Source organism: Murinocardiopsis flavida (assembly GCF_003014485.1).
In the GTDB taxonomy this organism is placed as follows: domain Bacteria; phylum Actinomycetota; class Actinomycetes; order Streptosporangiales; family Streptosporangiaceae; genus Murinocardiopsis; species Murinocardiopsis flavida.
In genome coordinates, this window is record NZ_PYGA01000009.1 from 57,672 (window position 1) to 115,342 (window position 57,671).

Sequence of the window (57,671 nt, forward strand, 5' to 3'; positions counted from 1 at the left end):
GAGCCCTGGCTCGTAGAACGGCACCCGGCCGGCGGAAAGGGCGTCGATCTTGGCTTGGTCGACGTCGATCCCGAGCACGTCGAAGCCGAGTTCGGCCATGCAGGCGGCGTGCGTGGCGCCCAGGTATCCGGTACCGATCACCGAGATCCTGAGACGCTGTTGTGCGACCAATGGTTCGTCCTTCCTTAAACCGGCCCCGGAATGCTACCGGCCGGTCGGCACCGGTCCGGATGGGGTGCCGGTCGCGGGCGCTGCCTGATCGTCGCCGCCGCCCGGTCGGGGACCGGGCGGCGGTCGCGTATCCGTTCCGTCGGCGGCAACGGCCTTGGTGCGCCGGGACGGGTCGGAGTGCTGCGGGCAGGTCCGGGCCGACGCCGATGTCGGCCCCCTGGGGTGCTCCTCGGCCCGGCCGCGTGCGCCGCCCTGGCGGGTGTCCGAGCACCACTCCCTGGTTAACACATTGCCGATTCGGGGCCCAACGCAACCTCGAATCGGCCCAAAAGAACGGATTGCCCGCCGGGCCGGCCGGTGCGTGACCGGTGCCGTTGTGCGCCAGCAGTGTGGCACCCCGCTGTCGCGCCGTCGACCTGCGGTGGGCCGGTGCGGCGGCGCGCGGGGTCAGCCCTTCGGCTGGTAGCCCCCTGCGCGCCGCTCGAACGGCGTGGTGGTACCGGCGGCGCGCGCCTCGTCGTCGGGGACGGTGTCGTGGCCCGCGGGTTCGCCCGGGTCGGGGTTCCAGCCGCGCGCCGGGGTGACGGAGCGGGGCTCCTCGTAGGCCGGCTCGTAGGGCGCGGGGACGTACGGGGACGCCAGCACACCGTTGTCGACGGCGGGCCGCCGCCACCGCGACGGCGGGAACCCCGCGAACAGCAGCAGCGTGCCCAGCGCCAGTGTGAGCGGCAGCCCCGGCCCGAGCACGCCGAACACGGCGCCCGGCCGGAGGAGGGCCGGCAGCAGCGGTTCGAGGGACGCGAGGTGGGCCAGCGGCCACACGCAGCAGGTCAGCAGCGCCGTCCCGCTGATGAACGACGCCAGCGGCGAGATGCGGGTGGCGGCGAGGGCGCCGCCGAGCAGCCCGGCGCCGACCACCGCGGCCCCCGCGGTGAGGAGCGCCCCGTTGCCGAGGTCGGGGGACTCCAGCAGCGGTCGGAGCCGCTCCACGGGCCAGGTGGTGCCCGCCCAGAGCAGCGGGGCGGCGAGCAGGCCGACCAGCAGCCCGATCAAGTGGCGGAACACGGCTGCCTCCAGAACATCGGCATACGCGTGTACCTACCGCGTTACCCGGGTTTTTAACGTTTCGCAGGTCAGCATCCCACGTGTGGACCCCTGGTGGCCGTTAGCGAAGAGCGTCGGCTGCCGTCGCGGGCCCCCGCTGCGCGATACTCCGCGAAGCGGGCGCAGTAGGGGAGTGCGGTTCACGCAACCTGGGGAGAAGGGGGTGGGCTGCCGTCGCTGCTGCGAAGCACCCGGCGGTGCGAAGCACCACGCTGGAGTTTTCCCGCAAGTCCTGCTCTACCGCGGGCGGCGGGTCTGTGCCCGGGTCTGGCGATCGAGGCGGGCCGTGGTCATTCGTGGTCTTCCGGAGGAACCCCCGGTGAGCTGGGGTTTTGCTCCGAATCCGGCCCGGTGCCGTCGGTTTGGCCCGTGAGTGGCCCGCGTTCGGCGAGGAACGCGCCGAGGAGCTTGTTCGACTCGTCTTCCATGCTGCGGAACCAGTGCGCATAGGTCGTCATCAGGACTTCCACAGTGTGGCCCAGGCGCCGGGCGACCTCAGTGGGTGCGATGCCCAGTCCCAGCAGCAGCGAGGCGTTACCGTGGCGCAGATCGTAGACCCGGCGCGCCAGCCCGTGTCCCAGCTCTGCCGGGGTCAGCACCGCCCGGCGCGCCCGCTGCCACACGGACCGGTAGATCCACCCCGACACCGGTTCCCGGTCCGCCCCGGTCCAGAACAGGCGCCCGTCCGCCCCGCACCCGTGCACCGACAGGTGGCGCCGCAGCGCGGCCACCGCATCCGGGGGGATGGGCACCATCCGGATGTCGCCCACCGCGCGGGACTTCAGTTCGCGGTCTTCATAGCGCTGCCCGTCATCGGTCCAGCAGCGGCCCGCTTCCGGGGACGAGCCCGCGAGGACCAGCATGCCCCAGCCGGGGGTGACGTCGGTGAGGTCGTCCGGCCACAGGACGTCATCGGGGCGCAGGGCGCGGAGTTCGCCCATGCGCGCCCCGGAGAGGTAGGCCAGGGCGAAGAACGCTTCGAGTTCGCCCCGGACGCGTGCCACGGCGCCGAGCAGGCGCCGCACCTGCTCATAGTCCGGCACGGTGCGCGGAGCGACGGCATCGGAGGACCGGCGGCGTTTGAGCCGCACCCCGGCAAGCGCGTTGACCGTGAAGAACTTCAGAGTCACCGCGTGGTCCAGCATGCCTTGCAGAGCGCAGCGCCGCAGCCGCCGAGTCGCCTTGCTGCCCGCCTTGCCGTCGCGCAGCCGCACCGTGGAGCGGTCCAGCAGCGCGGTCAGCGTCGCCAGTTCGGCCAGGTCCGCCGCCGGGCGTGAGACCCGTTCCACCCAGTCCAGTAGCGCCCGATCGGCCTCAGGGGCCGGGCGTGCCCGCACCGCGTGCCCCCCGCTGGCCGAGGCGTCGGCCACCACGTCGAAGGTGAAGGCGTGACGGATGAGTGCCGAGCGCACCCGTGCCAGCGGCGCCGGAGCCCGGTCCCGCCGGATCTTGGCGTCATCGAGGAATTCGGTCACGAGCCGGGCCAACTGGCCCGCGTTGCGCTTGCGGCTCAGCCCGGAATCGGTGGCGCGCCACTCCTTGGCCGCCCAGGACAGCGCCAGGGCGTAGGTGGTGTCGGTGCGGCGCTGCCAGCACAGCGGTTCACCCGAGACGGGAGAGAACCGCTCTCCCTCCTTGGCGGCGTCGCGCAGCGCGTTGAAGTGCTCGCGCGCGAGTTCCTTCGTAAGGAACGATTTCGACTTCTCCGCCTTCTCGATGATCCACCGCACTTCGTAGGGCTTTCTCCGCCCCTTGCGCTTACGGATCTCCCAGAATTGGATATCCTGTCCGCGTTCCGCCATCAGTTGCGCCTTTCTTGGTGTCCGTCGGTACTCGCCCATTCTATGAAATCGGACCGGTAGACACGAATGCGCCCACCCGGGGAGAGAAACGTTCTCGGACCATTGCCCAGCCGCACCCACCGATACACCGTGGTCCGGTCGAAGCGCAGTTCTCGCGCCATCTCAGCTACCGTCATGACCTGGTTCTGCACCACTGCCGCACCTGTTTCCACGGGCCGCCCACGGGCCGCCGCGATCAGTACCGAAACCGTGACCACGTCCGGCCGCCCCAACCGAACGCGTGTTCTCCGCATAACCTTGACTTCCGGCGCTAAGCGCGGCCATCCCTGCCCCCGACCGCCGCCCCTGTCACCGCTGCCGCGTGTTCTATTCGACGCGCTACGCGCGCAGTATTCCTGTTCCATTCCGGCCGTCGGGCGGTAATGGGAAACGCGTGCAGGGGGATATTGGTTGGTCGCGCTTCGCGCGCTTTTTTCTTGGTGCTGCCGCGCTAGGGTCCGGTGACATCGCACCATTCGGCTAATTCGGCTTCTCGCCGCATGAGGTCGCGGTACTCCTCAAGGGCGGTTTGGTGGTCGCGCGCCATATTCTCGGCGAGCTGGGCGTCCGTGGGGTGGGTGTAGCCCCGCCCCGCATAGGACCAGTCGCCGACCACGTCGGCGCCCGAGGCCCGCGCGAGAGCCCACACGTCCGCCTCACCGGAGGCCGCGCGTTCATCGGCCCGCCAGGTGCGGCGCGCGGCCCGCAGCGCCCCCATGGTGACGCTGTAGCGCCGGGATTTCGTGGCGAAGTGGCCCCGGAAGCCCAGCGTGTGCGCCCAGGACCGCAGTTTCAGGTGCGCGAGATCCGGGCGTCGGCCGAGGTCCCACGCGGTTTCGACCATCCGCGCCAAGTGGCGGCCGATCTTGCGCCGCAACCAGGCCCGATGCAGACGGCGCAAGCGCGAACCCAGCGCCCCCGAGTCGCTTACCGAGGAACTTGCGGTCTTGGTGGCGTACTTCGCGATGTAGGCCGCGACCCGGCGCGTGTCACCCGCCGGACCGCCCGCGCTCACGTCGGCAACGTCGAGTTGCGCCCCCCACTGGGCGACACGGAGCCTGCCGTCCGGCGAAGGCAGCGGCACCGCCGCCCCGTTCACCGCGCGACGCACCGCCCGATCCAGCAGACCGGCCGTGGCCCACGACGGCGGAGCAACGATCCCGCCGTCCGGGTCCGCGCCTTCCGGGTCGACGCCGTCGAGGCGCACCACGAGGTGAAGGTGGACCACACCGCGCTTCTGGAACTCGGCGACCTTGACGTAACTCACGCGCAGAAGGTCCCGCACCCCGGTCCCGGTGACACGCTCCCCGGTCGCAGCCGAGGCCAGCGGAGCCAACGCCCGATCGATCCCGATCCGCGTGCGCCGCCACAGCTCACCGCACGCGTTGTTCCACAACACGGTCCCGGCGTAGTCGTAGCACTCCTCGCACAGCGGAGTGCCGATGACCTGGTCACCCGCCTCATGGACCATCCCGCAGCCCGCCGGCCGCCCATGGGCACAGGCCCGCGTGTTCCCGGAGCGCGAACGGCAGGCCGCTCCGCCCCGCGCCGAATGCACCGCACCGAACGACGGCCCCGTCAGCGTCACGAACAACCTGGGGTGCGACTCGACCGAGGACGGCACCACCGCTTCCACGGTCGCACCCCGCACCCCCGCACGGGTGCCCGAGGAAGTCGCCGACGTCTTCCCTTGGAGACCGGAGACGACCACGTGCCACATGTCCCGGCGGTAGGTCTCCGCACACGACGCACAGACGGAGGAACGACGGTCCCCGCACGCGATCAGCAGCGTCCCGTCCGGCTGAGACGACGAGGAGAACGACGCCGCAACCTCCCCCGTTGCCGTGTCCACCGCCGAGGCGCGACCTGCGATCCGCACCGGACGCGAGCAGTACCGCACCCGCTCGACTTGGCGCCGCCACGCCGGGTAATCGGCCCCCGCAAGACGCGCATGGATCAGGTCCTCGCCGCTCTTCCGGCCCGCTCCCGCCACCAGCCCCGACCGGTCACCGACCACGCCCGCACCTCCCGCACCGTCGAAAACGTGTACGTAACCATGGTGCGCAACACGGGCAGTCCCGCGCGGTCAATCTGCGACCGGATTTCCCGCCGTCCAACGCTCCCTTCGCGGGCGACCGCTGGACACAGCGCCGCAACGCGGTTTCGGCCATGCCTCCCCGCAGGTTCCGGGCAGAGCGTCCGGTGAGGACGGGCAACGACGAAACCCCCGGAACACGGGCGTTCCAGGGGCCGTCAGACCCGAAGGTCAGCTCCTCGGGTCGGTGACGCGCCCACGCACGGTCGCCCACCCGGTCCCTTAGGTGCGGGCGTTGAGGATGCGGGTGCGCACAGCGGTCGCACCGATGGGCAGGGTCGCGGCGATCTCGCGGTAGCTCTCCCCGCTGTCGTAGCGGGCGACGAGCTCGGTGTCGGTGGTGCCGATGTCGCGGCGGTTGCGGGGCGCCCGTCCCGGACTCGGGGTGCCGGGCGTCCCGCTGCCGGAACCCTGGGTGCGGTGGGTGCGTTTGCGGGTGCGTTGGCGAGCGGTGGTGGTGACGTACTTGGGCCGGTCGCGCCCGGTGCGCACATCGTTGCCCCACGCCCTCGTGGGGGTCTCCCCCTCCAGCCACAGCGCGGTGAACGCCCGGCGTGCCCGCGAGATCAGCGAATAGAAGCTGGACACCGGCAGGCCCAGGGATTCGGCCGCCGCAGCGTAGTCCCCGTGGTCATACAGGGCGCGGATGAGGTCCTGGTTGCGGGGCGACAGCGCGGCCCAGATCTGGTCCAGGGCCAGGCGTTCCACCACGCGTTCTTCGGGACTTCCGGCGGGGGCGGCGGCGAGCATCCAGTACCGGTGGAACTGCGGCGCCGACCCGTGCTGGGTCTGGCCGTGGGTGGAACGGTGCTTGCGGGTGTGGACGGCGATGGCGTTCCACCCGGCCCGGATCAAATCCCAATACGCCGGGGGTTCCGTCGCGGTGTAGAGGTGCTCGGCAATCGCCGACCAGGCGGCGTCGCGGCGCTCCTCCCAGGGGAGGGGGGTGGGGTAGCGGTACTGGGTGGCGGCGTAGTTGGCCAGGCGGGCGAGGGCGCGGGCGGTATAGCCGTGCCGCAGCGGCGCATCCTCAAGACTGGTGGGCGCATCGGACACGCTGTACTCACTGTTCATGGAGATCACGGACCAAAGGGCGGGGTGAAGTGCAGCAGCCGCCCCGGCGGTGGAGTTCACGCACCAGGGCTGCGGCCTGTGTGTTCAGGTCGGCATCGGTGCGGGCGGTGTCTCCCGCCCCGGCGCCGCGGGAGGGCGCGGGCAGCCAAGGGGGCGGGAGACGGACAAGGGCCGACCACGGTCAGCAGCGGTCACCGATGCAAAGAGGGCCGGGGCGCCCGGATCAGGTCGTGCGGCCCCCGCAAGCGCACGGACACCACGCGGGGCTACCCCAGGGAGGCCAGCGCCCGGCGGATCGCACCGCCGCGCACATCCGCGCACACCCCGCACGCCGTGGTGTGGCTCTCCAGCGCCGAGGCGTGCTTGCGCATCAGGTCCCCGAACGCTTCCGGCTTGGTGCGCACGTGCACGATGAGCCCGCGCCCCTCCGGGCACAGCATCGGCAGGGACGCGCAGTACACCCCGTGCACCACGAGCGCGCCATCGGCATCGGTGGTGCAGAACACGTTCCACCCGCGCGGACCGAACTCTTTCGCGAACGCGGGGAACGGATGGCGCGGAGACACCGGCGGCTCACCCATCACGCCGCCCCCCGCAACGCCAGGTACTCACGGACGACGCTGCACAGATCCGAGTGGGATCGGATCTCGGAGAGCACGCGGTCTGCCGTCGGACCTCGCGCGGACGGTTTCGTCCCGCCGTCGGCCATGTCCACGTCCAAGAACGCGAGGAATTCGCCATGACGCGGAAGCCACACACAGCGCCAGCCCGGAGCCCTGCGTTCGATATAGATCGTGTCAGTTTCGTGTGTTTCAGCGGCCGATGCCGCCGCGATAGTTGCGGTCATGCTGTTCAGCGTGCTGCCGGAGCTTGATCAGGTGGAAGGGAATCGACGCTTCCTGAGTTTTCTTCAGCAAACGGTAGCGATGTGTTTCAACGCGTGCTGAGCTGAGACGCATGAGTAGCGACACCTGGACGCAGTTTGGGGCGGAAGTGAGTGCCCTACGCGAACGGTCGGGACTGAGCCAACAGCAGCTCTCCAACGCCACCGATTGGAGTCGGGGCATGATCTCTGCCATTGAGCGTGGCACCCGAAAACCGAAACTCGCACAGGTTGAGGCGTTGGACGGGGCACTCAACGCGGGCGGGTCGCTCATCCGCCTCTGGTCTTCACGAGTCGGCAGAGCGGAGGTACCCGCGTGGTTTCGCAAGATTGCGGTCCTAGAACAACAGGCCACCGAGATATCCGAATACCAACCGATGGTTGTACCGGGATTGCTACAAACCGAGTCGTACGCTCACGCTGTCGTGAGCGGTGGTGCGCTCTCCGAAGCAAGGGACGTCGCCGCCGTAGTGCGCTCACGGTTGGAGCGGCATGGGCGGCTTCGTTCCGATGTGCTACTCAGGTTCGTAATCTCCGAATCGGTACTCCGGTCAGTCAAGGGCGTTGCTGACGTGATGGTTGAGCAGATGACCGCCCTACTCGACGCCAGCGCCAGAGTCAGCGTGCTGCCCGCCACCGACAACCACCCGGTGTACTCACCCTTCCGCGTGATGGGATTCGGGGATCGTCCTAAGGTTGGCTACGTAGAGCACGCACTCGGCGGTGAGGTGATCGATGACCCCGGTAAGGTTCGGACATTAGAGATCATGATGGCTGCGCTACTTGCAGACTCCATGCCGGGAAGCGCTAGCACTGCGCTGATAGAGGAAGTGCGGACTCAGTATGAGCAAGGCTGAATGGCACAAGAGCAGTTACAGCGACTCGACGGGCGGAAACTGCGTGGAGGTGCGGGAGACCCCGACCATGGCCGACGTCCGCGACACCCAGAACAGGGGCGCCGGACAGTTGACGTTCCAGGCGGAGGAGTGGACGGCGTTCCTGGGCCAGGTGCGCACCGACGCGCGCTAGACCCGCCGAGCCCCGATCGGCACCACGGCGGAGCATGGCCGATGGCGCGGTGAGAACTTTCCCTACAGGATCAAGGAAGGCCCGACCGCGCTTCGCGCGGTCGGGCCTTCGTCTGCGTCGTGCGCGGACCGGGCGGAACCGGGCCGCTAGCGGACATCCACCCTGCGCGCGCGACTCCGTCGCGTGCTCGCGCGGCGCCCGCGCGGCCCTCCCCGCCCTCCCGTGCGCCGCGAACGAACCCGCCCCCGTGGTGCAGGTCGGCCGCCCGCCCGCGCGAAGCACGCACCCAGCCCGGACCCACCCGCGTGCGCACGGCCACCAGGCCAGGCACCCCCGCACCGGACACCCCGCCCGATCCTGCGCACCGCCCCGCCACCGACCCCAGGCGCACGGCCCACCTGAGAGCCACCCCCACCGGTTCCCCTAGCGCGCAGCGTGCGGCTTAGAGCCACCCCCTTCGGTGCCCGTGGCACCCCGCGCGCGGCTGAAGACCACCCCCTTGGGCTGGGCTCTCACCCCCTGTGGTGCGGGCGACCGGCCCCCGCGGGGGCCGCGCTCGCTGCGCTCGCACGACGCACCCCCCACGGCCGCCGGCTGCCCGCGCACCGCACGCACCCTCAGGGCCGCCGGTGGCGCGCGCCCACGTCACCGGCCCGGTCCGCGCCCGCGCGCAGGCCAGCCCCTCACACGGCCCCGGCTGGCTCACGGTGCCTATCCCGGCAAAACCATGGCGCGTCAAGGTCGTTCGTCCGGCAGGGCGCTCCACCTTGACGCGCCATGGCCCCGCCGGGATGTGACGGCCCCGCCAGCCGGAACCTACAGCGAGGAGCTTCCCCCATGCAGCACACGCCCGCCTACCTCCGCGCCGCCGACGAGACCGCTCACCTCATCACCTCCGCCGACCCCGCCGAGGTCCGCCGGGGATTGCTCCGCTTCCAGGCCCTGCCGCGCCAGCTGCACGCCGAGGTCTACGCCCGCATCGACGCCCACTTGGCCCCCGAGCCGGAGCAGGCCGCCCCCGCCCCCGAGGGGGAGGTCGCCCCCATCACCCAGGGCGGGGAGCCCACCGCCGAGGTCGCCTTCTCCGCCGCCGGGTGAGCCCCGCCCGGGGTCGGCCCCCACCGGGGTCGGCCCCGATCGCGCGTTCCCGCCGAGGGCGGCACACCCCGCCGGTAGCATCGCGGCCATGGCCGACAACGTCCGTCCGATCGGAACCGCCGCCACTGCGAAGGCGCACGCCCGCGTCGAGGCGCGCCGTATCGCCGAGATCGCCGAGCAGATCGCAGCCGAGGTGCGGCACACGGGCGCCGCCGTGCTGGCGTGCGCCGACGACGCCGAGCGCGACCGCGCCCGCAAGGCCGGACGCAGGGCCGGACGGATCATCAACCGGCGCGTCCGCACGAAGATTCTGCCGGACGGGCGCATCGGCATCTGGGACACCGAACGCGGCGCCAACCCGCTGCACGCGCGCCTGGACGAGCAGCGCGCCAACCGGGCCATCAGCGAAGCTCTCGCGAAGCGCCCGCCGCTGACAGGCACGAGGAACCCCGAGGACGACGGTTCGCGGTGACCGGCCGGGCGACCGGATCCGTACACGTGCGCACCGCGCGGTGGGACCCGACGATCGGGGGCCGAGTCGGGACAGACGCGGTGGAGCCCAAGGGCCCCGACCGCTGGACGAGCGTAGCGGCCCCCGATCTCCCACCGCGCGCCGCTCCCGAGCCCGGATCCGTCCACCCTCCCCAGCGCGGGACCGGACCGGCACGGCATCGAGCCGCACCGGCCCGGAGCCTGCCCGTCGCGGGCCACACGGCATCAGCCCAGGTCACCGGCCCCGTTTGGCCCGCGTATGGCCCGCAACCCGCACCTACCAACGCCTACGCGCGCCCTCACGTACCACACCACCGCCGAGCAGACCCCCGACATTCCGGTGTTCTCCCAGGTCAGCGGCACAGGCTCTGACATGCGAGAGGCGCCGGTCCCGATCGACCGGCGCCCCTCAGCTACCTAAACGCGCCGTGGTGTTTCGTGCCGCCGGATGCTTCGCACTCGCGACGGCAACCCACCCCCTTCACGAAAGGGCGCCTGGGGTGTGCCGCGTACCCCCTTCACGCAAGGGCGGCAGGGGTGTGCCACGCACGGCCTTCGTGTGGGACGCCGGAGGAGTGCCGGGGTCACTTCGCGCACACGTTGTCGCGTGCCGTGGAGGTGTGGGCGGAGTCGCGGCCGGGCACCTCGGCGGTGGGCTCCGGCTCGGCCGGCTGCGCCGGCTGCTCCGGCGCCTCGACCCTGGTGTAGTTGAAGCCCAGGACGACCTGCACGCGCGAGGACAGCGTGTCGTCCTCCTCGACCACCGCGCCCGGCACGGCCTTGGCGACGGCCTTCGCCGCCTTCTTCTGGTCGGGCGCGTAGCGCACCAGGGTCTCCGGGACGTTCTTCGTCGACCAGTTCTGCGCGTCGCCGGACACGTCGAAGCCCGCTCCGTCGAGGTCGCGCGCCGCCTGCGAGCCGAGCCCGGGCGTGCCCACCCCGTTGAACACCTCCACGGTGATGTCGCCCGGCGCGACCGGCGCGTCGTCCTTCGCGTCGTCCTTCTCGCCGTCCTTCGCCGGTGCGTCGTCCTTCTCCGGCGGGGTGAGCGGCTCATCGGCGGCGATCTTGTCGAACATCGCGTCGGCGGCCCGGTCGTTCCACCGCAGCGCGACCTCGCCGCTGGGCGTCCGGTAGTCCATGTCGCCGATGGGCACCTGGGTGAACGCCATGTCGTCCAGGCCGATGGTGCGGAGCTGGTTGCCCAGCTGGTTGATGGTGGCGGTGTCGAGCCCCTCGTCGACGGTCACCGCACCGAGCGACGTGTCGAGGAACGCCGTGAACTTGGCGGGGTCGCTCAGCGTCTCGGAACTCATCGCCTTGTTCAGCAGCGCGGCCATCACCTGCTGCTGGCGGTCGATGCGGTCGAGGTCGCCGTCGGCGGTCTTGCGGGTCCGGGCGAACGCCAGCGCGGTCTTGCCGTCGACCCGGTGGGTGCCCGCGGGCATCTCCAGGTGCGCCTTCTCGTCGCTGATGGGCTCGTCCAGGCACACCTCGATGCCGTCGACGGCGTCCACGACGTCCACGAACCCGGTGAAGTTCACCTCGACGTAGTGGTCGACGCGGACACCGGTGGCGCCTTCGACGGTGGAGATGGCGAGCTCCGGCCCGCCGTACGCGTACGCCGCGTTGATCTTGTTGGCGCCGTGGCCGGGCACGGGGACCCAGGAGTCGCGGGGGATGCCGACGACCGTGATGCGGTCGCGGTCGTTGTTCACGTGGACCAGCATCATCGTGTCCGACCGCTGCCCCGACGTGCGGCCGACACCGAGGTCGTCCTGCTTCGCCGAGTTCATGGCGCCGCGGCTGTCGGAGCCGATCACCAGGATGTTCAGCGCGCCCTTGGGGCCGGCGGCCGGCCGGTCGCCGTCGGCGAGCCCGCCGAACACGTCGTCGCGGTTGAGCTGCCCCGACGCCCACCCGGTGAGCGCCCACGCCGTTCCGGACGCGAGGAGCACCAGGATCGACATCGCCGCGGCGAGGAGCAGCGCGAACCGGCGCCCGGTCGCGCCGGCCGAGGGGATGCCCGCGGGGCGGTTGTTGTGCGCGCGGGTCCGCGCGCCCCGCTGGTGGGGCGGGACCGGGCCGGAGCGCAACCGCCGGAATCCGGGGTCCCGCTCATCCGAGCCGTCGCTCATCAACGCCCTCCCGTTGTCCGCCGGGTGCGGTCACCCAGGGTCCTCAATGGGCCGCCGCCACCGTTCGGTGCCGCCCCGCGCCTCCCTACATTGGCAGGTATCTCCCCACTGGACGGTGAATGTCACCCCGGCGTGTTGGACCGGCCGCCGGGGCCTCCGGCGGGGCCGGACCCGCGCGGCGGCGGGGATCGTCGCGGTGCGGCGCGTCTCCCCGACCGCGGGTGGCGGGGGCTCCCGATGGAGTATTTTTGCTCTGGCGGACTCCCGCCGGTCCACTCGCCAACCGCTCTCCCACCACCATTGGACACGCCCGTGACCTGGCCGGCCGTATCGGTAATAACGCCCATCCTGAACGAGGAGCGGCACCTCGCCGCGGCAGTGCGCCACGTCCTCGGCCAGGACTACCCCGGCGAACTGGAAATCGTCCTCGCGGTCGGGCCGTCCACCGACGCCACCCGCGAGGTCGCCGACGCCCTCGCCGCCGAGGACCCCCGCGTCAAGGTGGTCGACAACCCCACCGGGCGCACCCCCGCGGGGCTGAACGCGGCGATCGCCGCGTCCTCGCACACGATCGTCGCCCGCATCGACGGCCACGCGCTCATGCCGGCCGACTACCTCCGCGTCGCCGTGGAGACCCTGCGCGAGACCGGCGCCGACAACGTCGGCGGCATCATGGCCGCCGAAGGCGAGACCCCGTGGGAGCAGGCGGTGGCCGCGGCCATGACCTCGAAGGTGGGCGTCGGCAACGCCCGGTTCCACACGGGGGGCGAGGGCGGCCCCGCCGACACCGTCTACCTCGGGGTGTTCCAGCGCTCCGCGCTCGACCGGGTCGACGGCTACGACGAGGCGTTCCTGCGCGCCCAGGACTGGGAGATGAACCACCGCATCCGCAGCAGCGGCGGGGTGGTGTGGTTCCAGCCGCGCATGCGGGTCACCTACCGGCCGCGTCCCAGCGTCAAGGCGCTCGCCAAGCAGTACTTCCACTACGGGCGGTGGCGCAGGGTGGTGGCCCGCCAGCACAAGGGCACCATCAACCTCCGCTACCTCGCGCCGCCGGTCGCGCTGGTCGCCACGGCGGCCGGGCTGGTCGGCGGGTTCGCGTTCTGGCCGCTGTGGCTGGTGCCGGGCGCCTACGCCGCGGCGATCATCGCGGCGAGCGTCCCCCTCGGCGCCGGCCTGCCCGCTGCGGCCCGGCCGGCGATCCCGGTGGCGCTGGCGACCATGCACATGGCGTGGGGGGCCGGGTTCCTCACCAGCCCGCCCGGCCTCGGCGCCGACTCCCGCACCGCGCGGGAGCGCGCCGGGCAGGCGTGACCCGGCCCGTGCATCGGACCGGCGCAGCGGGGTGTGCCGCGCGGCGCACGCCCCGCCTCAGCCCTGCTTGAGGGCCGCCACCACGCCGGGGACGTCGTCGACCACCACCGCGTCGACCCCCGCCGCGGCGAAGCGGGCGGCGTTCTCGGCGTCCGGGCACCAGCAGACCACCTCCAGCCCCGCGCTGTGGGCGACGCCGACCGCGTACTCGGTCTCGCGGCGGCCGCGCACCGGTGCGTCGCCGGCCAGCCCGAACGACCGGGCGTCGATGGCGACCGCCGCGCAGCCCATGCCCGCCGCACCCGCCACCGCCTGGTCGAGCGGGTTGCGCACGAACGGCATCCACGCGGTGGGGACCCCCGGGGCCTCGGCGTGGACGGCGAGCAGCGCAGCGGGGTCGAAGGAGCACACGAACACCGGGCGGCGGCGCTCGGCGCGCAGGTAGGGCAGCAGCAGCGTCGTGGTGCGCCGGGCCGCCGGCGCCGCGGCGTCCTCCATGACCGTCTTGACGTCGAAGTCGACGCCGGTGCCCGCGGGGATCGCGTCGAGCGCGGCGTCGAGCGTGAGCAGCCCCGCCTTCGCGCACTCGGCCGCCGGGAGGTCCACGATGACCCGGCCGTCGTCGAGCGCTGCGTCGTGGTGGACGACCAGGACGTCGTCGGCGCTGCGGCGGACGTCGACCTCCACCCACGCCGCACCGTTCTCGACCGCCGCCGCGAACGACTCCGCGGTGTTCTCGCCGGGCCCGCGCCCGTTCCCGCGGTGCCCGATGACCTCGGTCGGCGTGAAGAGCGCCGCGCCGCCGCGCCCCGTCACGCGGAACCCCGCCGCAGCAGCGCCTCGGCGACCTCGATGTCGCCCGGGTGGGTGACCTTGATGTTCGCCTCGGTGCCCGCGATGACGCGCACCTCCTCGCCGGGGAGGTAGCGCAGCACCACGCCGCAGTCGTCCGTCGCGGCCAGGCCGGGGTCGGCGAGCGCCAGCTCGTAGGCCCGCCGCACGACGCCGAGCCGGAAGCCCTGCGGGGTCTGCATCCGGCGCAGCGACGAGCGGTCGACGACCTCGGCGACGGAGTCGCCGCCCGCCGCGCCGGGCGCCACCCGGACAACGGTGTCGTTGGAGGGGACCGCCACGCCCACGGCCCCCGCCGTGCCGAGCGCGGCGACGCACGCGCCGATGGTCGCCGGCGCCACCAGTGGCCGCACGGCGTCGTGCAGCAGCAGCAGGTCGTCGTCGCCGCCCGCCACGGCGCTGATCGCGGCCCACGAGGTGGCCGTGCGGTCGGCCCCGCCCGGCAGGACCCGGGTGACCTTCGCGTACCCGCCGTCGGACACGATCTTCTCGACCTCCGGCACGTGGTCCCCGACCATCAGCACGATGACGTCGTCGACCTCCGGCGCGGCGCAGAACGCGGCGATGGAGTGCTCGATCACCGGCCGCCCCGCCAACGGCATGAGCTGCTTGGGGCGCCCCGCGCCCATGCGGGCGCCGACGCCGCCCGCGAGCACGGCGGCGGTGACACGGGGACGGCGGGGGCCGTCGGGGGAGGGTCCTGCGGGCATCGGCGCCTCTCTCCTCGGGGTCGAAAGCCGAGGGTAGCCGAGCCCGGCCCGCCGCAGCGGGCGCCAAGGGCCCCGGCGGGGGCTCCGGTCGGCGACAATCGGAGATCCGGCAGGAGAGTCCGGCCCGATCCCCCGGGGAGGCGGCGGTGGCGTCGAGAGCAACGGCGGTGTGGCGGGACCGCAGGTTCGTGAGCCTGCTGGTGCGCCGCGACCTGAAGGTCAAGTACCAGCAGTCCGTCCTGGGCTACGCCTGGTCCATGCTCGAACCCCTCGCCCTGGCGGGGATCTACTTCTTCGTGTTCGGGATCCTGTTCTCCGGGGGCGGCGCCCGCACGGCCCCCGGCGGGCCCGACGCCCCCGGCGGCTACGCCCTGTTCCTGCTGTCGGGGCTGCTCCCGTGGCTGTGGCTCAGCGCGGCCCTCACCGACGCCTGCAAGGCGCTCATCACCCACGCCAAGCTCATCACCACGATGAAGGTGCCGCGGGAGATCTTCCCGGTGGCCGTCGTCACGACCAAGTTCGTGGAGTACCTGCTCACCTGGCCGGTCCTGCTCGTGTTCGTGTTCGCGCTGGGCGGGCGCACCGGGTGGAGCCTGCTGTGGCTGCCGCTGGTGATCGTGGTGCAGTTCGTGTTCACCCTCGGGATCACCCTGCTGCTCTCGGCCGTGAACGTGCTCGTTCGCGACGTCGAGCGGATCATCCGTATCCTGAACCGGGTGCTGTTCTACTCGTCGCCGATCATCTACCCGCTGCACATGGTCACCCAGGCGGGGCTGCCGGGCTGGTTCACGACCGCCTACGAACTCAATCCGCTGGTCGGGATCTTCCAGATGCACCATGCCGTGTGGTACCCGTCCGAAGCGCCGGGGCTCTGGCCCCTCGTCTCCACCATCGGGGGCGCCGCCGTGGTCTTCGCCGTCGGCTACACGGTGTTCCGGCGGCTCGAAAGCGCCGTCCTGAAGGAGTTGTGATGGCCGATCCGGTCGGCGAAGCCCCCAAGGAAGCCCCCGTGGTCATCCGGGCCGACGGGCTCGGCGTCGAGTTCAAGGCCGGCCGCAAGCGGCGGCGCAGCCTGCGCGAGTTCTTCATCCACGGCACCCGGCGCGAGCCCGACCACGGCGCCGGATACTGGCCGCTCCGCGGCGTCTCCTTCGCCATCCGCAAAGGCGAATGCGTCGGCATCGTCGGCCGCAACGGCACCGGAAAGTCCACCCTGCTCAAACTCATCGCCGGGGTGCTGATGCCCGACGAGGGCACGGTCACCGTCGACGGCAGGGTCGCCCCACTGCTGGAACTGCGCGCCGGGTTCAACGACCAACTCACCGGGCGCGAGAACGTCCACCTGGTCGGCTCGCTGCACGGCATGTCGGGCGCGATGATCGAGCGGAACTTCGACGCGATCGTCGACTTCGCCGGCGAAGGCGTCCGCAAGGACATCGACAAACCGGTCCGGCACTACTCCAGCGGCATGAAGGTGCGGCTGGGGTTCTCGCTCATCGCCCAACTGGAACACCCCATCATGCTCGTCGACGAGGTCCTCGCCGTCGGCGACAAGGCGTTCCGCAAGCAGTGCTACGAAGCGATCGAGCGGATGCTGGAGAACGACCGCACCATGGTGCTCGTCTCGCACAACGAAGGCGACCTCAAGCGCTTCTGCGGCCGCGGCCTCTACATCAAGGACGGCGGACTCGCCCTCGACGCCGGCATCGACGCGGCGCTCGACGCGTACAACGCCGACACCCGCGCCGAGGCCGAAGCGCGGACGAAACGGAAGAAAGGCGGCGGCGGAAAGGCGGCGTGACCTCCCCGCACACGCGGCGGTGCTTGCCAACGGCGCCTTCCTGGGTGACGGTTGAACCCAGGGGGGCATCCGAGGAGGGTACGGCCGTGGCTGATGTCGGAACGTACACGGTTCCCGGGCTGCGCCCGGTGGCCCGGCCCGTGGCGCGGTGGGCCGCGCGCAAGGCCCTCACGACCGCCCGCTTCGCGCAGATCGCCCTGTTCCTCGCCGCCATCGCCGCCGTGTGGTTCACCGAAGAGGGGGTCCGCGGCGGCCTGATCGGGTCGGCGTTCCTGGTCATGGTCCTCGGCGCCGACGCAGTGGGCGCCGAACTGCGCGGCGCCCGCACCGACATCCTCACCGACTGGCTCGTCGTCATGCTGTCGCGGCTCCGCGAGTACACCGTCTACATGGGGCTCGCCATCGGCGGCGCCATCGCGGGCGTCCCCGACATCTGGGGGTGGGCCGCCGCGGCGCTCATCGCGCACGCCCTGCGCGACGCCATCAGCACCGCCCGGGTGGCCCGGCCCGGCGCCGCGGTGCCCGTGCCCGGCCTCTACACGCAATGGCCGCCGCGGCCCGCCGACAGACCCGCCGACCGCCCGGTCGGCGCCAGGGTGCCGGCGCGCCGGTCCGCGGAACCCGCGTCCCTCACCGACGAACTGCTCCGCGGCGCGGACCCGGGCACCGGGGCCGGTGGCGCGGCGGCGCCGGAAACCGAGCGGACCGCCGCCCCGACCCCCGGCCGCAAGGGCGCCACCCGGGTCGCCGGGCACCGCGCCTGGGCCCGCCCACTCCGGTGGGCCATGTCGTTTCCGGCGCCCGAACGCTTCGCGCTGATCGCCATTACGGTAACGATTTGGGACTCCCGGGTGACGTTCATCGCACTCGTCGTCGCCTCGCTCTGCGCAACAGCAGCCGACCTCGCCGAGGCCCCGGCCGGCGACCCCGCGAGGTAGCCCATGGCCGACTCCCCGCCCCCCAGCGAAAACCAACGCCTCGACCTGCGTTTTCTCCGTGACGATGGCCACTTGAGCGACAGCCTCGGCCGGCTCGTCGCCGGAGCGGTGCCCCCGCTGCTGCCGACCATGACGGGCACCCTGGTGCTCGCGGTGCTGATGGTCGCCGGCCTCGCCCAGCTCCCAGGCATTACCCTGTTCGCACCGGCGGCGGCGCTGCTGCTGTCCGGAGTGGCCTCGGGGCATCCGCACGACGGTCGGTTTGATTGGATGGTCCCGCCGGTCCTGCGCGCGACGGAGTACCTTTACCTACTCGCGCTCGGTCTCGGATCGGGCGTGCCCGGTCCCCTGGTGTTCGTACTCTTGGCAGCGGTCGTCCTGCACCACGGCGACGTCGCGCACCGGGTCCGGTGCGGTGCGCCGAAACCGGTGTGGGCCATGCGGGCCATGTTCGGCTGGGACGGCAGGATGCTGCTCATCGCCGCAAGCGGCGTACTCGGGTGGCTGCCGTTCGGCTACGGCCTGCTCGCCGGCTACCTGGGGGTCCTGCTCGTCTGGGAGAGCGCGACCGGTTGGCTCGCGACCCCTGTGGGCACGGGCACGGACGTGCCGCGAATCGAAGACGGAGGCGCCAACGCCTCCGTGACCTAAGGAGGAAGGCGCCGACATGCTCGGTATGGTTCTGGCCGCGGGAGCGGGACGCCGACTGCGCCCATACACCGACACCCTGCCCAAGGCACTGGTGCCGGTCGATGGTGACACCACCATCATGGACATCTCCCTGCACAACCTCGCAGCCGCCGGGCTCACCGACGTCGTCGTCGTCGTGGGCTACCGCGCGGAGGCCGTCGAGGAGCGCAAGGAGGCCCTGGAGCGCCGCCACGGCGTCCGGATCACCCTCGTGTACAACGACAAGGCCGAGGAGTGGAACAACGCCTACTCCCTGTGGACGGCCCGCGAGCACTTCGCCGCGGGCGTCCTGCTCGTCAACGGCGACACCGTGCACCCGGTGAGCGTGGAAGAGACGCTACTCGCCGCGCGCGGCCCGGAACTCCTCCTGGCGGTGGACAACGTCAAAACGCTCGCCGACGAGGAGATGAAGGTGACACTGGACCCCGCCGGGCACGTCCAGCGCGTCACCAAGCTCATGGACCCCGCCGACGCCGCGGGCGAGTACATCGGCGCCACCCTCATCGAGGGCTCCCTCGCCGGGCGCCTCGCCGACGCCCTGAAGGCCACCTTCGAGCGCGACCCGCAGCTCTACTACGAGGACGGCTACCAGGAGTTGGTCGACCGCGGCGAGAAGCTCGCCGTCGCGCCCATCGGCAAGGTCGACTGGGTGGAGGTCGACAACCACGACGACCTCGCCATCGCGCGGGAGATCGCATGCCACTACTAGCCCGCATGGTCACAGCCCCCCTGGCGATCGACGTTCGGGAAGGCGCCATCGGCTCCCTCGGGTCGGTCCTCGCCGACCGCCGCATCGCCAACGAGGGCCGCATCGCCGTCGCGGTCGGCCCCGGCCAGGGCGCGCAGATCGCCTCGGAGCTCGACCTCCCCAACTGCGAGGTGTTCCAGGTCGACGGCGGCAGCGTCGACATCGCCAACGAGCTCGGCAAGAAGCTGCGCTCGGGCGCCTACGAGGCCGTCGCCGGCATCGGCGGCGGCAAGACCATCGACGTCACCAAGTTCGCCGCCACGATGGCGGGCATCCCGATGGTGGCCGTCGCGACGAACCTGTCGCACGACGGCATCGCGTCCCCCGTCAGCTCGCTGGAGCACGAGGGCGGCAAGCCGTCCATCGGCGTGACGATGCCCATCGCGGTCGTCGTCGACATCGACTACGTGCGGGCCGCCCCGCAGCGCCTGGTGCGCTCGGGCATCGGCGACGCCGTGAGCAACCTGTCGGCCATCGCCGACTGGGAGCTGGCAGGCACCGAGCAGGGCGAACCCGTCGACGGCATCGCCGTCACCTTCGCCCGGGTCGCCGCCGAGGCGATCCTGCACCGCACCGACCCGGTCGACTCCCAGGAGTTCCTCACCTCGCTCGCCGAGGCGCTGGTCCTCTCGGGCATGGCGATGTCGGTCGCGGGGTCCAGCCGGCCGGCGAGCGGCGCCTGCCACGAGATCATCCACGCCATCACCGAGCTGTACCCCGGTACCAGCAACCACGGCGAACTCGCGGGGATCGGCGCGCTGTACGCGTACTTCCTCCGCTCCACCTACCAGGGTGTCGGCGAGACCCGGATGCAGAGCATCCGCGAATGCCTGCTGCGCAACGGCCTGCCCGTCGTGCCGGGCGACATCGGACTCAACGAGGAGCAGTTCGCCCAGGCCGTGGCGCGCGCCCCCGCGACCCGGCCGGGCCGCTACACCATCCTCGAACACCTCGACCTGTCCGACTCCGACATCCGCAAGAGCGTGGGTGAGTATGTCAAAGCCTTCGGTCGCTGAGGTCCGCGCGGGCGGCCAGCCCGCGGGCATCAAGGAGCGGCGCAACGAGGAGCACTGGGCCGGCCGGTACTACATGCGGGACCTATCCCCGTACGTCACCGTGTGGTTCGTCCGCGCGGGCATCGCGCCCAACCCCATCACCTTCATGATGATGGGGTTCGGCGTGCTCGCCGGGGTGGTGCTCGCCTTCGGCGGGCTGTGGACCGCCGTCCTCGCCGCCGTCCTCGTCCAGATCTACCTGCTGCTCGACTGCGTCGACGGCGAGGTCGCGCGCTACACCGGGCGCACCAGCGTCGCCGGGATCTTCCTCGACCGGATCGGCCACTACCTCGCCGAGATCGCCCTGCTCATCGGCCTGGGCGTGCGTGCGCAGGGCGGGTTCGAGCCGGGTATCTGGGTCATCGCCGGGATGGCCGCCGCCATCGGCGCGGCGCTCATCAAGGTCGAGACCGACAACGTCGTGGTGGCACGCGCCAAGGCCGGGCTGCCCGACAAGGTGTCGGAGGCGGCGATGCACCCGCGGTCCAGCGCCCTGAGCACCGCGCGCAAGTTCGCCTCGATGCTGATGTTCCACCGGCTCATCCAGGCGGTGGAACTCTCCCTCGTGGTCGTCGTCATCGCCGTCATCGACACGGTCCGCGGCGACCTGCTCGCCACCCAGGTCCTGACCGTCGCCTGCGTCGCGGCGGCAGCGCTGCAAACCGTCCTGCACCTGGTCAGCGTGCTCGCTTCGCGCCGACTCGACTGAGCCCCCTGCCGTCGGTCCGCGCCGGCGCCCGGACACCCCGGGCCCGGTGCGGACCGGCCGCCGCGGGCGGGGAACCCTTATCCGCCTATTAGCACGGGGCCGCTAGGGTCCCTTGCCTGACACGCGTCCGAGTGTCCGGGCCGGTGCCCGGACGATCCCTGAACGGTGCCCATGACCAGCCCTGCATCCCCGGAAGCGACCGCCTCTGCCCCAGCCGGTGCGCGCACTCCCGCCGACGCCGCGCCGCGTCCGCAGGACCCTGCCGACGCACTACGCTCCCAAGTGGATGACCGGAGCGCCGACGGCTCCGGTCGGGAGGGTGAGCGGCGGTTGAAGGTCTCGTGCGTGATCTTGACAATGGGTACGCGTCCCGATGAGCTCCGCCGCGCGGCCAAGAGCGTCCTCGAACAAGGCGTCGACATCGAGCTGATCGTGGTCAGCAACGGCGCCGAGCTGCCCGACTTCCCCGAGAACGTCATCACGCGCTCCCTGCCCGAGAACATCGGCATCCCCGCCGGCCGCAACAAGGGCGCCGAGCTGGTCACCGGCGACATCATCCTGTTCCTCGACGACGACGGCTGGTACCGCTCGCCCGACCTCGCCAAGCACGTGCAGGACCGGTTCGCCGCCGACCCCCGCCTCGGCGCGGTGTCCTTCCGCATCGCCGACCCCGACGGCGGCCCCGACCAGCGGCGGCACCTGCCCCGCCTCGGTTCGTCCGACCCGCTGCGCTCCAGCAAGGTCACGACCTTCCTCGGCGGTGCGTGCGCAATCCGGACGGCGGCGTTCGAGAAGGCCGGCGGCCAGGCCGAGGAGTTCTTCTACGCCCATGAGGAGAGCGACCTCGCGTGGCGCATCCTCGACGCCGGGTACGACATCCTCTACGACGCCGAAGCGGTCATGTACCACCCGGCGACCCTGCCCACCCGGCACCCGGACTTCTACCGGCTCAACGCCCGCAACCGGGTGTGGCTGGCCCGGCGCAACCTGCCCTGGCCGCTGGCACTGGGCTACCTGGGCTCCTGGGTCGCCATCACCCTCCTGCGCGAGCGCGACCGCGAGAGCCTGAAGACCTGGTTCACCGGGTTCAAGGAGGGCTGGCGGGAGTCCCCGGGCCGCCGCCGCCCCATGAAGTGGTCCACCGCCTGGCGCATGACCAAAGCCGGCCGCCCCCCGATCATCTGACCCGTCAAGGAGTCGGCCTCGCACCCCGGTCTGGCCCAAGGCGTCCGGGGGGCGAGAGCGCCCTCAACCCCAGAAGACCGGAGCCAGGCTGCCAGGACGCCTGCGCACGCCCCTACTGCGCCGCTTCGCGATTATCGCGCAGCGGGGGCCCGCGACGGCCGACACACATCCCGCACTTCGACCGCCGGGCGGGTACTCCGCGGATTCCGCAGCAGACATCCCCGGCGACACGCCCGCATCGCCCCTCCCGGGCAGTGAAAGCCCGGGATCCGCTCGGCCGACACTGCTGCGCAGGCTCAACGGCAGCCCGGCCCAGGTCAGCTGTTGCTAAGGACGCTCTCGGCACCAACCCCCGGCGCTACGCCTGGTGAGAAATCACGGCAGGCGGTCGGTCCGGGAGCCGTGCTGGTCAGCGCTCTGTTCTGGCTGAACCGCGACCCATATAACACGATCTAGGTCGGGGTGAGGGTGCGGGCCGTCATGGGCTCGATGCTCGGGTGGGCCACTCTGGCCTGCTCTGGAGCCTGCTCGGCGGCCCCCACCCGGCGCGGGACCCCGGCCCACTGCGCCAAGTGCCCCACGAACGCCTGCGCCTGCACCGGCCAGTGGTAGTGGGCGCGCGCGATCGCGTGCCCCGTGCGCGCGAAGCGCAACCGGGTCTCCACGTCCGACCGCAACCGCAGCACCGCCTCGGCGGCCGCCTCCGGGTCGCCGAACGGCACCACCACCCCGCAATCCCCTTCGGGACGGCCGTTCACCAGCGCCTGCGCCGCCGGGTTCGGCGAGGTCACCACGGGCAGCCCGTGCGCCATGTACTCCACGACCTTCGTGGGCATCGAATGGCGGTAGTTCGGGGTGTCGTGCAGCAGGCTGATCCCCGCCATCGCGCCGCTCACCATGCGCAGGGCCTGGTCGTTGGGCACGAACCCGTACCAGCGGACCGCACCCTCGCGCTGGGCGTCGCGCAGCAGCGGCCGCGTCTGCGGGTCCGCCGCCCCGATGACCTCGACGGTGACCCCGTGCGGGCGCAGCCGCCGCCCCATCTCCACGAGCTCGGCCGCGCCCCGGGCAGCGGACAGTTGGCCGAGGTACACCACCCGGTCGGCACCCGGAGGGCGCTCCGGCTGCTCCGGGACGTCGGTCGTGTTCGGCACCACAGGGTGGGCCTTCGCGAAGCGGGAACGGTACCCGTCCTCGGCGAGCATCAGCCGCATCCGGCGCTCCGCCCAGGTCTCGAACCCGCGCACCACGGGACCCAGCGGGCGGCGCAGCGGGCGCGGCATCCACGGCTTCGTGAGCAGCGCGGCGGCCGCGTCCTCGTGCACATCCCAGACCGTCACCGGGCGCTCGCCCTCAGGCGGGAGCGCCAGCATCAGCTCAGGGTCGTGGAATAGCAGGACGTCGGCCGACGGGGCGTGCGCGGCGATCGCGGCGCGCGCCGCCCGCAACGCCTTGAACCGCCGTTTCCCCGAAGCGCGCGGAACGTCGACCGCCGTGATCTCCGGCCACGGGGTGACATTCCGCTCCCGGAACGGGGCGATGTAGGTGACGGTGTGCCCGGCGTCGAGCAGGGCCCGAATCTGCCGATGCAGGATCCGAGCGTCCTCGGGGTGGTGCACCACCGTGGCGACCAGTGCATGCATCGGGACGCTTCACCTGCCCTTCGAGACCCGGCCGCGCATCGGCCGTTGCGGCCACGCTAGGGACACGGGGAAACAGGGGGTGAAAACCAGGGTTACGGCAAGTAGTGATCAGAATGAACCCTGCTTGCTGGGTCGTCGCGGTTCCGGGGCGCTTCAGGCCGATGTCTTCCCTCGTCGCGTGGCGCTCCCTCGTACCTCGGTCGCACCCCGCTCCTCAGTCCAGACACCGGCGCGCCCCTCCACCGCGACTCCCGGAAACACCCCCTCGGGCGGGGGCACAAACTCCCGGGGCGGGGGTTCAAGACCCCCTGGGGACGAGGTCAAAGCTCCCCGGGGCAGGGGTTAAAGACCCCCTTGGGCTGCGCTTCGTTGATCTGCTTGCCGGGGCTATGGGTGTGACGGGAGCCGCGGCGGCCAGTTTCGCCGCGGCTCCCCGAGGTTCGGGTCAGAGGACCTGGAGGCCCTTGCGGTCGACGCGGGGGGTTCGGCGGCCGGTGTCGGCGGGCGGGGTGGGGCGGCGCAGGACGCCGCGGGTGTCGAGCAGCAGGTCGGCGTGCTCGGCGAGGACCTCGGGGGCGTACTCGCGGTGGTCGGTCAGCAGGATGACGAGGTCGGCCTCCTGAAGGGCCGTGGTGAGGTCCTCGGCGCGCGGGATACTCCGGCCGTTCACCGTCCACTCGTCGACGCGCGGGTCGTGGTAGGTGAGGGTGGCGCCCTTCTCGGCGAGCTTCTTCGCCACCGGGCGGGCCGGCGACTCCCGCTGGTCGGCGATGTCGGCCTTGTAGGTGACGCCGAGCAGCAGCACGTTGGACCGGGACAGCGCCAACCCGGCGTCGTTCAGCATCTCCAGCGAGCGCTGGAGCACATACGACGGCATGCGGGCGTTGATCTCCTGGGCCAGCTCCACGAATCGGAACGGGTACCCCAGGGTTTTGACCTTGTACGACAGGTAGTTCGGGTCGATCGGAATGCAGTGCCCGCCGACACCGGGGCCCGGGTAGAACGCCTGGAAGCCGAACGGCTTGGTCGCGGCGCAGGAAATGGCGTCCCACAGGTCGACGCCGAGTTCCTGGCAGAAGATCGCCATTTCGTTCACCAGGGCGATGTTCACGTGCCGGTAGGTGTTCTCCAGGAGTTTCGCCATTTCGGCCTCGCGGGTGCCGCGCGCCTGGACGACCGACTGGACGAACTTTCCGTAGAAGGACGCGGCGATCTCGCCGCACTGGTCGGTCAGGCCGCCGACGACCTTCGGCGTGTTGGCGACGCCGAACTGCGGGTTGCCCGGGTCGATCCGCTCGGGGGAGAACGCCAGGTGGAAGTCCACCCCGGCGCGCAGCCCCGACTCCTCCAGCAGGGGCCGCAGCACCTCCTCGGTCGTGCCCGGGTAGGTGGTGGACTCCAGGACGACCAGCGTGCCGGGCCGCAGGTGGGCGGCGATGGACCGGCCGGCCGCGGTGACCGCTCCGAGGTCGGGGCCGCCCTCGTTCGACAGGGGCGTGGGGACGCAGATGACGATGGTGCGTGCGGTGCCGAGGACGGCGGGGTCGTCGACCGCGCGGAACCCGGACTCGCGCATCCGGGCGATGTCCTCGGTCGACAGGTCGTCGATGTGGGAGCGCCCGGCTGCCAGCCCGTCGATGACCGAGCGGTTGACATCCAGCCCGGTGACGCGGAGACCCGACTTGGCGGCCTCTTGCGCCAAGGGGAGACCGACATATCCCAGGCCGATGACGACCAGGTCTGATGCGGAGGTCGCGACGTCCACAGGAATCCTCCTCATAAGCAGTGCAGATGGAATGGCCGACCGTGCTGCGTGAGGCGGGCACAGCCTGATTTCGGTCGGTACGCTGACCAGTAGACGCCTTACGGCGCGGCGCCGGTGTCGCGTCAGCCGATGTGGCCTGAATCGGACAATTCGCCAGTTATCTGTTTGTAGATCTCCAGATATCGGCGCGCGGCGGCCGCCCATGTGCGATCGGCCCCGACGCCCGCCTTCGCTGCCCGTCCGTAATCGGCGCTGGTCGTCCGACTGTAGAACAGACTTTCAAGGCAATTCGCCAGTGCTTCCGAGTCGTCCGGCGGAATTAACTCCCCGGTCACCCCTGGTTCCACGAGTTCGGCGAGCGCCGGCAGGTCGCTGGCGACCACGGGCAGCCCGCCCGCCATGGCCTCGACCGGTTTCAGCGGGGTCACCAGGCGGCACACCCGCTCGTCGCGGCGCGGCACGGCGAAGACGTCGAGCGCGGCGTGGTACCCGCGCACCTCCGCCGCAGGCACCCGGCCGGGCAGGTGCGCCGCGCCGCCCAGGGCCGCGGCCCGCTCGCGGAGGGCGCCGAGCTCCGGGCCGTCGCCCACGAGGAGCAGATGCGCGGGCACCCCGCGGCCGCGCAGCAGCGCCACCGCGTCCACCAGGGTGTCGAGGCCCTCGTAGGAGTAGCAGCTCGTCGTGCTGCCCACCACGAAGTCCCCGGCGCCGATCCCCAGCGCCGCCCGCGGCGCCTCCCGGTCCGGCAGCGGGGCCAGGAACGCGTCGTCCACGGCGTTGCCGATCACGTTCACCGCCGACGGCGCGACACCCCGTCCCACGATCTCGGCGCGCATCGCCTCCCCGAGCGTGACCACCGCGTCCGCCGCGAGCATGCACTCCGTCTCCGCTGCGCGTTCGGCCTGGTAGAACGCGTCCGACGGGCTTCTCGACGGGTCGCGCGACAACCACGACTCCTCCAGGAAGCCGCGCACCTCGTACACCACCGGGATGGCGAACATGCGGCCCAGCGCCAGCGCAAGCGCCCCGTTGCGGTGGTCGCTGGCGGCGTGCAGGACGTCGGGCCGCACCCGCCGCACCACCTCAGCCGCCATCCGCAGCGACGCGGCGAACCCGGCGGCGTCGTCCTTGGGCGCCCGCCACGGCAGCAGCCGGTGGTAGCGGACCCCGTCGACCACCACGAGGGCGCGGGCGTCGCGCACCCCCTTGGTCAGCGGGTAGCCGATCCGGGTGAGCACGTGCGGTTCCACGCCCGCGGCCTGCTGCCCCAAGGCGATCCGGTGGGTGCGCTGGGTGTACCCGGCGTTGGTGTGCGGGAGCGCGTTGGTGACCACGTGCAGCACCCGGACCGGCACAGATCGCTGACCGTTCACCACCGCTTGGCTCCGTGTTCGCCGGTCGGGGGCTACGGTGATGGCGTTCCACCGGCGGGGCGCCCGCGCCGGGACGACCTGTCCCGTCGTGACTCCCAACCGGTGCGACAGCCCGGCGCGGCGGCGCCCCTGGGGAATCCGCTCCAGGAGTTCACCGGCGAGCACGGGCTGCTCGACGGCCAGCGTGAACGCGGCGAGTCGGGCCAGGGACGCGATGGAGGCGCCGCGCGACAGGCGTCGCACCTCCTCCCGCATCTCGGCACGGCGACCCGCATCCCACAGCGCGTAGCAGCGGGGCAGTCCCCCGATCCGCTGCGCGGCGCCGCGCACCGCACGGCGCGCGGGGGAGGGCAGCAGTCGCAGGCCAAGCAGGGGCACCCGGGCGGGCTCGGCCCGCAGGTGCCTGACGGTGAGGGTGGCGGTGAACACCGCCGCTTTCGCGAAGTTGCGCACGGCCGTGAATGCAACCACCTCCGGGTGTCCTAGCGGTGACATCCCGGCGTCGCGCACGGGGACAGTAGTCGTTTTAGCAGCGCCGACCGCCCATTTCACGGCGAACCGCACGGTGCTCCGGGCGTGGCGCCGCGGCAATTTTCGAGCAGGACCCGAAGGGAACGAGATGTCGTCTGCCCCCGCCGAGATCGTCCACATCGTTGGCGCGCGGCCCAATTTCATCAAGGCGGCGCCGGTGACGGCGGCGCTGGCGGACCTTGGCATCCGGCAGTCCGTCGTGCACACCGGCCAGCACTACGACGACCGCATGTCGGCCGTCTTCTTCCGCGAACTCGGCCTGCCGCGCCCCGACGTCGACCTGGGTGTCGGCTCGGGCTCGCACGCCGAGCAGACCGCCGCGCTGCTGGTCGGCCTGGAGCGGGAGTTCACCGAGCGCAGGCCGCGCACTGTCGCCGTCTACGGCGACGTGAACTCCACCCTCGCCGCGGCGCTGGTCGCGGCGAAGCTGCACATCCCCGTCGCGCACATCGAGGCCGGGCTGCGCTCCTTCGACATGACCATGCCGGAGGAGGTGAACCGCAGGGTCACCGACCAGCTGTCGGACCTGTGCTTCACGACCAGCCCCGAGGCGGTCGGGCACCTCGCGGCGGAGGGGGTGGACGTCGGCCGGGTCCACTTCGTCGGCAACCCCATGATCGACACGCTCCTGGCGAACCTGGGCCGGTTCGACGTCGCCGCGCTCACCGAGCGCCTGGAACTGCCCGACGACTACGTCGCGGCGACCCTGCACCGCCCCGCCAACGTCGACGACCCTGCGACGGTGGCCGCCCTGGTCGCCCGCCTGCACGAGGTCGCCGACGCGGTGGACGTCGTCATGCCGGTGCACCCGCGCGGCCGCGCCGCGTTCGACGCCGCCGGGCTCGGCGACCACCCCCGGGTCCGGCTGCTCGACCCGCTCGGCTACGTCGACTTCGTCACCCTCGTCCGGGGCTCCCTCGCCGTGATCACCGACTCCGGCGGGGTCCAGGAGGAGAGCACCATCCTCTCCGTACCGTGCCTGACCCTGCGGCCCAACACCGAGCGCCCGATCACCATCACCCACGGCACCAACCGGCTGGTGACCGACAGCGAACTGCCCGGCCTGATCGGCAAGGTCCTGGCGGGGGAGCCCTTCGGCGACCGGCACGACTCCACGCCCCCGCTGTGGGACGGCCACGCCGGCGGCCGCATCGCCGCGATCCTCGCCGGGGAGCCGGCCCAGTGACCGGCGGCGGGGGCCGCCGCGGCGCGCCGGGCGCGCGCTTGGGCCGCCGACGCCCCGCCGCCCGCGGCACAGGGCATGATGAGCACGCGCCGCCTTCGGCGTGTGCGGACCGGAACGGACAACGGCAGGCGGCCGGACAACGGCAGGCGGCCGGTGGAAGACGCGACCGTAGGGACCTTTCGTGAAAAGGCGTGAGCAGAGCCAGACCGAGCAGCTTCGCAAGGCGCTGACCGAGCGCGAAGCCCAGCTCCAGGAGGCCCAGGCGCGCCTGGCCGCCCTGGAGGGATCGACGTCGCTCCAGGTGGGCCGGGCGCTGACCGCGGCGGCGAAGCGTCCGGGCCGCGGCCTCGTGCGGCTGCCCCGCGACCTGATCCGGCTGTGGCGGGGCAGCAACCGCACCGCCCACACCGCCAAGCGCCGCCGCAGCGCCGAACCGGTGCGCTCCTACGACGCCGAGCGCCAGGAGGCGCGGCTGCTCGCCGGGTCGGCGGGGCCCCGCGACGGGCGGCTGGTCGTCGCGGGCGTCCTGTCGCCCGAGGCGCGCGCCGCCGTCGAGCCGTACGTGCGCGTCGTCCCGCTGCGGCCGCACGACGCGCAGGTCGTCTTCGAGTCGGTGGACGCCGACCTGCTCCTCGTCACCGCGTCGGCCGCCGCGCCGGGCACCGCATGGGCGCACGTGGGCGACCCCGCTGCCGCCGACCGCACCCGCGCCCTCCGCTGGATCGTGGACGCCGCCGCGGGGCGCGGCATCCCCTCGGTCCTCGTCGCCGACGCCCCGGCGCCCCCGGCCCTCGCGGGCCTGGGCTACGACCTGGTCGACGACGGCGACCTCGGCATCCCGCTGCACCGGTTCAACCCGGTCGCGGCCGAGCCCGAGCGCGCGGCCGAGCCCGTGCACGCCCCGTCGGACGCCCCGGCGAGCCCCGCCGTCACCGCCCTGCTCACCGCGCTGGGCGCCGACGCCCCCCGCAGCGAGAAGCCCGGGTGGGACGCACTGCCCGACCTGCTGCGCGGCTCCGCCGCCGTGGTCGGCGACGACACCGCGCGCGCCGAGCAGGCCCTGGTGTGCGGGGCGCGGACGCTGCTCCTCGCGCCCGCGGCCGACACCGGGTACCCCTCCGGTGTGCTGCGCACGGTCCCCCCGGCCCGCGGGGGGAGAGCCGAACCGCTGCGCGCCGGGCTCGACGCCGTCCGCGACGACGGGCAGCTCACCCCCGAGGAACTGCGCACCGCGCTGCGCACCATCTTCCTGACCAGGGCCGTGCCGGTGCGCCTCGCCGAACTCCTCGGCCGCGTCGCCCTCGCACCCGGCCCGGTGTCGGACGCCGACCCGCTCGCGGGACGCCGGGTGGCGCTGCTCGCCGTCCCCACGGAGGACACCGCCTCACTGGCGCTGGCCGACGACGTGCTCCGCCAGGAGCACCCGCCCGCCGAACTGGTCGTCCCCGAGGAGGCGGCCCGCTTCGCCGGCGTCGAACGCCTGCGCTCGCACGGCCTGCCGGTCCGGCTCGTCCCGGGCGCGGCCCTGCGCGCGGCCCCGGCCCCGGACGACTGGGCGGCGCTCGCGAACGCCGCCGAGGCGCCATGGGCCGCGCTGTGGCGCGAACCGCGCGGCCCCGGGTTCCTCGCCGACCTGCTATGCGCCGCGGAGTGCTCCGGCGCCGACGCCGTCGGCCCGCCCTTCTCCTCGTTCGACGCCCGGCCCGGCGACACGGACGTGGACTGGGACTCCGCCGGCCAGGACTACGTGTTCGCCGGTGTGATCCGCCCCGAACTGGCCCGCAGCACACTCGTGCGGCGCGCCCTGCACCCTGAGATCTGGAACCGGCACGGCGCCCGGCTGCTCGCACTCGCCGCGCAACCCCACACGGTTGCGCCGCACTCGGCCTCTAAGGGGAATTCGTGACCAAGCGCGCACTCGTCTACGGCGATGTGGATCTGAACATCATCGACGGGTCGGCGATCTGGGCGCAGTCGATGACCCAGGCGCTGGCCGCGGCCGGCTGCGAGACCACACTGCTGCTCAAGGCGCCCGTCCGCACCGACCGCCTGGTGGCGCCGCTCACCGGCGTCCCCGGTGTCACCGTGCGCCGCCCGCACGAAGAGGGCCTGGTCCGCGGCGACCGGCAGCGCAACCTCGACCCCGAGCAGGCCGTCGAGCTGATCACCCGGTTGGACGCCGAATGGCGCTTCGACCTGATCGTGGTGCGCGGCAAGGCGCTGGCGACCGTCGCCGCGCACAGCGAAGCCCTGGCCGGGCGGCTGTGGACCTACCTGACCGACGTCCCGCAGAACGTCACCGACCTGACCGCGACCGCCGTGTCCGAACTGACCGACATCGCGGTGGCGTCGCGGTTCCTGCTCTGCCAGACCGAGGAGCTCCGCGGCTTCCTCGAGTCGTCGGTCCCCGCCGCGTGCGGGAAGAGCGTGCTGTTCCCGCCCACGGTGGTGCTGCCCGAGGGTGTCCAGGCCGGCGGCGAACCGCACGGGTCGCTGCGCCTCGTCTACACCGGCAAGTTCGCGCCGCGGTGGAACACCCTGGAGATGACCGAACTCCCCGCCGAACTGGAACGGCGCGGGGTCGCCGCCGAACTCCACATGATCGGCGACAAGATCCACCGCGACTCCGCCGACTGGGCCAAGCGCATGGGCCGGGCGCTGGAGGAGGCCCCCGGGGTCGTCCACCACGGCGGGCAGCCGCGCGCCGAGGCCCTGCGCAAGTCGGCGACCTGCGACATCGGACTGTCCTGGCGCGACCCCGAACTCGACGCCAGCCTGGAGCTGTCGACGAAGGTGCTGGAGCTGGGCGCGCTCGGCCTGCCCGTCGTCCTCAACCGCACCCCCATGCACGAGAACCTGCTGGGCGCCGACTACCCGCTGTTCGCCGGCGCCGACGTCGCATCCGTGGCCGACGCCTGCGAACTCGCCGCCGACCCCGGCGTCTACGCCCTCGCGGCGAAGCGCTGCCAGGACGCCGCCGCGGCGTACACACTGGAGCGGGCCGCCGGGCGCCTCCGCGACTGCCTGGACCTCGCCCTGCCGGCCGCGCCGGCGGGGGCCGACCCCCGGCGTCCCCTGAAGGTCGTCATCGCAGGTCACGACCTGAAGTTCTTCACCCGCCTCGCCGACCACCTCATGTCGCTCCCCGGCCTGGAGGTCCGCCTGGACGAGTGGGAGGGGCTGCGCACCCACGACCAGTACCGCAGCCGCGAACTCGCCGCATGGGCCGACGTGGTCATCTGCGAATGGTGCGGGCCCAACGCGCTGTTCTACGCCAAGCACAAGCGCGCCGGCCAGCGGCTGGTCGTCCGGTTGCACCGGTTCGAGCTGTACGCGGAGTGGCCGCGCAAGCTCGACATCGACAAGGTCGACGCCGTGGTCTGCGTCAGCCCCTACTACGCCGACCTCACCAGGGAGAAGGCCGGGTGGCCGGCCGACAAGGTCGTGGTGCTCCCCAACTGGGTCGACGACGCCCAGCTGGCCCGCCCCAAACTGCCCGGCGCCGAGTTCACACTCGGCATGATCGGCATCGCCCCGTCGCGCAAGCGCATCGACCGCGGCCTCGACGTCCTGGCGGAGCTGCGCCGCCGCGACCCCCGCTACACGCTCGCCGTGAAGAGCAAGCAGCCGTGGGACTACTGGTGGATCTGGAACCGGCCGGAGGAGCGCGCGTACTACGAGCGCACCTACCGCCGCATCCAGCGCAGCGAACTGCTCGCCGAAGGCGTCGTGTTCGACCCGTTCGGCCCCGACGTCGCCACGTGGCTGCGCAGGGTCGGGTTCATGCTGTCGACCAGCGACGACGAGAGCTTCCACCTGGCGCCGGCGGAATGCTCCGCGTCGGGCGGGGTGCCCGCGGTCCTCGCCTGGCCCGGCGCCGACACGATCTACTCGCGGCGCTGGGTCCACGACGACGTCGAGGCGATGGCCGACGCGATCCACGGCATCGTCGCCGAGGGGCGGTTCGACGCCGCGCGCAGCGCGGCCCGCGCCGAGATCGTCGACGCGTACGCGCTGCGGCGCGTGTGCGAGATGTGGACCGCCCTGGTGGTCCGCGGTGAGAAGCCCGAGCAGGCCGCGCGTCCCGGCCAGGTCGCCAACGCCTGAGGGCAGGGTCCCCCCGCGCCGTGCGGCGGCGCGGGGGGACTCAGCAGGCGTTCTTGGCGTCGGCGGCCGTGGTGCCGTCCGGGGTGGCGCCCCCGCCGCCGCTGTCGCCGCCGCTGTCGCCCGACAGGCCCTTCCAGTCGGCGGCCATGACCAGGCGCACCGTGGAGTCGAGCGCCGGGTCGGCCGCGACCTTCGCGTTCTCCAGGGTGTCCGCCAGGGCCTTCGCGTGCCCCTTCTTGCCCTCGCCGTAGTAGACGGTGGTCTCGGCCGGGACCTCCCCCTGCGGGTTGCCGCTCCCGGCGACCTGGAAGTCCTTGCCGCCGAGCAGCTCGGCGACCTGGGTGCCCAGGCCGGGGGTACCGGTGCCGTTGATGACCTCCACGGAGACGTCGCCCGGCGGCACAGCGGGCGCGTCGTCCTTCTTCGCGCCGCCGCCCCCGCCCTTCTTGTCGCCCTTGTCGCCCTTGCCCTTGCCGGGCAGGGAGTCGGCGTCCTTCGCGATGGCCTTGAACAGCTCACCCGCCGCGGGTTCCGACCACGCCACCCGGTTGGGGTCGGCCGGGTGGGCGCCGTTGGGCACCGTCACGAACTCGATGTTCTCCAGGTCGACCTCGCGCATCGCGATGGCGATGTCCATCATCGTGTCGACGGTCAGCTCCTCGTCGACCGTGATGGAGTCGGTGACCGCGCCGAGGAAGCCCCGCAGGTTGCTCGGGCTGGTGAGGATGTCGCTGCTCATGACCTTCTTGAGCATGGCGCCCATGAACTCCTGCTGCCGCTCGATGCGGCCGAGGTCGGTGCCGTCGCCCTGGGAGTAGCGGGACCGGACGAAGGCCAGCGACTGCTCGCCGTTCAGGCGCTGCTCGCCGGCTTTCAGGTTGAGCTTCGCCTTCTTGTCCTGCAACGGCTTGGGGATGCACATGTCGACCCCGCCGAGGGAGTCGACCATGCCCTTGAACCCGCCGAAGTCGACGCTGACGAAGTGGTCGATGTGGATGCCGGTGAGCTTCTCGACGGTCTTCCACAGGCACTCCACGCCGCCCAGGCTCATGGTGTCGCCGATCATGCCCGAGTGCGGGGCATAGCCGGGCTTGTCGCCGACCTTGCGGCACGCGGGGAGCTCCAGCATGGTGTCGCGCGGCAGGTTGACCATGATGGCGCCCTGGCGGCCGGGCGAGATGTGCGCGATGACGAGGGTGTCGGGCCGTTCGCCTTCGGCGGCGCCGTACTTGGCGTTCTCGCCGGTGCGGACGTCGGACCCGACGAGCATCAGGTTCATCGCGCCCTCGATCTTGCCGGGGCGGTCGCCGAATTCGCCGAACTCGACGTCTTCGGTGGTGATGTTGCCGGTGAGGTCCCAGTAGAAGCCGTACCCGCCGAGGCTGCCGGCGATCACCGCGGCGGTCGTGGCGATGGCGGCCCAGGCCCCGAGCCCCAGGCGCCCTTCGCGGCGTGCGCGCGGGGTGCGCTGGGAGGCTGTGGAACGCGCGGACCGGGAACGACGGGAAGCCATGGCCTGCCTATGCGGTTGGGCGGATCGAGAGGGGAGCGCGCGGCAGCGGGGAGCGCACGGCGAAGCAGCGGCGTTTCGCCGTGAATGACCACGAGATCGCCGGTTTCCGGCTCGATGCACATTAGTCCACCCGGTGGGCCGGTGCCAGCCCGGGCGGAGCGGCACCGCCCTGGGGGCCGGTGCCATCGCGGGCGGAGCAGCACCCGGGACGGCACCGGCCGGGCGGTCAGCCGCAGGCGTCCTTGGCGTCGGCGGCGGTCTTGCCCTTCGCGGAGTCGGGGACGCCGCCGCCCTGCCCGCCGTCCATGCCGTCCCAGTCGCCGGCGATGACCAGCTGCACGGTCGTGCCCAGCGCCGGGTTCTCCTCGACCTTGGCGTCCTTCGCCGAGGCGGCGACGGTCTTGGCGTGCTCCTTCTGGCCCGGGCCGTAGTACACGGTGGTGGTGGAGGGCACCTCGCCGTTGGGGTTGCCGGTGCCGGCGACGGAGAACCCCTCGCCGCCGAGCTTCTCCGAGACCTCGTTGGCGAGCCCTGACACCTCGGTGCCGTTGACGACCTCGACCGTCACCTGCTCGGCCGGGACGGTGGGCTTCTCGGACTTGCCGCCGCCTCCACCGCCGCCCCCCTTCTTGCCCTCGCCGCCCTTCTTCTCGCCCGCGTCGATCTTGGTGTCCTCGGCGACGGCCTTGAAGAGCTGTCCGGCGTCGGGCTCGGTCCAGGCGATGCGGTTGGGGTCGGCGGGGTCGGGCCCGTTGGGCACGGTGACGAACTTGATCTGGCCCATGTCGACCTCGCGCATGGCGATCGACAGGTCGGTCATCTTGGTCAGGGTGAGTTCGTCATCGGTGGTGATGGTGTCGGCCGTGGACTTCAGGAAGCCGTACAGGTTGGTGGGGCTCTGCATGGTGTCGCCGCTCATGACCTTCTTGAGCATGGCGCCCATGAACTCCTGCTGCCGGTCGATGCGGCTGATGTCGCTGCCGTCGCCCTGGCCGTAGCGGGACCGCACGTAGCCGAGCGCCTCCTCGCCGCTGAGGGTCTGGCGGCCCGCTCCGAGCTTCAGGTGCGCCTTGTCGTCGTCGATGGGCTCGGGGATGCACATGTCGACCCCGTCGATGGAGTCGACGATGTCCTTGAACCCGGTGAAGTCGATGCTGACGAAATGGTCGATGTGGATGCCGGTGAGCTGTTCGACGGCCTTCCACTGGCAGGGCACCCCGCCGAGGCTCATCGCGGAGTTGATCATCCCGCGCTGGGCCTGCATGCCGGGCTTGTCGTCGGCGGGTTCGCAGGCCGGGAGGTCCACCACGGAGTCGCGCGGCAGGTTGATCAGCGTCGCGCCGTCCTGGTTGGGGGAGATGTGCGCGATGACGAGGGAGTCGGGGCGCTCGCCCTCGGACTTGCCGTAGTTGCCGTTGTCGCCGCTGCGGACGTCGGAGCCGATGAGCATGATGTTCACCGCGCCCTCGACCTTGCTGGGCCGGTCGCCGAAGGCGTCGGTGTCGACGCTCTCCTGGCTGAGGTTGCCGTAGACGTCCAGGTAGCCGGCGTACGCGGTCAGGCTGCCGCTGATCACGAGCGCCGTTGTGAGGACCGCGCCCCAGGCGCCCCGGCTCAGCCGGGATCGGAGGGGTTTTCTGGCATTCGAGCGGTTTCTGGGCATCGCGCACCAAATAGGGGGTCAGGTGTTCAGGTCAACGAACGGATGGGGCCCGCCGCAATGAGGGGTTCGGGCAGAGCGCCGGCGATCGCCGTGACACGCTCCATGCCGAGTCGTGATTGCAGAGTAGCCGAATCGATATCGGGACTGAGCATCAGCGCAGCCGAACCGTGCAGCGCGGCGACGAAATGGGCGAGTCCGGGGCCGAGTGGGGCGACCGAATCGGATCCGGTTGTGATGATGGCCACACGATCGGTCGCGGTCAGCCGCCATTCGGCGGCCTTCTCCGTTGCGAGCGCCACCAGTTCGGCACCCGAGCGCGTGCCGGCCCCGGGTTCTTCGAGCGCGACGGCAGAGGGGTCGGCCGGTGCCGTCGGGCGGAAGAGGTCGCCGTGGCCGCGGACCTCCACGGCGTAGTCGACGGCGGCGGACGGGAGGTCGGCCATCGGCGCGCCGAGCGGGTGCAGCGAAGCGCCGACGACCTCGTTCGCCCCGGTGTCAAGGGCGGCGCCGATACGGGCGGCGTCGGCGACCGCGACGTCGGCCTCGGGGACCGCGTCGCCCTCGACCAGCACGGGGACCGTGCCGGTCGACCAGCACGCCACCAGCCACACCAGGGTCTGCCAGTGCACGGGAAGCGCGAGGGCCACCCGGTCGCCCGGCTGGGTCGCGAACCCGTCGACCAGCATGTTCGAGGTCTTCGCCACCCAGTTGCCGAACGTGGCGTAGGACAGTTCGACCCTGCCCCCACTCTCGTGGTCGTACGCCGTGATGAACGGCCGCACGGGGTCGGCCGCCGCGGCCGAACGCCAGAGGTCGGCGGGGGTAGCCGGCACGGATGCGCCCTTTCGGTCGGTGGAACCCGGAAACCGCTGTGGCCGTCGGATGGGGGGAGCGGACCGGCATATGCTACTTGCCGGTGCGTCGAGGAGACGACACGGCCGGTCGCCGACCGTCACACTACGGTCACCGACGGGACCCGTGTTCCGCGCCCGCGCCAACGGCGCCCGTGCCTCCCCTCATGCCCTTTCGACCCCCATCGCAAAGGACAGCAACGATGAGCGCCCTCGCGCCGCTGCATGACACCGACCCCGTCTCGCTGGGCGGGTACCGCCTGTCCGGTCGCTTGGGCGAGGGCGGCCAGGGCACCGTCTACCTGGGCCGGGCACCCGACGGCACCGAAGCCGCGATCAAGACCCTCAACGGCGCGGGCATGGACGACCCCGAGACCCGGCGGCGGTTCGTGCGCGAGGCCGACGCGGCGCGGCAGGTGGCGTCGTTCTGCACGGCGGCGGTGCTGGCGGCGGACTTCGAGGCGGAGCCGCCGTTCATTGTGAGCGAGTTCGTGGCGGGGCTGTCGCTGAAGCAGCAGGTCGAGGCGCACGGCGTGCTGGCCGGCGGGGATCTGAGCCGGCTGGCCGTCGCGACGGCGACCGCGCTGGTGGCGATCCACGAGGCGGGGATCGTGCACCGCGACCTGAAACCGGCGAACGTGCTGCTGGGCCAGGGCGGGGCGCGGGTGATCGACTTCGGGATCGCCCAGGACACCCGGGGTGCGGGCACCCTGACGAACTCCACGATCGGCACTCCGGCGTTCATGGCGCCGGAGCAGATCTCCGGTGACCCGGTGTCTCCGGCGACGGACGTGTTCGCGTGGGGCGCGGTGCTCGTCTTCGCCGCCACCGGCGGGTCGCCGTTCCAAGGGGCGACGGTGCCGATGATCCTGCACCAGGTGCTCAGCGCCGAGCCCGACGTGAGCGGGGTGCCCGAGCCCTTGCGGGGACTGGTGGCCGCCGCACTCGCCAAGGACCCGGCGGCGCGCCCGTCCTCGGTGGACGTGCTGATGGCGCTGCTGGGCCGCAAAGAGCGCCCCGCCGGACACGAGGGGGTGACCGCCGTCCTGCGCGACGCCCGGGCGACGGTCACGGGCCCGGGAGAACCCGGCGGGCCGACGCTGCCGTGGGCGGGCGCCACCACGGTGGTGGCGCCCCCGGCCCGCCGCGCGACCCCGGGCCGATGGGTACTGGGGGCAGGGGCCGCGGTCCTCGTGCTCGCCCTCGTGGTCGGCGCCGTCCTCCTCGGCCGGTACCTCGGCGCAGAAGACGGAGCCCCCGCCGCCGACGGGCCCTCATCCGCTGACGGCGGCTCCGCCGGTGCGGACGGCGAGGTCTCGACACCCCCCGACATCCCGAGATTCACCGAGGAGCAGGCGGGGTCGTGGGAAGGGGTCGATGACAACGGCGAACTGGTCGAGCTGAGCACCACGGCCGGTGAGCGCATCGGCCGGTTGGCCTACCCCGAATCGGAGTACGCGCAGTACTGCGACGCTCCGGTGAAGCTCACCGGTCCGATCGACCGCGGCTACCACGCGGCGGTCTCCCTCAGCGAGCTGTGCCTGGGCGGCATGCTGTCGGCCAAGAGCAGCGAGGTGTACTTCGACGGCGCGGCGGTGACGATCGACCTCTACGACACCAAGAGGCCAGAGGGCGACCCGGTACAGCAGCTCCGGCTCAAGCGGTCCGACGGCTGATCTCCGCCCCCGCGGCCCGTCCCGGACGGTGATCGACGCGGACGGCCCCGGCACCCTCGGAGTCCGGCTCGCCACCGACGAGGACGCGGGCGGCGGGCGGACCGGCACGATCGCCATGCGGCGCACGCCCGCCTCCCGGCAGTGCTTCGGCACGTCCGTCCGGCGGCCTTGCCGCTGTGCCGCGGACCGAACGGAGCGGCGGGGTCGGGGTCGGGCTCTCGGTGGGTGACGCTGTGCCAACGTGCCGACCGCCTGTGTGAACTGGCATGGTGGCCCCCATGCGTCTGACCCCCGCCCGGGTGCTCGCCCGGATCACGGTTGTGCCCGTCGTCGTCGTGGGGGCATGGCTGCTCGTAGCGTTCCCCCTGCTGCTCGCCGGCCAGTTCACCCCCGTCACCGGGCTCGTCATCGGTGCGCCGGTCGTCCTCGCAGCGGTGGCCCTGGTGCCGCGCTGGGTGCCGGACCTCGACGAGGACGACGGCGTCCCGTGGTGGCCCGTCGCGGCGGTCCTGCTCATCACCGTTGCCTTCGCCGCCGTGCAGATCGCCTTCCACTCCGAGCAGATCGTGATCCGCCGCGACCCCGCGTCCTACGCCCAGTTCGCCGCGTGGATCGCCCAGTACGGCTCGCTGCCCATCCCGCAGGACCGCGCGCTGATCGCGGGCGACGACCCGGCGCTGACCTACGGCAGCGCGGCCTTCTACCAGGTCGGCGACGTCATCTGGCCGCAGTTCCTGGCAGGGATGCCGCTGGTCATGTCGGTCGGCTACTGGGTCGGCGACATCACGGGGATGCTCCTCACCGCCCCTCTCCTCGGTGCGCTGGGCGTCCTGAGCTTCGCCGGGCTGGCCGCCCGGCTGGTGGGTGCCCGCTGGGCGCCGCTCGCCGCGCTGCTGCTCGCCGTGTGCCTGCCGGAGCAGTGGGTGAGCCGGTCCACCTACAGCGAACCGGCCGCCCAGGTGCTGTTCCTCGGCGCCCTGGTGCTGGCCTTCGACGCACTCGCGCGCGCGGTCCCTGCCACCGGGCGCTGGGATACCCGGCACCTCCTCGCACTCGCCGCGGGACTCGCGTTCGGCCTGGGCATCCTCGTGCGCATCGACGCGCTGCGCGACGTGCTGCCCGTCGTGGCGTTCCTCGCGCTGCTGCTGCTCGCCCGGCGCGGGCAGGCGCTCCCCATGACGCTGGGCGTGGCCGTCGGCGCCGCGTACGGGCTCACCGCCGGGTTCGTGCTGTCGCAGCCCTACCTGGAGCACCTCGCCGACTCGCTGGTGCCGCTGTTGAAGATCAGCGCCGTGGGGATCCTCGCCCTCGCCGTCGCCACCGCACTGCTGTGGCGGTGGGGACCGCCCAAGGTGCAGCGGGTGCCGTGGCTGGGAACCGCGACCGGGATCCTCGCCGTCGTGGTCATGGCCGGGTTCGCGCTGCGCCCGCTGATCCACACGGCGCGCGGCCACGGCGACGAGGCCACCGGCTTCTACATCGGACAGGTCCAGGAGATCGAGGGCCTGCCGCAGGACCCCGACCGCACCTACGACGAGATCAGCCTCTACTGGGTCGGCTGGTACGTGGGCGCGGCGGCCCTCGTCCTCGCCACCCTCGGCGTAGCGCTGCTGCTGCGCCGGGCCCTGCGGGGCAACGCGCCGCAATGGGTGCTGCCGCTGCTGGTCCTGACCTGGACGGTGGCCGCCACACTCGCCCGCCCCGCGATCACCCCCGACCAACCGTGGGCGAGCAGGCGGCTCATCGTGCTGGTCATCCCCGCGTTCATCCTGTTCGCCGTGTGGTTCCTGGCTTGGGCGTCGCACAGGTTGCGGGAGCACGGGGCGCCGGGGGGCCGCTTCTGGGCCGACGCGTGCGCGGTCGGCGGCGCCGCGGTGCTCCTCCTCCCCACGGCCTACACCGCCACCGGCGCGATGTACCGGATGGACGTCGGCTCCGTCGCCGCGACGAAGGAGCTGTGCGCGCGGATCCCCGCCGACGGCAGCGTGGTCTTCGTCGACGGCGCCAACGCGTTCAAGTTCATGCCGCTGGTGCGCAACATGTGCGGCGTGCCGACGGCGAGCATCGACCAGCCCGACGACGAGTCCGTGGAGCGGGTCGTGGGCGAGATCGAGCGGCGCGGCAGACAGGCCGTGCTCGCCGGGTCGCAGCGGGAGCAGCTCACCCCTTACAGTGCCGGGGCCGTACCCGTCCACCCGTTCAACGTGCACACCGAGCAGGACCCCAGCACGCTCATGGAACCCCCGCGCGGGGCGTGGCGGTTCAACGGCGACGTCTGGATCGTCGCCGTGCCGCGCACGTGACACCCGCGCGCCTCGCTACCCTTGCTGAATCGTGAGTGACGTGACCCCAGACAAGCCCGCCCCGGAGCGCCCCGCTACCGATCCGGCGCGGCCCTACGTGACCATCGTGCTGCCCTGCTACAACGAGCAGGACCACGTGGTCGCCGAAGTCGACCGCATCTGCGCCGCGATGGACGCCTCCGAGTACGGCTACGAACTACTGGCCGTGGACGACGCGTCCAGCGACGACACGCTGCTGCGGCTGCGCGACGCCGAAGCGCGCCACCCCCACCTGGAGGTCGTCGCGTTCGGCCACAACGGCGGCTCGGGGACGGTGCGCCGCATCGGCAGCCAGCGGGCGCGCGGCGAGATCGTCGTGTGGACCGACGCCGACATGAGCTACCCCAACGAGCGCATCCCCGACCTCGTCGCGATCCTCGCCAAGGACCCCGACATCGACCAGGTCGTCGGCGCGCGCCGCCAGGAGGCCGGTTCGCACCGGCTGCTGCGGGTGCCCACGAAGTGGTTCATCCGCAAGACCGCCGAGGTGCTCACCAACACCAAGATCCCCGACCTCAACTCCGGCCTGCGCGCGTTCCGCCGCGAGGTCTCGCTGCCGTACCTGCGGCTGCTCCCGCCCGGGTTCTCCTGCGTCACGACCATCACGCTGGCGTTCCTGTCCAACCAGCACCGGGTCCACTACGTCCCCATCGACTACGCGAAGCGCGCCGGCACCTCGAAGTTCCACTTCGCCAAGGACGCCTACCGCTACATCCTCCAGGTGCTGCGGATGGTCATGTACTTCAACCCGCTCAAGGTGCTGATGCCGATCGCGCTGGCGCTGCTCGCCATCGGCACCGTCAAGTTCGGCTACGACATGGTGACCCAGTTCGGCTACATCCGGAACAACACGATCATGGTGTTCCTGAGCGGCTTGATGATCGGCTCCATGGGCCTGCTCGCCGACCTCATCGTCCGCTCCCGCGATGGGAGCTGAAGGGGGTCCCGTGCGCGTGGCCTTGGTCGGCCCGGCCCACCCGTACAAGGGCGGCGGGGCGCGGCACACGACGGAGCTGGCGCACCGCCTCACCGCCGTCGGCCACCCGACCGTCATCGAGTCGTGGCTGGCCCAGTACCCGGCGCTGCTGTACCCCGGCACGCAGACCCTCGACAGCGGCGAGGGCGAGCCGTTCCCCGGCACCCGGCGGCACCTCGCCTGGTACCGGCCCGACGGCTGGCTGCGCGCGGGGCGGCGGCTCGCAGCGGACGCCGACCTGGTGGTCCTCACCGTGTTCTCACCGGTGCAGGTGCCCGCCTACCTCGGCGTCCTCGCCGGGATCCGCGGCAGGACCCGGGTCGTGGCGCTGTGCCACAACGTGCTGCCGCACGAGCGCCGCGCGGTGGACGTGTCGCTGATGCGGGCGCTGCTGCGCCGCTGCGACGCCGTCCTCACCCACACGCCGGAGCAGGCGCGGCTCGCGCGCGGGCTGGTCGGCGGGCGCGGCGATGTCCGCACTGCTGCGCTGCCGCCGCACCTGCCGACACACCCGCCGTCCCACGGTCCGCCGGACCGCCCGCGGCCCTCCGATACGGACGCTGCTGACGGAGTCCGTCGCCTGCTGTTCTTCGGCCTGGTCCGGCCCTACAAGGGGGTCGACGTGCTGCTGCGCGCCCTCGCGGCCGGGCCGCCCGACGTCCACCTCACGGTCGCGGGGGAGTTCTGGGGCGGGCCGGCCGAACTGGCGGCGCTCGCGGCGGACCTCGGCGTGGCCGACCGGGTGGAGCTGCGGTCGGGCTACGTTCCCGTCGAGGACATGGCCGCGCTGTTCGCCGCTGCCGACGCGGTGGTCCTGCCGTACCGCTCGGCGACCGCCACGCAGAACGTGTGGCTGGCGCACGAGCACGGCCGCCCCGTGATCGCCACCCGCACCGGCGGCCTGCCCGACCACGTGCGCGAGGGCGTCGACGGCCTGCTCTGCGCCCCCGGCGACACCATCGACCTCGCCCGCGCCATCACGGAGTTCGCCGCCGGCGACACGGCGCAGCGCCTGCGCCGCGGGGTCCGGCCGGTCGACCCCGAACCGTACTGGCGGTCCTACCTGGACACGCTCCTCGCCTGAACGGCTGGGACGCCCGGGTCGGCTGGGACGCCCGAACGCCCGAACGCCCGAACGCCCGAACGCCCGAACGCCCGAACGCCCGAACGACAGCCTCACGCCCCGGGCGGGCCGACGGGAGTCCGCCCGCCGCGCGCCAGCAGTGTGGCGATCCCGGCCCACAGCACATCGGCGACCGTCATCACCAACCGGGACAGGACGGCGACCACGAGCGCCGACCCGGGCGGCAGGACGGGCGCCAACCCCACCACCAGGACCACCTCGCGCACGCCCAGCCCGGCGGGGGCGATGACGAACAGCACCCCCAGGGTCCATGCGAGCGCGTAGGCGCCCGCCGCAACGGGGAGTGCGGCGGGACCGTCGCCGCCCGCCCCGGCGACGAGCAGCCAGATGGAGCCGGAAAGCGGGACCCACGACAGCAGCGACCAGCCGACCGCCGCCGCCATACCGCGCCCGCTGACCCGTTCGAGCTCGGCGTCGGGGACGTCGCGGGTGCGCCGCGCGGCCCGGACCGCGCTGTGCAGCACCCAGGTGACCGCCCGCGGGTGCAGGAGCGCCAGCAGAGCGGGGGCGCACGCCAGGACCCACCACCACCGGCGGGCCGCCTCCTCCGAGACCAGGGGCAGGGTCGCGGCGGCGACCGCCAGGTTCACGGTGAGCGTGACCGCCACAGCGAGGACGGTCGCCGCGATGCCGCGCTGCCGCGCCACCTCCCGGTCCTTGGCGAGTTCGACCTGCGCCACGAACGCCCACACGGACCCCGGCAGGTACTTGCCCAACTGCCCGACGAACATGACCTTCGCCGCAACGGCGAACGGCAGCGGCGACCCGAGGTCGGCGAGCAGCGCCCGCCAGGCCAGCATCTGCGCGCCGAGGCCGCAGAGCGCCGCCGCCACCGACGCCGCGACGATCCACGGGGACAGCACGGCCAGCGCCGCCCCGGCTTCGTTCCAGCGGGCGTACAGCGCATACGCGGTGCAGGCCAGCACCACCAGCACGATCGCGGCGCGCAGCCACGGGTTGGAACGGAGTCGGCGCAGCACCCGGCCAGGCTAGCGGGTACAGCGCCGCACACCGGGCGGTTGCGGCGGGTCCGGGCCCGCCGCTGCCGACGGGTCGCTAGGGTGCAGGCGTGGGAATGTCTGACGTAGTGGCCTTCGCAGGCCACCAGGTGCACGTGTGCCGGTACCGCGAGGCGGGGACCCTGCTGCGCTGGCTCGGCGACGACCTCGACGGCTCCGTCGTCCTCGACATCGCCGGCGGCGACGGCTACTGGGCCGGGCAGGCGCGGCGGCGTGGCGCGAAAGCCGTGTCCATCGACCTCGCCCGCACCAAGATGCTGCGCGGCAGCAGGCTGCGGCACGCCCCGGCCCTCGTCGAGGGCGACGCCCTGCGGCTGCCGTTCGGCGACGCGACGGTCGACAAGGTGATGTCGATCTGCGCCATCGAGCACTTCGACGACGGCCCGGCGGCACTGGCCGAGATGGCGCGGGTGCTCAAACCCGGCGGCGAGCTCGTGATGTCGGCCGACAGCCTTTCGCGCCGCGACTACTGGCCCGACCTGTTCGCCGCGCACGCCCGCCGCTACCACGTCAAGAGCACCTACACCCACGAGAGCCTCACCGGCCTGCTCGACGGGGCCGGGCTCGACGTCCTGGAGCACAGCTACCAGTTCCGGGGGCGCTCGGCCGAGCGCGCGTACCTGACCATCTCGGCGCGCGGCGGCCGCATCGGCTTCAACGCGGCAGCCCCGCTCATCCCGCTGGTGTCGCTCAGCGACGCCCGCAGCCCCAACACCCGCGGCAGCATCGTGCTGATGCGCGCGGCCAAGCGCTGACCGCGCCGCCCCTGACCGCGCCGCCCTGACCCCGTCTATTGCCCGCCGATGAATTCCCGGTGTCCGGGCGGGGCCCGGGGTACGCCTCTTAATCTTCCTTTAATACAGTGGCGATTAGAGTGCAGTGGATAGATCACTTTCGACCGACCCCGGTAATTGTGTTATGCACGCCACAACCGCATCACCGTGAAATCCCGTGACGGTCCCGCTCGTATCCGGTTGATTTCCACCATTCAGGGCAGCTCTGGGCGCACCACGTGCACCGATCACCCCACGTGTGCGGAGCGATCGAAGGGGGACCGCAAACCGTGCAGGACGTGCAGTTCGAATCGAGCCGGATCGATCCTGACGACGTATTGCGACTGCGGCGGTGTGATCACACGGCCGACCCTCGGTGGCCGGGCGCGCTCGCCTTGGCGCCGGGAACCGAAATCAGGACATTGGTGGAACTGCCCGAACCACGGTACGAGGACGGCCGGATCCTGGTCCCGCTCGGCGGCGTCGCACTCGACAACGGCGACTACACCGTGGCCGTGCTCGACGACGACGGCACTCCGCACCCCGCCGGCACCAGCGACCCCTGCCTGTCCATCGCCGGGCGCGCCGCCTACATCGGCCGGGCCCGCACCCGCGACCTCCGCACCTACCGAGCCTCGTGCGGCACCCTGCGCCTGCGGGTGCGCGCCGCCTCGCCCTACGCCGAGGTCGAACGGGTCGACGTCGGCGAAGGCATCGACGGTGCCGGGGCGGTCGGCGTCACCGGTGTGATCGCGTGCGCCGACCGCGAGCCCGGCACCGTCGAGGCGTCGCTGCACGCCAGGCACCGCGGCGGCGCCGGGACGGTCGACGCGCCGGCCGAACTCGTCGACGGCGAGTTCAGCGCAGTGATCCCCATGGGCCCGCTCGCCGCGGCCCACGACTTCGGCCGCGCGCACAACGAATGGGACCTGTGGCTGCGCACACCGAGTGGGGAACTGCGCCTCGGCGCGCACGCCGACGACATCCGCGGGAAGAAGCACCGTGTGGTGTACCCGGGCCGCACACTCGGCGACACCGGCACGCCGCTGCGCGGCCACCCCTACTACACGGTCGACGACGAACTCTCCATCCTGCTCCGGTCCGACCATCCGGTGAAAGGGGCGGTGTGAAGATCTCCATCGTCCTCGCCAACGCCTACGGCATGGGCGGCACCATCCGCACCGTGTTCAACCTCGCCAGCGGGCTCGCCGAACGCCACGACGTGGAGATCGTCAGCCTCATCCAGCACCGCAAGGCGCCGTTCTTCGCCGTACCGGAGGGGGTGACCCTGACCACGCTGGCGCCGAGCCGCGGCTGGGCCGCCCGGCCGCGGCAGAGCCTGCTGGCGCGGTGGCGCGAATGCCGGCCCAGCACCGTGGTCCCCACGTCCGAGGCCAAGCGCAACGGCGCGTTCTCCGGCCGCACCGAACACGCCCTGCGCCGGTGCCTGCGGAGCAGCGACGCCGACGTCGTCATCGGCACCCGACCGGGCATCAACCTGCTGCTCGCCAAGTGGGCGCCGAAGCGGATCCTCACCATCGGCCAGGAGCACGTGCACCTCGGCGGGCACAAGAAGGACGTCCGCGCCGCGGTGAAGCGCCTGTACCCCGAGCTCGACGGGCTCGCCGTCCTCACCGAGACCGACAGGGCGGCCTACCGCGAGTTCCTGCCCGTGGACGACGACTGGACCGCGACCATGCCCAACGCGCTGCCGCCGGGCAACTACCCCCGCTCCACCCTGGAGAACCCGATCATCGTCGCCGCCGGGCGGCTCTCGAAGATCAAGCAGTACCCCAAGCTGCTGCGGGCGTTCGCCGCCGTCGCCGAGGAGCACCCGGAATGGCGGCTGCGCATCTACGGCGGCGGGCACACCAAGGACAGCCTGCTCGACGTCGTCCACCGCCTCGGCCTCGCCAACCACGTGGCGGTCATGGGCCGCACCAAGGACCTCGCGGGCGAGCTCGCCAAGGCGTCCATCCTCGCGGTCAGCTCCCGCGCCGAGGGGTTCGGCATGACCATCATCGAAGGCTTCGCCGTCGGCATCCCCGCGGTGAGCTTCGACTGCCCGCACGGCCCGCGCGAGATCATCACCCACGGACGCGACGGCCTGCTCGTCCCGCACCAGGACGTCGACGCCCTCGCCGACGGCCTGCTGCGGCTCGTGGAGAACCCGGAGGAGCGCGCGGCCATGGGCGCGGCCGCCGTCGCCGCGGCAGCGGAGCGCTACCAGCTCCAGCCGATCGTGCGGCGCTGGGAGGAGTACCTCACGGCGCGCCTCGCCGCACGGCGCACCGCCCGCCTGGAGGTCGGCACCTGAGCAATGGGCCGTCCACCCGGCGACCTTGACGCAAGACCAGCGGGGGAGGGACGCTACGGGAACCCGAACGGGATGTGCAGCCAGGGGCTCTGCGGGTGCGCCATCATCGTGTGGTGCACCGCCAGCGGGTCGGTGTAGCGCCACCCGAACTCGCCCTTGTCGAAGTGCAGGCAGCGGCCCAGGATGTAGCCGGCGGAGAAGTCGGCCCACGACAGGTGGTACCGCGCGGCCTGCGCGCCGGCGCGCACGGCGTACCACTGCGAGGTGGCGAGGTCGGCCCAGCCGCACTGCACGCCCCAGCGCGCCATGTTCGCGGCCCGCCCGAAGTCCCAGGCGCCGATGTGGCCGATGAACCCGCCCGGCGGCAGCAGGCCGTCGGCGGCGAACCGCTTCTCGTAGTCGAGGATCATGCCGGCCAGGCCCAGCAGCTCCCGGTACACGTCCTCGCCGTGGTGGTTGTGCCGGCACCAGTGCGAGATCACCGACCGCCACGTGGTGGCGTCGACCGGCCCGCCGTACTGCTCGGCCAACTGGCGGCGCAGCCCCAGCAGCAGGCTCGCGAGGGGGTTGCTGCCGTCGTCGTCGAGCAGCGCCTCCTGCTGCACCCGCCACTCCTCGGCGCCGGTGATGCCCCAGTCGTCGCGCATGCCCTCGCGCTTCTGCTCCGCCGTGCAGCACGCGCACACCTTGTCGACGGAGTTCCACCGCCCGCCGCCGTTGACGGCGATGTGCACGCCGCACGCGTACGCGTGCGCGAGAGGCCCGTGGTGCGGGCCGTTCGGGTCGGCGTGCAGGGCGGGCGGTGTTCCGAACTGCAAGGGGGTCCCAATCCGTCGCGGACTCGGCGGGCGGCGCCGCGGCGCGCCCGCGACGGGCAGAGGCTATCCGAACAGGGGACCGCCGCAGGTCCGGGCGTAGCAGCGGCCCGCACGGCGGAGCGAGCCGGGCCTCAGCGCACCTCGATGAACGTCTCCGGCCGCCGCGGCGGCCGGTCCTTCGGCGGGGCGGCGGCGTGGCCCACGGCGACGGCGCCCATGGGCTGGAAGTCCTCGGGCAGCTCCAGCACATCGCGCACCACGTCGGGGCAGAACATCGTGGACGACACCCATGCCGACCCGAGCCCTTCGACCGCCAGCCCGACCAGCAGGTTCTGCACCCCCGCGCCCATGGCGACCAGGAACATGGACCGCTCGGCGCCGGCCCGCCGCTCGTCCGGGTAGGGGTGCGCGCCATCGGCCTTCAGGCACGGCACCACCAGGTACGGCGCGCGCCGCAGGACGTCGCCGCGGCGGATCCGCTTGGTGACGGACTCCTCACTGAACCCGTCGCGCCGCAGGTCGGCGATCCAGGCGTCGCGCATGGCGTCGAACAGCCGGACCCGGACATCGGCGGACTCCACCAGCACGAACCGCCACGGGGTCGTGTGGTGCGGTGCCGGCGCGGTGATGGCGGCGGCGACGGCGCGGCGCACCGCGCCGGGGTCGACCGGGGCGTCGGAGAACTCCCTGATGGTGCGGCGGGCGTGCAGGACGTCGCGCGACCCGTACCGGAACAGGTCCTCGTCGGCGCCGCGCACCAGGACGGCCGCCCCGGCGCCGTCGTCGCCCGTGACGAGGTGGCCGAGCCCGCGCACGACCGCGGCGGGGACACCGGCGGCCTTGCCCTTCACGAGCTCGCCCGCCGCCGCGATCTCGTCGGCGATCGCGCTCATCGTCGCTTCGAGGACCTGGCCGTGGGTGTCGGCGGTGCCCCGGAGGTCGTCGAGCGCCCGGATCCCGGCCGCCCCGATGGCGATGTCGGTCTGGCCCATGCGCCACGGGCGCCCGAACGTGTCGGTGACGACGACGGCGACCGCGACCCCCAGGCGCTCGCGCAGGCCCGCGCGCAGCCGACGCGCGGAGCCGTCGGGGTCCTCGGGCAGCAGCAGCACGCGGCCCGGCTCGACGTTGGACGCGTCGACCCCGGCCGCCGCCATGACCAGGCCGTGCCGGGTCTGCACGATGCGGGTCGCCCCGTTGCGCGCGACCACGCGGACGGTCTCGGCGTCGATCGCCGCCTCGCGGTCGAGGTCGGTGTACCGGCCCTCGGCCTTGCTGACGACCTTGGAGGTGACGACGACGATGTCGCCGTCGCGCAGCTCGGCGGCGTCGCCGATGAGCGCGGCGAGGTCGTCACCCGGCCGCACCTCCTTGACGCCGTCGACGCCGTGCACGCTGAAGAAGCCGTTCACGCGTGCCGCTCCTTTCCCGTGTTCGCCGTGCGGAGTTCGAGTGCGAGGTCCAGCGCCGCGCGCGCGATGGCGGCGGTCGATTCGGGGTCGCTCATGTACAGCGGCCGGCACCGGGTGGTGATCCCCGGGACGTCGGGGCCGCCGCTGTCGGCGTCGTCCATCAGCCACCCGTCGAGCAGTTCCGGGCCGTAGTGGGCGGCGACCGCGCGGGCGTCGGTCTCGACCCCGATGGCGCTCAGGCAGGCGTCGGCGCGGCCCCGCACCGGCGCCCCGCCGATGATCGGGGAGACCCCCACCACGGTCTTCTCGGCGATGGCGGCGCGGATGCCCGGCACGCCCAGGACGGATCCGACGCTGACCACCGGGTTCGACGGCGGCAGCAGGACGATGTCGGCCGCCGCGATGGCGTCGAGGACGCCCGGCGCCGGTACGGCGGTGTCGGCGCCGACGCTCACGATGGACTCCGCGGGGAGCGCGGCGCCGTGCCGGATCCACCACTCCTGGAAGTGCATGGCCCGCCGGCCGCCGTCGCCGTCGTCGGCGACCACCACGTGGGTCTCGATCTGGTCGTCGCTCATGGGCAGCAGGCGCACGCCGGGCTGCCAGCGCTCGCACAGCGCGTCGGTGACGGCGGAGAGCGGGTACCCGGCGGCCAGCATCTGGGCGCGCACGATGTGCGTGGCGGTGTCGCGGTCGCCCAGGCCGAACCAGGTGGGCCGCATGCCGTATGCGGCGAGCTCCTCCTTGACCACGAAGGATTCGTCGGCCCGGCCCCAGCCCCGCGATTCGTCGCTGCCGCCGCCCAGGGTGTACATGACGGTGTCGAGGTCGGGGCAGACCCGCAGCCCGAACAGCGTGATGTCGTCGCCGGTGTTGCCGATGACCGTGATCTGCGCCGATTCGGCCGCATCAGGGTCGGCGGGGGCGGGCCCCGCGCTGATTCCCATGGCCGACCGGAGGCCCCTGAGGAACCGCGCGCCACCAATACCACCCGCAGGTACGACTATCCGCATGGGGACAAGTCTGGCAGGCTAGTAGCGTGTGTGCGTCACGCCCCCGGCCGTTTCGGTAGCCGGTCCGTGCCGGCCGGGACGCTCCGTCGTCCCGCCGCCGTGCCGGACCCGGCGCACGTCCGCCACTGAAATTTCGCGCACGGTCCCACACCGATGCCGACTCGGCCTGAACAGCGGCGAATCCCCGCGGGGCCCGCGAACGACGTCCCCACGGCCCTTTCGGCGATGCACTCCACAACCGGACGATATGCAAGGCTTCGGGCGATCACTTTGAAACGCGACGGCATAGCAGCGGAGGGGAACCTCTCTTGAACAACGAAGCGATACAGCGGCTGCGCGAGCCCGCAGCCTGGGTGCTGCTCGGCTCGGTCGCCGCGAAGATGCTCGCGATGGTGATCTCCGCCTTGACCGGGCCCCCCTCCGTGGGCGGGATCGGCGGCGGCAGCAGCGGTGCCGACGCGTTCTTCGGCCTGGTCTCCGACGGCGCGGCCTTCCTCAGTGTGAGCACCATCATCATGCTCATCGCCGCGGTCCTGCTGATGGTCACGGCCAAGGAGAAGTCGCCGCGCACCTTCGGCGCGGTGCTGATGGCCCTCATCCTGCTCGGCATCGGCGCGTTCTTCGCGGTGATCAACCTCATCACCGGGTTCTTCACCGGCCTCGGCTTCGGCGCCGGGTTCGGCAACCTCATAAGTACCGGCGCCGACCTCGCCGTTGCGGGCATCGTGGGCTTCGGGCTGTACAAGGTCTTCACCGACCCCGCCCTGGTGCCGCGCGCGCAGGCACCGGCGCAGCAGCCGTTCGGCTACGGCCCGCCCGGGCAGCAGCCCTTCGCGCCGCAGCAAGGGGCCCCGTTCACCGGGGGGCAGCAGCCGTTCGCGCCGCAGCCGGGCGCCCCGCTCACCGGCGGGCAGCAGCCCTTCACGCCGCAGCCCGACCCGAACATGACCGGCATGGCGCACCAGCAGCCCTACACGCCGCAGCCCGACCCGACCATGCAGCCCGACCCGAACATGACCGGCATGGCGCACCAGCAGCCCTACGAGGCCCAGCCGTGGCAGCAGCCGGCCGACACCGGTCAGCCGCAGTGGCAGCAGAGCGGGGGCCAGGCGGCGTTCCAGCAGTCGCCGTACCCGCAGCAGGCGGCGGCCGAGCAGGACTGGGCCGCCCAGCAGCAGGCGGCGCCGTACGACCAGCAGTACCAGCAGGGCTACCAGGACCCCGGCGCGCCCGCAGCGCCGTCCGGCGGCCAGCCCGCCTACGACTGGTCGGGCCAGCCCGTCCAGCAGCAGCCCTACCCCGACCCCGCGGCGCAGCAGCAGCCCTACGCCGGCCAGCAGTACGAGTCGTACTCGGCGCAGCCGTCCTACGGCACCGGGGGCCAGCCCGCCTACGGCGCGGGCCAGCCGGGATACGGGACGGGCGGCCAGCCCGCCTACGGCACCGGCGGCCAGCCGTCCCACGGCGGCGACATCTTCGGTGGCAGCGGCGGCCAGCAGGGCTACGACCAGGGGCAGGCGGGCTACGGCCACGGCGCCGGGTCCACCGGCGGGCAGCCCTCGTACGGGGCGCCCTACGAGCCGTCGTACGACCCCGGCCAGGCGGCGCCCCCGGCGGGCGGCCCGCAGCACCACTACGACGACGAGGCCACCGTGGTGCAGAACCCCGGCACCTCGGCGAGCGAGCAGGCGGCACAGGAGGCCATCCAGTACGGCTGGTACCAGCAGCAGCCCGCGGCGCCCGAGCAGCCGGCGGCCGAACCCCGGCGCGACACGCCCTTGGACGACTTCTTCCGCCCGGAGCAGGGCGCCGACGACGAGTCGACCTCCGTCCTCAACCCCGGGTACGGCAACCAGTTCTCCACCGGCGGCTCCTACGGCGCGAGCCCGCAGGAGACCACCAGCCCCTACGGCGAGAACTACGGCGTTGACCAGCAGAAACCCGCCGGATCGGAGTACGGCGACGGCCCGCAGGGCTGGTACCGCGACGACGGCCGCCGCTGATCCGCGCACCCCTACAGCACCCCGCATAAAAGCGCGGTAATCCCAGGTCCGTCGCAAGCGAACGGCGAGTCGTTGTTTGTTACGTGATATTCAGGGGATTACCACGCAACGCGCTTGACGCAAACACAGACTCGCGCGTGTAATTTCAAGGTGTGTTTACCCCCTCCCGGGGGTCGATTGGGAGGGGACATCTAGGGGGGCAATAGGAGGTGCGCATGAGCGAGGTCATCCCGCTTGCGCACGGCTCGGATGAAGATCTGGGCTGGCAGGAACGTGCTTTGTGCGCGCAGACCGATCCTGAGGCGTTCTTTCCCGAGAAGGGCGGTTCCACCCGGGAGGCGAAGAAGGTCTGCCAATCGTGCGAGGTGCGATCGGAGTGCCTGGAATATGCGCTGGAGCATGATGAACGCTTCGGTATCTGGGGGGGACTCTCCGAACGGGAACGCCGTCGGCTGAAGAAGGCCGCCGGTCAGGACTTCGATTTCCTGGCCGACATGCTGTAATCGGTCGCCGCGGTCGAGCGGGTGGCGCAGGTCCCCAAAGGGCCTGCGCCACCCGCTTTTTCGCGTCCGGGGGCACCCCCGCCGCACCCGCCGCGGCACCACCGGCCGCGCATGACCGACTCGGATCATCCCGACTTGTCGTAGGGTGATCTGCCGTCAGCCCCTGTCCCGCGGATCGCGTCGGGTCGCCCCACCATCCGCAGGGCGGGTGCCCATGTCGCGGGCGGCCCACGCCCGCGGCGACGCCCGCCCCGCCACCGTCCCGCCGAGAGCGAACCGCCGCACGTGCTACCCCTCGATCCAACGTCCCACGTCGTGACGGCCGTCGTGGTCACGCACGACGGCGCCCGTTGGCTGCCCGAGTGCCTTGAGGCCGTGCGCGGGCAGACCCGTGCCGTGCAGCGCGTCGTCGGCGTCGACTGCGGCAGCCGCGACAAGAGCGACCGGATCCTGGCCGAGTACCTCGCCCCCGACGCCATCCTGCGGCTCCCCGGCGACACCGGCTACGGCGACGCCGTCCGGGCCGCCCTCGACCACCCCCGCTCCCGCACCGAGTTCCCCGCTGCGGCCGACGCCACCGAATGGGTGTGGCTGGTCCACGACGACTGCGTCCCGGCCCCCGACGCGCTCCAGCGGCTGCTCGCCGCGGCGGACGACGACCCGCGCGCCGCCGTCCTCGGCCCCAAGCTCCGCGACTACTTCGACCGCCGGCTGCTCATCGAGGCGGGCGTGACCATCGACGGCGCCGGCCGCCGCGAGACCGGCCTGGAGCCCCGCGAGTTCGACCAGGGCCAGCACGACGGCACCCGCCAGGTCCTCGCGGTGTCCAGCGCGGGCATGCTCGTCCGCCGCGACCTCTGGGAGCAGCTCGGCGGGTTCGACCCCGGCCTGCCGCTGTTCCGCGACGACATCGACTTCTGCTGGCGGGCCGGCGGCGCGGGCCACCGCGTCCTCGTCGTGTCCGACGCCGTCGCCTACCACGCCGAGGCCGCCTCCCGGCGCAGGCGGCGCATCAGCGCGACCCACGACCACCCGCGCCGGGTCGACCGCCGCAACGCGATCTACGTGCTGCTCGCGAACCTGCCGTTCGGCGCGATGCTGGGGGCGCTCGCGCGCAACTCGTTCGCGTCGCTGCTGCGGGTGCTGATGTACCTGCTCGCCAAGCAGCCGGCAAACGCGCTCGACGAGGCCGCGGCGATCACCGCCGTCTACACGTCCCCGCTGCGGCTCATCAAGGCCCGGCACCGGCGCCGCCGCAACCGCCGCCGCACCTACAGCGCCATCCAGCCGTTCCTGGCGCACGGCGTCGCGCTGCGCCAGTTCACCGATGTCGTCTCCGGCCTGTTCGCCGGGTCGCCCGCGCTGGACACCGCGGGCCGACACCAGGCCGTCACCGCCGGGCCCCGCGCGGAGGAGGACGACCCGCTGCGCGACGAGCACAGCGTGTTCCGCCGCGCCATCACCCACCCCGGTGTGCTGCTCGTCGTCGGCCTCACGCTCGTGTCACTGGTCGCCGAGCGCTCCCTGGTGTTCGGCGAGCACCTCGGCGGCGGTGCGCTGCCGCCCGTGTGGGGCAGCGCGGGCGACCTGTGGTCGCTGTACACCGCGTCGTGGCACGACGTCGGGATCGGCTCCAGCGCGTTCGCGCCCCCCTACATCGGGCTGCTCGCGGTGCTGTCGACCCTGCTGCTCGGCCAACCCTGGCTGGCGGTCACGGTCATCCTGCTCGGCTGCGCGCCGCTCGCCGGGCTCACCGCCTACCTGCTGGCGCGCAAGGTCGTGGGGTACCCGCCCGCCCAGGTGTGGATGGCGGGCTCCTACGCGCTGCTGCCCGTCGCGACCGGCGCCATCGCGCAGGGGAGGATCGGCACCGCGCTGGTCCACGCCCTGCTCCCGCTCCTCGGCCTGCTGGGGACCCGGCTGCTGCTGATGCCCGAGCGGCAGTCGCGCCGCGCCGCATGGGGGCTCGCGCTGCTCCTCGCCGTGTGCACGGCGTTCGTGCCGCTGGTGTGGGTGCTGTCGGTGGTGATCGGCGCGCTCGTCGCCGTCGCGTTCGGCCACCTCGGGCGCAGCCTCTACACCAGCCTCGCCATCGCGCTCGGCGTCCCGCTGGTGCTGCTCCTGCCGTGGTCGGCCGAACTGCTGATGTCGCCGTCGCTGTGGCTCCTGGAGGCCGGCCTGCACAGCCAAGCGCTGTCGCGGCCCGCTGCGTCCGCCGAAGGGCTGCTGCTGCTCTCGCCCGGCGGTCCCGGGCTGCCCCCGGTGTGGGTCACCGGCGGGTTCATGGCCGCCGCGCTGTGCGCGCTGCTGCTGCGCCGCCGCAGGATGCTGGTCGCCGTCGGCTGGAGCATCGCGCTGTTCGGCATCCTCGTCGCCATCATCATCAGCCGCATCACGGTCACGCCCCCCTACGGCGGCCCCGCGGCGCCGGCCTGGCCCGGCGTGGCGCTGGTGTTCGCCGCGACCGCGCTGCTGCTGTCGGCGGCCACGGCGGCCCGCTCCTTCGACGTGATGCTGAAGCTGCGCGGCGCACGCCGCGTCTTCGCGCTCGGCGTCGCGGCACTCGCGCTGATCACCCCGTTCGCCGCGGCGGGGAGCTGGATGTGGAACGGCGTCCAGGGCCCGCTCAACGGCGGCGGCGGGATCATGCTGCCGTCCTTCCTCAAGGCCGTCACCGCCGACGGCGGCCAGCCCCGCACCCTCGTGCTGTCCCCGACCGGAGAAGGCGACCTGCACTACAGCGTGCTGCGCGGCCGCGAACCCCGGCTCGGCGAATCGCAGATCCCTGCGGCCGACCAGCCCCGCGAGGCCCTCGCGGAGACCGTCGCCCACCTCGCCGCCGGGCGGGGCGGCGACGAGGCCGCCGACCTCGCCGGGTTCGGCATCCAGTACGTGCTGGTGCCCCGGCCCGACGGCGCGTCCGAGGCCACCGCCGACCCCGCGGGCCGCGGCGACTCCGGGGTGACCATCGTCGACACGATCGACGGCGTGCCCGGCGCCCGCCGGCTGATGCTCACCGACACCCTCGCGCTGTGGCGGCTGGAGCAGGAGACCGGCCGGCTGCGCATCACCGGCGAGAACGGCACCCGGGTGCTCGACGCCGGACCGGACGGGACGCGCGCCACCGTGCCGCCGGGGCAGGGCAAGCGCACCCTGCACCTCGCCGAACCCGCCGACGCCGGCTGGGAGGCCGCGCTCGGCGGCTACGACCTCACCCCCGTCCCCACCCGCAACGGCATGCAGGCGTTCGAGCTCCCGCCCACCGGCGGCACGGTGGAGATCTCCGGCGGCGCCCCGATGCGCGACATATGGCTGCTGGTCCAAGGGGCGCTGCTGCTCGTCGTGGTCGTCCTCGCGCTGCCCGGGGTCCGCACCGAGGAGGACGTCCGGCGGATCGAGGAGCAGACCCGGCCCCGCCCGCGCCTGCCCGACCGCCGCCGCAGGCGGCCGCCTGACGCCGACCCAGGTCCCGGGCCAGGTCCCGGGCCAGGGCCAGGGCCAGGGCCCGATACCGGGCCCGGCGCCGGACCCGATTCCGGGCCGGCCGCCGGCGGTCCGGCCGACACGCCGCCCCCCGCCGAACCGGCGGCCCCCGCGGCACCGGCCGCGCCGCCCGCGCCGAAGGGCCGCGGGCGCGGGCACCGCGGACGCAGGGCGAAAGGCAGGGGGAAGACGCGATGAAGCTCGTGGTCGAGAACCGGTTCGCGCTCCTGGGCCTGGTCATGGTGGCCCTCAGCGCGCTCTTCGGGGTGGCGCTCGTCACCAGCCCCGCATCCGGCACCGACGCCGCGGGACCGGCGGAGCGCGCCAGGGTGGAGTCCGCCGTGCGCGCCTGCCCGCCCCCGCAGGGCGACGACGACTCCGGCACCATCGCCGCCTACGGCCCCGCCGACGGCGCCGACAAGGGGAAGCTGACCGCCGCGGCGAACCCCGCGGCACCCGAGGAGGACGACGACGGCGCCGTGCCGTCCCCCGAGCCCATCGGCCGCAGCGGGCAGCCGGGGACACCCTGGACCGCGGAACCCGGCGACTCCGGCACCCACACCGTGGTGCGCGCCACCGGGGGCCTCGCCGCGGGCGTCGAGCTGACCCAGGCGACACTGGGCAAGGACGAGAAGGCGGTGACCGAGGTCCGCTGCCCCGAACCGGGCCTGAGCACCTGGTTCGCCGCACCCGGCGGCGACGACCTGAAGGACCTGCGGCTGCACGCCGGCAACCCCGACGACTCCGCGGCGACCGTCAACGTCGACGTGTACGCGACCGACGGCCCCGCCGTCTCCAAGGAGACCCGCGGCATCGCGGTCGCCCCCAACAGCGATGCCGAGATCGACCTCGGACCGCTCGTCGAGTCCACCGGCGCCGTCGGCGTCCACGTCCGCACCGCCTCGGGCCGGGTCGCGGCATCACTGTTCGCCGAGAAGAGCAAGCGCGGCGCCGACTGGGTGCCGCCCGCGAACCCACCCGCCACCACCCACGTCATCCCCGGTGTCCCCGAAGGCGGCGGCGACCGCAGGCTCATCGTCGCCGCACCGGGCGAGGACCCCGCCGACGTCAAGGTGCGCGCCTTCACACCGGACGGGGAGGCCGACCACGACGCGCTGGAGTCGCTTGACGTCCCGCCGTCGGCATCGGCCGAGCTGAGCCTTGAAGGGCCGCTCGACAAAAAGCCGGCGACCATCGTGGTGACCGCCACCCGGCCCGTCGTCGCAGCGGTGGCCATGAGCAGGTCCGACGGCGACGACACCGCCTACACCGCGGCGGTGGACCCCCTCGAAGGCGGCCTGAACAGCACGGCCGTCGTGCCGTCCCTCCCGAAGGACACGGACTCGGAACTGCTGATCGGCGCGCCGGAGAAGGCGGCGACCGTGCGGGTCACCCCGGTCGCGGCCGACGGCTCCACCGGTGACCCCAAGGAGACGAAGGTCAAGGCGGGCCGCACCGAACCGGTGAAGGTCGGCGCGGACGCCGCAGCACTGGTCGTGGAGGCGGTCAAGGGCAGCGGACCGGCCTACGCCGCCCGGGTGCTGAAGGGCGACGGCGCCACCAGCGTGCTGCCGCTGCCGCCCGCACCGGCGGAGATCGCGCTGCCGTCGGTGTCCGACAGCCTCACCAGCGT

The 57,671-nt window shown here is 72.7% G+C and carries 47 protein-coding genes and 1 pseudogene (2 of these 48 cut by a window edge); 27 read left to right on the forward strand and 21 right to left on the reverse strand.

What is annotated here, in order from left to right; translation table 11 throughout:
- The 8 genes from CLV63_RS14005 to CLV63_RS33555 form a co-directional block, all read right to left on the reverse strand.
- Positions 1-171 carry the 5' end (the start) of a UDP-glucose dehydrogenase family protein gene (locus tag CLV63_RS14005; protein WP_106583448.1) on the reverse strand. It extends 1,161 nt beyond the left edge of the window, so 171 of the gene's 1,332 nt are visible here — the first part of the coding sequence; it begins with the start codon at positions 169-171; the stop codon falls past the left edge of the window.
- A gap of 447 nt (positions 172-618) precedes the next feature.
- Positions 619-1,236, reverse strand: a complete 618-nt coding sequence (locus CLV63_RS14010; RefSeq protein ID WP_106583449.1) for a hypothetical protein — start codon at positions 1,234-1,236, stop codon at positions 619-621.
- A 329-nt stretch (positions 1,237-1,565) separates the two neighbouring features.
- Positions 1,566-3,116, reverse strand: coding sequence for a tyrosine-type recombinase/integrase (locus CLV63_RS14015; RefSeq protein WP_245928806.1), 1,551 nt, complete (start codon positions 3,114-3,116; stop codon positions 1,566-1,568).
- Positions 3,077-3,592: a helix-turn-helix domain-containing protein gene (locus CLV63_RS35235; protein ID WP_394339774.1), complete on the reverse strand. Its 516-nt coding sequence runs from the start codon at positions 3,590-3,592 to the stop codon at positions 3,077-3,079. The genes CLV63_RS14015 and CLV63_RS35235 overlap by 40 nt, the downstream gene beginning before the upstream one ends.
- A complete protein-coding gene (locus CLV63_RS14025; protein WP_245928807.1) occupies positions 3,568-5,133 on the reverse strand; it encodes a replication initiator in 1,566 nt (521 codons plus the stop codon). Before CLV63_RS14025 ends, CLV63_RS35235 begins: the two co-directional genes overlap by 25 nt.
- Positions 5,134-5,433: 300 nt before the next feature.
- On the reverse strand, positions 5,434-6,267 hold the full coding sequence (locus CLV63_RS14030) for an RNA polymerase sigma factor (protein ID WP_146165561.1): 834 nt from the start codon (positions 6,265-6,267) through the stop codon (positions 5,434-5,436).
- A gap of 284 nt (positions 6,268-6,551) precedes the next feature.
- Positions 6,552-6,851, reverse strand: a complete 300-nt coding sequence (locus tag CLV63_RS14035; protein WP_146165562.1) for a hypothetical protein — start codon at positions 6,849-6,851, stop codon at positions 6,552-6,554.
- Between the two features lie 246 nt (positions 6,852-7,097).
- Complete coding sequence (locus tag CLV63_RS33555; RefSeq protein WP_170134221.1) at positions 7,098-7,244, reverse strand: hypothetical protein; 147 nt, start codon at positions 7,242-7,244, stop codon at positions 7,098-7,100.
- Here CLV63_RS33555 and CLV63_RS14040 point away from each other — a divergent pair.
- The 4 genes from CLV63_RS14040 to CLV63_RS14055 all read left to right on the forward strand — a co-directional run bounded on the left by CLV63_RS14040 (position 7,243) and on the right by CLV63_RS14055 (position 9,767).
- A complete protein-coding gene (locus tag CLV63_RS14040; protein WP_106583453.1) occupies positions 7,243-8,025 on the forward strand; it encodes a helix-turn-helix domain-containing protein in 783 nt (260 codons plus the stop codon). The two genes, CLV63_RS33555 and CLV63_RS14040, sit on opposite strands and share 2 nt — an antisense overlap.
- Entirely contained in the window at positions 8,012-8,197 is a 186-nt protein-coding gene (locus CLV63_RS14045) for a DUF397 domain-containing protein (RefSeq protein WP_106583454.1), read from the forward strand. The genes CLV63_RS14040 and CLV63_RS14045 overlap by 14 nt, the downstream gene beginning before the upstream one ends.
- 837 nt (positions 8,198-9,034) lie before the next feature.
- Positions 9,035-9,295 carry a hypothetical protein gene (locus tag CLV63_RS33215; RefSeq protein WP_146165563.1) on the forward strand — a complete coding sequence of 87 codons (261 nt, stop codon included), beginning with the start codon at positions 9,035-9,037 and terminating at the stop codon, positions 9,293-9,295.
- 88 nt (positions 9,296-9,383) lie between these two features.
- Positions 9,384-9,767, forward strand: a complete 384-nt coding sequence (locus CLV63_RS14055) for a hypothetical protein (protein ID WP_106583455.1) — start codon at positions 9,384-9,386, stop codon at positions 9,765-9,767.
- A gap of 604 nt (positions 9,768-10,371) precedes the next feature.
- Here the strand turns inward: CLV63_RS14055 and CLV63_RS14060 are convergent.
- Positions 10,372-11,925, reverse strand: a complete 1,554-nt coding sequence (locus CLV63_RS14060; protein WP_106583456.1) for an LCP family protein — start codon at positions 11,923-11,925, stop codon at positions 10,372-10,374.
- A 312-nt stretch (positions 11,926-12,237) separates the two neighbouring features.
- Between CLV63_RS14060 and CLV63_RS14065 the strand changes: the two genes are divergently transcribed.
- Positions 12,238-13,239 (forward strand): glycosyltransferase family 2 protein, encoded by a 1,002-nt coding sequence (locus tag CLV63_RS14065; protein ID WP_106583457.1) that lies wholly within the window; start codon positions 12,238-12,240, stop codon positions 13,237-13,239.
- Positions 13,240-13,296: 57 nt separating this feature from the next.
- Here CLV63_RS14065 and CLV63_RS14070 read toward each other — a convergent pair whose 3' ends face one another.
- On the reverse strand, positions 13,297-14,055 hold the full coding sequence (locus tag CLV63_RS14070; RefSeq protein ID WP_106583458.1) for a glycerophosphodiester phosphodiesterase: 759 nt from the start codon (positions 14,053-14,055) through the stop codon (positions 13,297-13,299).
- Positions 14,052-14,801, reverse strand: a complete 750-nt coding sequence (locus tag CLV63_RS14075) for an IspD/TarI family cytidylyltransferase (RefSeq protein WP_106583459.1) — start codon at positions 14,799-14,801, stop codon at positions 14,052-14,054. Before CLV63_RS14075 ends, CLV63_RS14070 begins: the two co-directional genes overlap by 4 nt.
- A gap of 146 nt (positions 14,802-14,947) precedes the next feature.
- Here CLV63_RS14075 and CLV63_RS14080 point away from each other — a divergent pair, with 146 nt between their 5' ends.
- The 8 genes and pseudogenes from CLV63_RS14080 to CLV63_RS14115 all read left to right on the forward strand — a co-directional run bounded on the left by CLV63_RS14080 (position 14,948) and on the right by CLV63_RS14115 (position 21,927).
- Positions 14,948-15,772, forward strand: coding sequence for an ABC transporter permease (locus tag CLV63_RS14080; RefSeq protein WP_106583460.1), 825 nt, complete (start codon positions 14,948-14,950; stop codon positions 15,770-15,772).
- Positions 15,773-15,945: 173 nt separating this feature from the next.
- Positions 15,946-16,602 (forward strand): annotated as a pseudogene (locus tag CLV63_RS14085) (ABC transporter ATP-binding protein); the annotation flags it as partial.
- An 86-nt stretch (positions 16,603-16,688) separates the two neighbouring features.
- Entirely contained in the window at positions 16,689-17,540 is an 852-nt protein-coding gene (locus CLV63_RS14090) for a hypothetical protein (RefSeq protein ID WP_106583462.1), read from the forward strand.
- Between the two features lie 3 nt (positions 17,541-17,543).
- Positions 17,544-18,191 (forward strand): DUF5941 domain-containing protein, encoded by a 648-nt coding sequence (locus CLV63_RS14095; RefSeq protein ID WP_106583463.1) that lies wholly within the window; start codon positions 17,544-17,546, stop codon positions 18,189-18,191.
- Between the two features lie 16 nt (positions 18,192-18,207).
- Positions 18,208-18,939, forward strand: coding sequence for a phosphocholine cytidylyltransferase family protein (locus CLV63_RS14100; RefSeq protein ID WP_106583464.1), 732 nt, complete (start codon positions 18,208-18,210; stop codon positions 18,937-18,939).
- A 5-nt stretch (positions 18,940-18,944) separates the two neighbouring features.
- Complete coding sequence (locus CLV63_RS14105; RefSeq protein ID WP_106583465.1) at positions 18,945-19,994, forward strand: iron-containing alcohol dehydrogenase family protein; 1,050 nt, start codon at positions 18,945-18,947, stop codon at positions 19,992-19,994.
- Positions 19,972-20,742, forward strand: a complete 771-nt coding sequence (locus CLV63_RS14110; RefSeq protein ID WP_106583466.1) for a CDP-alcohol phosphatidyltransferase family protein — start codon at positions 19,972-19,974, stop codon at positions 20,740-20,742. The genes CLV63_RS14105 and CLV63_RS14110 overlap by 23 nt, the downstream gene beginning before the upstream one ends.
- A gap of 357 nt (positions 20,743-21,099) precedes the next feature.
- Entirely contained in the window at positions 21,100-21,927 is an 828-nt protein-coding gene (locus tag CLV63_RS14115) for a glycosyltransferase (RefSeq protein ID WP_106583467.1), read from the forward strand.
- A gap of 452 nt (positions 21,928-22,379) precedes the next feature.
- On the opposite strand, the gene CLV63_RS14120 is transcribed toward CLV63_RS14115, so the two are convergent.
- The 3 genes from CLV63_RS14120 to CLV63_RS14130 form a co-directional block, all read right to left on the reverse strand.
- Positions 22,380-23,570: a glycosyltransferase family 4 protein gene (locus tag CLV63_RS14120; RefSeq protein WP_106583468.1), complete on the reverse strand. Its 1,191-nt coding sequence runs from the start codon at positions 23,568-23,570 to the stop codon at positions 22,380-22,382.
- 445 nt (positions 23,571-24,015) lie between these two features.
- Positions 24,016-25,335, reverse strand: coding sequence for a nucleotide sugar dehydrogenase (locus tag CLV63_RS14125; protein ID WP_106583469.1), 1,320 nt, complete (start codon positions 25,333-25,335; stop codon positions 24,016-24,018).
- A 122-nt stretch (positions 25,336-25,457) separates the two neighbouring features.
- The gene (locus CLV63_RS14130) at positions 25,458-27,179 is read right to left on the reverse strand and encodes a glycosyltransferase family 4 protein (protein ID WP_245928808.1); all 1,722 of its coding nucleotides are present in this window, start codon (positions 27,177-27,179) and stop codon (positions 25,458-25,460) included.
- A 148-nt stretch (positions 27,180-27,327) separates the two neighbouring features.
- On the opposite strand from CLV63_RS14130, the gene wecB reads away from it, so the two are divergent.
- The 3 genes from wecB (at position 27,328) to CLV63_RS14145 (ending at position 32,532) form a co-directional block, all read left to right on the forward strand.
- On the forward strand, positions 27,328-28,425 hold the full coding sequence (gene wecB, locus CLV63_RS14135) for a non-hydrolyzing UDP-N-acetylglucosamine 2-epimerase (protein ID WP_106583470.1): 1,098 nt from the start codon (positions 27,328-27,330) through the stop codon (positions 28,423-28,425).
- A 181-nt stretch (positions 28,426-28,606) separates the two neighbouring features.
- Positions 28,607-30,331 (forward strand): hypothetical protein, encoded by a 1,725-nt coding sequence (locus CLV63_RS14140; protein WP_106583471.1) that lies wholly within the window; start codon positions 28,607-28,609, stop codon positions 30,329-30,331.
- Between the two features lie 71 nt (positions 30,332-30,402).
- Positions 30,403-32,532, forward strand: a complete 2,130-nt coding sequence (locus tag CLV63_RS14145) for a glycosyltransferase (RefSeq protein ID WP_106583597.1) — start codon at positions 30,403-30,405, stop codon at positions 32,530-32,532.
- A gap of 40 nt (positions 32,533-32,572) precedes the next feature.
- Here CLV63_RS14145 and CLV63_RS14150 read toward each other — a convergent pair whose 3' ends face one another.
- From CLV63_RS14150 to CLV63_RS14160, 3 genes are all read right to left on the reverse strand, one after another.
- Positions 32,573-34,045, reverse strand: coding sequence for an LCP family protein (locus CLV63_RS14150; RefSeq protein WP_106583472.1), 1,473 nt, complete (start codon positions 34,043-34,045; stop codon positions 32,573-32,575).
- Positions 34,046-34,271: 226 nt separating this feature from the next.
- Positions 34,272-35,621, reverse strand: coding sequence for an LCP family protein (locus CLV63_RS14155; RefSeq protein WP_245928809.1), 1,350 nt, complete (start codon positions 35,619-35,621; stop codon positions 34,272-34,274).
- A 113-nt stretch (positions 35,622-35,734) separates the two neighbouring features.
- The gene (locus CLV63_RS14160; RefSeq protein WP_106583474.1) at positions 35,735-36,541 is read right to left on the reverse strand and encodes a TIGR03089 family protein; all 807 of its coding nucleotides are present in this window, start codon (positions 36,539-36,541) and stop codon (positions 35,735-35,737) included.
- A 221-nt stretch (positions 36,542-36,762) separates the two neighbouring features.
- Here CLV63_RS14160 and CLV63_RS14165 point away from each other — a divergent pair, with 221 nt between their 5' ends.
- The 4 genes from CLV63_RS14165 (at position 36,763) to CLV63_RS14180 (ending at position 42,637) form a co-directional block, all read left to right on the forward strand.
- Positions 36,763-38,235, forward strand: coding sequence for a serine/threonine-protein kinase (locus CLV63_RS14165; RefSeq protein ID WP_170134222.1), 1,473 nt, complete (start codon positions 36,763-36,765; stop codon positions 38,233-38,235).
- Between the two features lie 278 nt (positions 38,236-38,513).
- Positions 38,514-40,538 (forward strand): hypothetical protein, encoded by a 2,025-nt coding sequence (locus CLV63_RS14170; protein ID WP_106583476.1) that lies wholly within the window; start codon positions 38,514-38,516, stop codon positions 40,536-40,538.
- A gap of 40 nt (positions 40,539-40,578) precedes the next feature.
- On the forward strand, positions 40,579-41,514 hold the full coding sequence (locus CLV63_RS14175; RefSeq protein ID WP_245928810.1) for a glycosyltransferase family 2 protein: 936 nt from the start codon (positions 40,579-40,581) through the stop codon (positions 41,512-41,514).
- Positions 41,504-42,637 (forward strand): glycosyltransferase family 4 protein, encoded by a 1,134-nt coding sequence (locus CLV63_RS14180; protein WP_211301303.1) that lies wholly within the window; start codon positions 41,504-41,506, stop codon positions 42,635-42,637. Before CLV63_RS14175 ends, CLV63_RS14180 begins: the two co-directional genes overlap by 11 nt.
- Before the next feature lie 92 nt (positions 42,638-42,729).
- Here CLV63_RS14180 and CLV63_RS14185 read toward each other — a convergent pair whose 3' ends face one another.
- Positions 42,730-43,677, reverse strand: a complete 948-nt coding sequence (locus CLV63_RS14185) for a lysylphosphatidylglycerol synthase transmembrane domain-containing protein (RefSeq protein WP_211301304.1) — start codon at positions 43,675-43,677, stop codon at positions 42,730-42,732.
- A gap of 95 nt (positions 43,678-43,772) precedes the next feature.
- On the opposite strand from CLV63_RS14185, the gene CLV63_RS14190 reads away from it, so the two are divergent.
- The 3 genes from CLV63_RS14190 to CLV63_RS14200 all read left to right on the forward strand — a co-directional run bounded on the left by CLV63_RS14190 (position 43,773) and on the right by CLV63_RS14200 (position 46,806).
- Positions 43,773-44,471 (forward strand): class I SAM-dependent methyltransferase, encoded by a 699-nt coding sequence (locus tag CLV63_RS14190; RefSeq protein WP_106583479.1) that lies wholly within the window; start codon positions 43,773-43,775, stop codon positions 44,469-44,471.
- 443 nt (positions 44,472-44,914) lie between these two features.
- Entirely contained in the window at positions 44,915-45,619 is a 705-nt protein-coding gene (locus tag CLV63_RS14195; protein WP_106583480.1) for a hypothetical protein, read from the forward strand.
- Positions 45,616-46,806, forward strand: coding sequence for a glycosyltransferase family 4 protein (locus tag CLV63_RS14200; protein WP_106583481.1), 1,191 nt, complete (start codon positions 45,616-45,618; stop codon positions 46,804-46,806). Before CLV63_RS14195 ends, CLV63_RS14200 begins: the two co-directional genes overlap by 4 nt.
- Positions 46,807-46,859: 53 nt before the next feature.
- Here the strand turns inward: CLV63_RS14200 and CLV63_RS14205 are convergent, their stop codons facing one another.
- From CLV63_RS14205 to cofD, 3 genes are all read right to left on the reverse strand, one after another.
- On the reverse strand, positions 46,860-47,624 hold the full coding sequence (locus CLV63_RS14205) for a DUF1266 domain-containing protein (RefSeq protein WP_106583482.1): 765 nt from the start codon (positions 47,622-47,624) through the stop codon (positions 46,860-46,862).
- Between the two features lie 131 nt (positions 47,625-47,755).
- The gene (locus CLV63_RS14210) at positions 47,756-49,036 is read right to left on the reverse strand and encodes a coenzyme F420-0:L-glutamate ligase (RefSeq protein WP_170134223.1); all 1,281 of its coding nucleotides are present in this window, start codon (positions 49,034-49,036) and stop codon (positions 47,756-47,758) included.
- Positions 49,033-50,049, reverse strand: coding sequence for a 2-phospho-L-lactate transferase (gene cofD, locus CLV63_RS14215; RefSeq protein ID WP_106583483.1), 1,017 nt, complete (start codon positions 50,047-50,049; stop codon positions 49,033-49,035). The genes CLV63_RS14210 and cofD overlap by 4 nt, the downstream gene beginning before the upstream one ends.
- A gap of 308 nt (positions 50,050-50,357) precedes the next feature.
- Between cofD and CLV63_RS14220 the strand changes: the two genes are divergently transcribed.
- From CLV63_RS14220 to CLV63_RS14235, 4 genes are all read left to right on the forward strand, one after another.
- Positions 50,358-52,052 (forward strand): hypothetical protein, encoded by a 1,695-nt coding sequence (locus CLV63_RS14220; RefSeq protein WP_106583484.1) that lies wholly within the window; start codon positions 50,358-50,360, stop codon positions 52,050-52,052.
- 215 nt (positions 52,053-52,267) lie between these two features.
- Positions 52,268-52,555: a WhiB family transcriptional regulator gene (locus CLV63_RS14225; protein ID WP_106583485.1), complete on the forward strand. Its 288-nt coding sequence runs from the start codon at positions 52,268-52,270 to the stop codon at positions 52,553-52,555.
- A 285-nt stretch (positions 52,556-52,840) separates the two neighbouring features.
- Complete coding sequence (locus CLV63_RS14230) at positions 52,841-56,236, forward strand: glycosyltransferase family 2 protein (RefSeq protein ID WP_106583486.1); 3,396 nt, start codon at positions 52,841-52,843, stop codon at positions 56,234-56,236.
- A protein-coding gene (locus tag CLV63_RS14235; protein ID WP_106583487.1) for a DUF5719 family protein crosses the window boundary here: on the forward strand, positions 56,233-57,671 show its 5' portion. It continues 10 nt past the right edge of the window; only the first 1,439 of its 1,449 coding nucleotides appear in the window; it begins with the start codon at positions 56,233-56,235; the stop codon falls past the right edge of the window. The genes CLV63_RS14230 and CLV63_RS14235 overlap by 4 nt, the downstream gene beginning before the upstream one ends.

Coding starts and splice junctions, on each gene's coding strand:
- CLV63_RS14015 (WP_245928806.1), bottom strand. CDS start 3,116: ATGGGCGAGTACCGACGGACACCAAGAAAGGCGCAACTGATGGCGGAA.
- CLV63_RS35235 (WP_394339774.1), bottom strand. CDS start 3,592: ATGGTGCGATGTCACCGGACCCTAGCGCGGCAGCACCAAGAAAAAAGC.
- CLV63_RS14040 (WP_106583453.1), top strand. CDS start 7,243: ATGAGTAGCGACACCTGGACGCAGTTTGGGGCGGAAGTGAGTGCCCTA.
- CLV63_RS33555 (WP_170134221.1), bottom strand. CDS start 7,244: ATGCGTCTCAGCTCAGCACGCGTTGAAACACATCGCTACCGTTTGCTG.
- CLV63_RS14045 (WP_106583454.1), top strand. CDS start 8,012: ATGAGCAAGGCTGAATGGCACAAGAGCAGTTACAGCGACTCGACGGGC.
- CLV63_RS33215 (WP_146165563.1), top strand. CDS start 9,035: ATGCAGCACACGCCCGCCTACCTCCGCGCCGCCGACGAGACCGCTCAC.
- CLV63_RS14055 (WP_106583455.1), top strand. CDS start 9,384: ATGGCCGACAACGTCCGTCCGATCGGAACCGCCGCCACTGCGAAGGCG.
- CLV63_RS14060 (WP_106583456.1), bottom strand. CDS start 11,925: ATGAGCGACGGCTCGGATGAGCGGGACCCCGGATTCCGGCGGTTGCGC.
- CLV63_RS14075 (WP_106583459.1), bottom strand. CDS start 14,801: ATGCCCGCAGGACCCTCCCCCGACGGCCCCCGCCGTCCCCGTGTCACC.
- CLV63_RS14095 (WP_106583463.1), top strand. CDS start 17,544: ATGGCCGACTCCCCGCCCCCCAGCGAAAACCAACGCCTCGACCTGCGT.
- CLV63_RS14100 (WP_106583464.1), top strand. CDS start 18,208: ATGCTCGGTATGGTTCTGGCCGCGGGAGCGGGACGCCGACTGCGCCCA.
- CLV63_RS14105 (WP_106583465.1), top strand. CDS start 18,945: ATGGTCACAGCCCCCCTGGCGATCGACGTTCGGGAAGGCGCCATCGGC.
- CLV63_RS14110 (WP_106583466.1), top strand. CDS start 19,972: ATGTCAAAGCCTTCGGTCGCTGAGGTCCGCGCGGGCGGCCAGCCCGCG.
- CLV63_RS14115 (WP_106583467.1), top strand. CDS start 21,100: ATGGGTACGCGTCCCGATGAGCTCCGCCGCGCGGCCAAGAGCGTCCTC.
- CLV63_RS14120 (WP_106583468.1), bottom strand. CDS start 23,570: ATGCATGCACTGGTCGCCACGGTGGTGCACCACCCCGAGGACGCTCGG.
- wecB (WP_106583470.1), top strand. CDS start 27,328: ATGTCGTCTGCCCCCGCCGAGATCGTCCACATCGTTGGCGCGCGGCCC.
- CLV63_RS14145 (WP_106583597.1), top strand. CDS start 30,403: ATGACCCAGGCGCTGGCCGCGGCCGGCTGCGAGACCACACTGCTGCTC.
- CLV63_RS14150 (WP_106583472.1), bottom strand. CDS start 34,045: ATGGCTTCCCGTCGTTCCCGGTCCGCGCGTTCCACAGCCTCCCAGCGC.
- CLV63_RS14165 (WP_170134222.1), top strand. CDS start 36,763: ATGAGCGCCCTCGCGCCGCTGCATGACACCGACCCCGTCTCGCTGGGC.
- CLV63_RS14170 (WP_106583476.1), top strand. CDS start 38,514: ATGCGTCTGACCCCCGCCCGGGTGCTCGCCCGGATCACGGTTGTGCCC.
- CLV63_RS14180 (WP_211301303.1), top strand. CDS start 41,504: ATGGGAGCTGAAGGGGGTCCCGTGCGCGTGGCCTTGGTCGGCCCGGCC.
- CLV63_RS14190 (WP_106583479.1), top strand. CDS start 43,773: ATGTCTGACGTAGTGGCCTTCGCAGGCCACCAGGTGCACGTGTGCCGG.
- cofD (WP_106583483.1), bottom strand. CDS start 50,049: ATGCGGATAGTCGTACCTGCGGGTGGTATTGGTGGCGCGCGGTTCCTC.
- CLV63_RS14225 (WP_106583485.1), top strand. CDS start 52,268: ATGAGCGAGGTCATCCCGCTTGCGCACGGCTCGGATGAAGATCTGGGC.